Origin of the sequence: Roseomonas sp. AR75 (assembly GCF_005222815.1) — a bacterium.
In the GTDB taxonomy this organism is placed as follows: domain Bacteria; phylum Pseudomonadota; class Alphaproteobacteria; order Acetobacterales; family Acetobacteraceae; genus Falsiroseomonas.
Genome location: NZ_STGB01000005.1, coordinates 389,723 through 444,046, shown reverse-complemented (window position 1 = coordinate 444,046; position 54,324 = coordinate 389,723). Strand labels below are relative to the sequence as shown.

Here is a 54,324-nt window from a genome sequence, read left to right as displayed (position 1 = left end):
CGATCAGCCGGAAGCCGTTGCCGTCCTTCGTGCAGGTGGTCTTGAGGTCGGTCAGCGCCGATCCTGCATCGGGCTCCGTCATCCCCACCGCCGCGATGGTCTCGCCTCGCAGCAGCGGCGCAAAATACTTCTCCTTCTGTGCCGGTGTCGCGTATTCGGCGAACGTCCGGAACGCGCCGAAATTGCCGGCCTGCAGCACATCCGCGCTGCGCGGGCAGACATACGCAATCTGCTCCATCGCCAGCACCGCGTCGAACAGCGACCCGCCCTGGCCGCCATCCGCCTCGGGCAGCATGATGCCGAACAGCCCGTTCTCCGCCATCAGCTTCGCGACGTCCCAAGGGAAGCGCTCGTCATGCGCGCGTTCCAGCGCGCCCTTCGCCAGATGCGTCTCCGCAAAGCGGCGCACGCTGTCCTGGAAGGCGGATTGTTCCTCCGAAAGCCGGAAATCCATCAGACCGGGTCCCACGAGAAGACATCGCCGCTGCGATCGAGCGGCACGAAGGCGCTGCGCAGCGCCGGCATCGCCGTCTCCGCGATCGCCTCGGGCGTCCAGCCCTCGCCGCAATGCGTGCTGCGCACCGGCCGCGGCTGGCTGAACACGAAGATCTCGTTCATCCGCGCGGCGAAGATCTGGCCGTTCACGTCCTTCGCCGCGTCGGAGGCGAGATACACCGCCAGCGGTGCGTTCTTGTCCGGCGTCATCTGCTGCAGCCGCGCCACGCGCGCCTTCTCGGCCTCCGTCTCCGCCGGGATCGAGCTCGTCATGCGCGACCAGGCGAAGGGCGCGATGCAGTTCGACCGCACGCCGAAGCGCTGCATGTCCAGCGCGATGCTCTTCGACAGCGCCACGATGCCGAGCTTCGCCGCCGCGTAGTTCGCCTGCCCGAAATTCCCGATCAGCCCCGAGGTCGAGGTCATGTGCACATACGCGCCCGACCCCTGCTTGCGGAAATGCTCGGCCGCCGCGCGGGAGACATAGAACGAGCCATTCAGGTGCACGTCGATCACCGCGCGCCAATCCTCAACGCTCATCTTGTGGAAGATGGTGTCGCGCAGGATGCCCGCATTGTTCACCACGATGTCGATGCGCCCGAAGCTGTCCAGCGCCGCCTGCACGATCTTCTGCGCGCTGTCCCAGCTGGCCACGCTTTCCGTGTTCAGCACCGCCTTGCCGCCGCGCTGCGCGATGATCTGCACGGTCTGCTCGCCCGGCGTCGCGCTGGTCGCCCCCTGGCCCGTCAGGCTCGCGCCGATGTCGTTGACGACCACCTCCGCGCCGGCCAGCGCCATCGCCAGCGCGATCTCGCGCCCGATGCCGCCCCCCGCGCCGGTGACCACCGCCACCTTGCCTGCGAGCATCATGCAACCTGCCCCTTCCTTCAGCAGCCGCGGTTCTAGTCCGCACCCCCCTGGGCGTGAAGCCGGGTTGCCCCCTCGGCCCGGGACCAATACATGTCCGGACAAGCCGAGGGGGACGACAGGATGGGTCTGGTTGCCCTGGAGGGCGTGGGCAAGGTGTTCCGGGGCCGCACGGGCAGCTGGGAAGCCGTGCGCGACTTCACCCTCTCGCTGGAGGAAGGCGAGTTCTTCTGCCTGCTCGGCACTTCCGGCTGCGGCAAGACCACCGTGCTCAACATGCTCGCCGGGTTCGAGGCGCCGACCAGCGGCCGCATCCTGCTCGACGGCAAGCCCGTCACCCGCCCCGGCGCGGATCGCGGCGTGGTCTTCCAGGGCCATGACAGCCTGTACGACTGGCTCACCGCGCTCGACAACATCGGCTTCGGCCTGCGCCTGCGCGGCGTGAGGCGCACGGAGCGCCGCGCCACCGCCGAGCGCTTCCTGCAGATGGTGGGCCTGAATGGCCAGGGCGCCAAGCACCCTTCCGAACTCTCCGGCGGCATGAAGCAGCGCATCCAGATCGCCCGCGCACTCGCCAACGACCCCCGCATCCTGCTGATGGACGAGCCCTTCGGCGCGCTCGACGCCATGACGCGCGCGGTGCTGCAGGCCGAGCTCTCCCGCATCTGGGCGGAGACGCGCAAGACCGTGCTGTTCATCACCCACGACATCGAGGAAGCCTGCGCGCTCGCCACCCGCGTCGGCGTGATGAAGCGCGGCCCGGGCGGCACGCTGAAGGCGGTGGTGCCGGTGGACCTGCCCTTTCCGCGCGAACGCACCTCGGACGGTTTCATGCGCGTCTTCCGCGAGGTCCATGCCCTGATCCATGAGGAGATCCACGGTGGCCACTAGCCGCGCCGCCACCGTCGCCGGCTACGTGATCGGCTTCGCACTGCTGTTTGCCATCTGGCATTTCGCCGCGCTCTACCTGGTGCGCTCGGCGCTGTTCCCCTCGCCGCTGCCGGTCTTCGAACGCGCCTGGATGCTGATCGAGGACCAGATCCTGCAGGACCAGATCGTCGCCTCCATGCGGCGCATCCTGCAGGGCTTTTTCCTGGGCAGCGCGATCGGCATCCCCGTCGGGCTCGCGATCGGCAGCTTCCGCCCCGTGCGCATGCTGCTGGAGCCCTGGACGGAATTCTTCCGCTTCATCCCCGCCGTCGCGATGATCACCGTCGCCGTGATCTGGTTCGGCATCGGCGAGGAGAGCAAGATCTTCCTGATCGCCTACGCCACGGTCTTCGTGGTGGTCATCTCCACCGCCGCCGGCGTCGGCGCGGTGGGCAAGGACAAGATCCGCGCCGCGCAATGCCTCGGCGCCAGCCGCTTCCAGGTCTTCGCGCTCGTCGCGCTGCCGGCGACGGTGCCCTACATCCTCACGGGCATGCGCGTTGCCATGGCCAACGCCTTCGTCACCATCGTCGCCGCCGAGCTCGTCGCGTCCAATGACGGCCTCGGCAAGATGCTGTGGGATGCGCGGCTCTTCATGCAGATCGAGGACATCTTCGTCGCCCTCATCGCGCTCGGCCTGCTCGGCTTCCTGACCGACCGTGTCTTCCGGCTGCTGATCCGCGCCTTCGCCGGACGCTTCAACCCGACCATGTGAACAGGGAGAACACAACCATGCTTCGCCGCCATCTTCTCGTCGCAGGCGCCGCCGCCGCGCTGCCGCTGCCCGCCTTCGCGCAGGGCGCTCCCATCAAAGTCACCATCGCCACCGGCGTGGACCCCTCCTTCGCGCCCTACTACGTGGCGAAGCAGGGCGGCATCTTCGAGCGCAACGGCCTCGACGTCACCGTCAACACCGGCCCCTCCGGCTCCGCCATGGTCGCCTTCCTCATCGGCAACCAGATCAACTCCGCCTACGGCGCGGAGCAGGCGGGCGTCTCCGCCCATCTGGTGGACCCCAACGTCGTCGCGGTGTGCGAGGGCACGGCGCTGCTGCGCTGGATCAGCGTGCTCGGCCGCAACATCACCAGCATGGACCAGCTCAAGGGCAAGCGTGTCGGCGTCGCGCGCGGCACGGGCAGCGAGACCTTCTGGCTCTCCGTCGTCTCCAAGCTGAACCTCAACCCCGCCGACTACACCATCGTCAATGTCGAGGCGCCGGAGATGGTCGCCGCGCTGGAACGCGGCAACATCGACGCCTTCGCCGTGTGGGAGCCCTGGCCGACGCGGGCGATGCGCGCCATCCCGAACACGCATGTGCTCGTCTCCAACGAGTCGATCCAGATCGTCCGCAACTTCGTCTACATGAACAAGGGCTGGGCGCAGCAGAATGGCGAGGCGACGCAGCGCCTCATGCGCAGCCTGGTCCAGGCGCAGGAGATGTGCACGAACAACCAGGCCGAGGCCGCGGCGCTGGTCGCGCGTTTCCTCCGCCAGGACCGCGCCTTCGTGCAGGAGCTGATGACGAAGGTGGCCTACAAGATGGACCTGACGGCGGATTCCGTCGCCAACATCCAGCTCGCCATCGACCAGCTCCGCGGCATGAACCGCCTGTCGAAGGAGGTCACGCCGCGCGAGGTGATCTGGTCCGGCCCGCTGAGCCAGGTCGCTCCGGACCGCGTGAAGATCTAGGCAAACGCGCCTCCTCTCCCCCCGGACGGGGGGAGAGGATCGCGCAGCCTTGGCGCGTAGCGCCTAGGCGGAGCAGGTGAGGGGGGACGCGCGTGGCGCTGGCTGCGCTGCGTTCGTCAAGCTGGCGCGGGCTGCGGCGCTCAGCATCCAGTGACACGCCCGACGCCTGCGCCCCCCCTCACCCAATCCTCTCCCCCCTGTGGGAGGAGAGGGCTCTTGAAGACGAGGGAGGAAAGGGCGAGCGCAAGGCGGCTCGCCCCCACCCGCCCGTCACTCAGCCGCCGCCGGCGCCGCCGCGTCCTTCCGCGTCTTCCACAGCGAGTAGAAGATGCCGCCCGCGATCATCGCCAGCGTGACGCCCAGCGAGATGGCCGGGTCCACCTTCCCGAAGATCTGGTTCCAAAAGATCTTGCCGCCGATGAACACCAGCACCAGGGCCAGCGCATACTTCAGGTAGTGGAAGCGGTGCACCATCGCCGCCAGCGCGAAATACAGCGCCCGCAGGCCCAGGATCGCCATGATGTTGGCGGTGTAGACGATGAAGGTGTCGGTGGTGATCGCGAAGATCGCCGGCACGCTGTCCACCGCGAAGATCAGGTCGGCGATGTTGATCACCACCAGCGCCAGGAACAGCGGCGTCGCCCACAGCACGATCTTCCCGCCCTTCGCCGGGTCAGGCTTGCGCACGAAGAACTTCTGCTCGTGCAGCTCGTCCGTCACCCGCATGTGCTTGCGCATGAAGCGCACCACCGGGTTCTTCGACACATCCGGGTCGCTCTCCGGCACCACCAGCATCTTGATGCCGGTGGCGATCAGGAAGGCGCCGAAGATGTAGAGGATCCAGTCGTATTCCTGCACCAGCGCCGCGCCGATGCCGATCATCAGGCCGCGCAGCACGATCACCGCGATGATGCCCCAGACCAGGGCGCGGTACTGGTACTTCCGCGGGATGGCGAAGAAGGTGAAGATCAGGCTGATGACGAAGACGTTGTCGATGGACAGCGCCTTCTCGATGAAGAAGCCGGTGAAATAGGTGATCCCGGCATGCGTGCCGTCGCTGGTCGTGATGTGCCCGGCCTCATAGGCCCACCAGATGGCGCCGCCGTAGAGGATCGCGAAGCCGATGTAGAAGGCCGAGAGATACAGGCTCTCGCTGATGCCCATCTCCTTGTCCTCCTTGTGGAGGACGCCGAGGTCGAAGGCGAGCAGGGCGAAGACGATGGCAAGGAAGCCCGTCCACATCCAGACAGGCTTGCCGATCCATTCGAGAAACAGGAATTCCATGGCCAGGCCGATCTCCCACACAGCCGGGCCCGACGATGCCGGGCCCGGGCAACGTTGCGATGCGATCCGACATCGCGGGAGCCGGCGGGGCACGCCCCGCCCGGTCCGCCAGAGGGGCCCGGATCAATCCGGCGAGATAGCCGCCGCGCCGGGGGAATCAAGATGGACGATCGGAAATTTTTCGTTCAGATGGCCGTAAACCGCAGCCAGCCCCCCCGGCGCCCCGATTTCCCCCGGCCCCCCCGTTGTGCCGCGCGCCCCGGCGGGCCATCTCCCGGTTTGCGCCGGACAACAACGCGGACTAGTGTCCGGCCGAAAGGCAACCCGGCCGGGCGAGGGGGATCACCTGCGGACCCGCCGAATTTGGGATTGAGGCGTCGCAATGGGTTCGTTCAGCATCTGGCATTGGCTCGTTGTGCTGCTGGTCGTCCTGCTGCTGTTCGGCAGCGGCAAGATCAGCGGCCTGATGGGTGACCTGGCCAAGGGCATCAAGTCCTTCAAGCAGAACATGAAGGAGGACGAGGGCAAGGACGCCTCCATGGCGGCCGATGCCGCGGCGCAGACCCCTGCGCAGCCGGCCGGCAGCATCTCCGGCCCGCAGGCCGGCCAGGCGCAGCCGAGCCAGGCCAACACCACCCGCCCGGCTGCCTGACCAGGAAGCATTGATCCGCCCCGCGCGCCCTTCTAGGGTCGCGCGCGGGAGGTCTTGCCGCATGCCCGGGTCTTCGAACCGGCAGCGGTGACGCGCCGACCTCGCGCAGCGGGGCCGGCGCGATGCGTTTCCGGGAGGCGTGTTGCATGAGCGATCCGGTCAAGGCCGGCCAGGCAGAGGTCGCGGCCGCGCAGCCGGTCGACGACACCGAATTCTCGTCCGCGCGACGGACCCTGGCGGGATGGCAGGGTGTGGCCTGGCGCTATGCGGCCGCGATCTTCGTTGCCTGGCACATGTGGATCCTGCTGGTGATGCCGGCGGACCCCACCGTCTCCCGCGCGGTGCATGTGTTCCTCGGCGCCGTGCTCGGCTTCGCGCTGTTCGCGCCGAGCGTCCGGGCCGCCGGCAACCGCGTGCCATGGTACGACTGGCTGCTGATGGTGCCCTGCGTGCTGATCGTCGCGCACTACGTCATGGACGCCGACGGCATCGAGATGCGCAGCTTCATGGGGCCGAACTGGCGCGACGTGGCGGTGGCCATCGGTGGCATCCTGATCGTGCTGGAGTTCGCCCGCCGCAGCGCCGGCCTCGCCATGCCGATCATCGCCGGCGTCTTCATCGCCTATTGCTTCCTCGGGCCCTGGATGCCCGGCATGCTCTACCACCGCGGCGTGGATCTCGAGCAGGCGGCGGTCGAGCTGTTCGGCAACAACGGGGTGCTGGGGACCATCGTGCAGGTCTCCTCCACCTTCATCATCATGTTCGTCACCTTCGCCTGCTTCCTGCAGACCAGCCGGGCCGGCGACTACTTCAACGAACTCGCGCTCGGCCTGGTCGGCTGGGCGCGCGGCGGCCAGGCGAAGGTCGCCGTCGTCTCCTCCTTCATGTTCGGCACGGTCAGCGGCAGCTCGGTGGCGAATGTCGTCGCCTCCGGCACCTTCACCATCCCGATGATGAAACGCGGCGGCTACGACCGGGAGACGGCGGGCGCGGTGGAGGCCACCGCCTCCACCGGCGGGCAGCTCGCGCCGCCGGTGATGGGCGCGGGCGCCTTCATCATGGCCGAGGTGATCGGCCGCCCCTACACCGAGATCGCGCTGGCCGGCGTGATCCCGGCGCTGCTGTTCTACTTCGCGGTCTACACGCATTGCGACCTGCATGCCCGCAAGACCGGGCTGCACGGCCTGCCGCGCAGCGAGCTGCCGAGCCTCGTCGCGCTGGCCAAGCGCGTCTACATGCTCGCGCCGCTGGTGATCCTGATCGCCATCCTGGTGCAGGGCTATTCGCCCTTCCGCGCCGCCGCCTGGGGCATCGCCGCCGCGCTGGTGATCATGGCGGCGACCTTCCTGCTGCATGGGCTGCTGGTGCAGAAGCTCGATCCCGTGCGCGCCGTGGTCGGCACGGTCATGCAGCTCGTCCACGGCACCATCGAGGCGCTGGCCGGCTCCGCGCGGGAGGTGATGCAGCTCATCGCCGTCTGCGCCACCGCGGGCATCGTGGCGGGCGTGATCGGGCTGACCGGCGTCGGCGGGCGCTTCGCCTCGCTGCTGCTGGCAATCGCCTCCGGCCTGCCGCTGCTGGCGCTGATGTTCGCGATGGTGGTCGCGATCATCCTCGGCATGGGTGTGCCGACCACGGCGGCCTATGCGATCGCCGCGGCGGTGGTGGCGCCGGGCCTGATCGACATGGGCGTGCCGGCGCTCTCGGCGCACATGTTCATCTTCTACTTCGCGGTGCTGTCGGCCATCACGCCGCCCGTCGCGCTGGCGTCCTTCGCCGCGGCAGGGCTGGCGGGCGGCGACATGTGGAAGACCTCGATGAAGGCGGTGAAGTTCGGCCTCGCCACCTTCATCGTGCCGTACATGTTCTGGATGTCGCCCGCGCTGCTCGGCCAGGGCGAGACGATGGCCGTGGCGCAGGCCGTGTTCACCGCGACGCTCGGCGTCTTCCTGCTGGCCTCGGCGACAGAGGGCTGGATGTTCCGCGCCGCCATGACGCTGCCGGTGCGCGTGGTCTCCGGCGTCGCGGCGCTGATGCTGATGGTGCCGGAGGCCTTCACCGACATTGCCGGCCTTGTCGTCGGCCTCGGCATCATCGCCTGGCAGTGGCGGCATCCGCCGACGCCGGTCGCCTCCACCACGCCCCTCGCCGCGCGGTCATGACGCCGGCGGCGGCGGCGGAGGCGATCGTCGCGGCGGGGCGCCGGCTGGATTCCCTGGGCTTCGTGCCCGCCACCGCCGGCAATTTCTCCGTGCGTCTGGATGCGCGGCGCCTCGCCGTCACCGTCTCCGGCCGCCACAAGGGGTTTCTGACCGTTGACGACGTGATGGTGGTGGACCTCGACGGCGTCGCCGAGGACCCGCGGAAGAAGAGCTCGGCGGAGACGCTGTTGCATTGCGGCATCTACCGCCGCTTCCCGCAGGCGGGCGCGGTGCTGCACGGCCATTCCATCGCCAACACCGTGCTCTCCCGCGCCGCCGGCAACGGGTTGACGCTCGCCGGCTACGAGTTGCTGAAGGCCTTCCCCGGCCTGCCGACGCATGAGGCCGAGGTAACGCTGCCCGTCATCCCGAACGACCAGGACATCCCGCGCATGCAGCGCGGCCTGGACGCGCTCTGGGACGGCATGGCCAGCATTCCGCCCGGCTACTTGATCCGCGGCCACGGTTCCTATGTATGGGCGCCCGACATGCCATCCGCGCTGATGCGCATGGAAGCGCTGGAATTCATGCTGGCCTGCGAATTGGAGGAGAGGAGGCAACCGCGATGAGCCGCCTGACCGTCTGGAACGCCGACACCAACGACCAGGTCCTGGTCACGGAAGACCCTGCCCGCATCGCCGCCGAGCTCAAGGCGATCGGCGTGCGCTTCGAGCAGTGGCCCCGCGCCGACATCCCCGCCGATGCGGATGCGGACGCCATCCTCGCCGCCTATCGCCCGCATCTCGACGCCTTCCTCGCCGCCACCGGCGCCGGCACGGCGGACGTGATCAAGCTCACGCCCGACCACCCGCAGAAGGACGCGATGCGCGCGAAGTTCCTGTCCGAGCACACCCACACGGAGGACGAGGTCCGCTTCTTCCACAGCGGCACCGGCAACTTCGTGCTGCACATGGATGGCCCAGGGGGCGCCAGGGTCTTCGACGCGCATTGCGGCCCTGGCGACCTGATCAGCGTCCCCGCCAATTCCAGGCACTGGTTCGACGCCGGCGAGAATCCGGACTTCGCCGTGGTCCGCGTCTTCACCGACACCTCCGGCTGGACGCCGCACTACACCGGCACCGACATGGCCACCCGCTTCCCGGCCGCGACCGCCTGATGTCCGAGGCGCAGCCGGAACCCCCCCACGGCGACCCCGGCGTGGGGGAGGGGCCCGTGCGCGCCGTGCTGATGGATATCGAGGGCACGACCAGCGCCATCGCCTTCGTCAAGGACACGCTGTTCCCCTTCGCCGCGGCGAATCTCGACGCCTTCCTCGACGCGCATGCAGGCGACCCCAAGGTCGCCGCGATCCTGGCCGACATCCCCGGCCCTGAACCCCGCGCCACGCTCCGCGCCTGGATGGCCGAGGATTCCAAGGCCACCCCGCTCAAGACCCTGCAGGGCATGATCTGGCGCGCCGGCTTCGAGGATGGTCGGCTTCGCGGTCATCTCTGGCCCGATGTCGCGCCCTGCCTCCGCGCCTGGGCGGATGCCGGCCTGACGCTCGCGATCTACTCCTCCGGCTCCGTCGAGGCACAGCGCCTGCTGTTCCGGCATTCCGCCGCCGGCGACCTCACCCCGCTGCTCGCCGCCTTCTTCGACACCACCACCGGCCCGAAGCGCGCCGCCGCTTCCTACGCCGCCATCGCGCAGGCGCTCGCCATCCCCTCGCGCGAACTCCTCTTCCTCTCCGACGTCGCGGAGGAGCTCGACGCCGCCGCCGCCGCCGGCCTGCTCACCTGCCAGCTCGTCCGCCCGCAGGACGGCACCACCCCCGCGCATCGTTACGCGGAGGCCCCGGACTTCCCCGCCGTCGCCCGCCGCTACGGCCTGCCCATGCCGCCGGGGTGACATTCCCCCGCGCCCCGCGCTAGATGCCCGCCATCCCGCGGCGGGAGAGCGCACCATGCTGACATCCTACGCCCTCGCCGAGGGACGCCTTGCCGTGTCCGAGGGCCTGCAACCGACCGCCGACCTGGCCCGCGCCGTCTGGATCGACCTGCTCAACCCCGCCGCCGAGGAGGTGAAGGCCGTCGAGGCCGCGCTCCGCCTCGAGATCCCCACGCGCGAGGAGATGGAGGAGATCGAATCCTCCTCCCGCCTGTATCGCGAGGACGACGCCCTCTTCCTCACCGCCAACTTCCTCTATGGCGTGGAGGGCGGGGAATACGGCTCCACCCCCATCACCTTCGTCCTCGCCGCCAACGCGCTGGTCACGGTGCGCCACCAGACCCCGAAGGCCTTCGCCGTCTTCGCGCTCCGCTGCCAGAAGCAGCCCGCCATGGTCGCCACCCCCGACGGCGTCATGCTGCACCTGTTCGAGCAGATCGTGGACCGCCTGGCCGACATCCTCGAGCGCGTCGGCGCCGACATGGACCGCGCCTCCTCCACCGCCTTCCGCGCCGCCCGCGCCCGCATCAAGGCCGACAAGCGCGACGCCGACCTGCGCGAGACCCTGATCACCCTCGGCCAGGTCGGCGAGGTCACCACCCGCGCCAGCGAGACGCTGCTCGGCCTCACCCGCATCCTCACCTTCGTCGGCGCCGAGAAGGCGACGGCGGTGCGGAAGGAGAACCAGGTCCTGATCAAGACCCTGGTGCGCGACGTGCGCTCCCTGGTCGATCACGCCGGCTTCCTGAACAACAAGGCGCAGTTCCTGCTGGATGCCGTGCTCGGCATCATCAATGTCGAGCAGACCAACATCATCAAGACCTTCACCGTGGCCTCGGTGGCGCTGATGCCGCCGACGCTGATCGCCAGCATCTACGGCATGAACTTCGCCCATATGCCGGAGCTGAACGAGACCTGGGGCTATCCGGCCGCGCTGCTTGTGATGGTGCTCTCCGCCCTGGCGCCGATCTTCTACTTCAAGCGCAAGGGCTGGCTTTGATCTTCCTTCGCGTCGCCGCCCTGCTGCTGACCGCCGCGGCCGCCCTCGCGCCCGCGCAAGCCGACCCGTCCGCCGCGCCCCCTCTCCACCCGCCCGCCTCTCTCCCTCTCCACCCGCAGGGGGGGGGGGGGGGGGGGGGGGGGCCCGACCAGCCCCAGAACGCCCCAATCACCCTCGCCCGCACCCCCTCCACCCCCCCACCCATCACCCTCGCCCAATCCACCACCACCCCCCCACCCCCCCAGCCCGCCTGCCCCCCGCGCGGCTCCCCCGTCCTGTCCTTCGAGCTCGTGGACCCCGAGCCCCGCCTGCTCTCCCCCATCCCCGCCACTGCCTTGCGCCAGGAAGCCGGCGGCGCCCCGGACGGCGCCTTCCCGCATCACCTGGGCCTGACGGTCTCGCGCGTGGAATGGCGCACCGACATCACCGCCCGCTCCCGCGGGCCGGAGCGCGGCCCGGTCTGCGCCGTGCCGGCCGAGGTGCGGCTGCGCCTGCTGCATGCCGAGCACACCATCCGCCTGGCCAAGGAGGTGCCACCCAATTCCTGCCTCTCGCGGGAGGTGCTGGCGCATGAGCGCCGCCATGCCGAGGTGAACCGCCGCACGTTGCGCGAAGCCGCGGCGGAGCTGCGCGTGACCTTGCGCGCCTGGGCGAACAGCGTGGAGATGCGCGCCCCCGACGTCGCCACCGCCGCCCAGCTCATGCAGGAGGATCTGTCCCGCGCGCTGGAGCCCGCCTTGGCCCGCCTGCGCGCGGCGCGGGACGAGGGACATGCGCAGATCGACACCCCCGCGGAATACCGGCGTCTGGGGCAGGTGTGCCCGCAGGATCAGCGGAAGCTGCGGGCGGCGTTGAGAGTGCCGTAGGGCGTAGTCAAAGTGCCGAAACTTGCGAAAGATGTGCGTGGATGCCGGCCGATCGAGAGGCGCACCGAGTGTGCATGGCAGAAATCCGACAGATTGCAGCCCCCGCTCAGCTGGACAGAAGGACGTGACTGCTTGGCCTAACGATCATTTCTCATTAAAACAGGCGATGCATGCGCCGCTTGTCCTAAAGAATTTACGTCGTCCCTTACATCGCCTATGTAACGCTCCAGCTCTCCGAGAATATCAATTCCTTGATGAGAGACAGATTCAATGATATCTCGAACTCTTGTTGGTATTTTCCCAGAATAATCCGATATCACGATCACATCACGTATCGTCGTTTCGATGTGTCCATTGATCGCCCTGCTGGTCTTCATAGGAAACGCGAAACATACGTGTGTTTCATCGATAACTATAGTACTCGGCAGAAGGGCAACAGGAGGTGTAAGCTTCACATTCACTTTGGTCGGCACAACGCCGTTGTTAGGTGAATGCAAAGCATGCGCGACTGCAGCCAAATGCTTTGCCGCTGCGCTGTCGCACTCGGCAAGCGTCAGGCGGCCATCCTTCAGCGCCTCGTATTCGTGAGTGGGCATCAAACGTAAGTACCTAATATTGGCATCCTCGCGGATTTTCTGAGTTATATGGTCCAAATAAGTGGACCGCGATTCTGTTTTTAGAATATTGTCGCGCTTCGCCCCAATCGCCGTTGCAACAACTATGGATCGCTCCGCTCTGTCTACAAGTTGTGCTGTGCGATCGAAGTTGTCGCACCATTCGACGGCGACTGCCTGTTCGGTCACCGATTGCTGAATATCGTCTCGCAATCGCAAGAAAATCGTTAGAATAAGACCAAGTGTGACTAGCATCGCAGTTATCAGGACGGCAGATGTCCAACTTATGTCGGCGAAATTCTGCAAATTTGGAATAAGAGAACCCAGGATTAGGAACCCAAATGCAACGATAGTATTGATGATATAGTGTTCGGCGGTCTGGCTCCGCATCGCTCTTATAGCGCGTCTCATTTCTTCCCCCGACGTGCGTAAAACCCGGTGCGTTCTTGAACGTCCGCGAAGCGTCGCTTTGTGATACTGGACAACGCTGGTTGTATGTAACCTTCTATGCCCTCCAAGGCGGAAGACTCGGTTACATCGGGAACGGGATAAAAGCCGTCTTTCCCCTGTATCGAATCCCGCATGCGGATCGTCGCTGAGAGAGCGTCGGGCGACCCCATTAGCGAACGGACGCCTCGACTACCAAGGTAGAATAGTGGGAACATAATGTGAATATCGCGCCACGAACGAACAAGAATCGAGAGCCGAGCCAACATGCGGCGTTCTAGGTTGCTGCGGTCAAGAGCGTTCAACAGAGAAAAAATAGCTAATGCACTTTCTCGCATTAACTTCCGCGAAATTGCATCTGATTGACTGCCGCTTGTGTCGCCAAGATGGTCGCGAATCTGGTGGTATGCGCGAGGCGTCATTTTCAGGAATAATATATGCAGAGATTCAATCATCAAGTTCAGCACATCGCACGCGTCGTAGAGAATTAATTCGCGCTCACGCACATCAGCGCAATTAACGTAATCATGAGCCGTCTTGTTGAAGAAAATAGCCAACAGCTCGGGTATCTGATGAATACCGCGGAATGCACCAAGAGATTCTCCAGCATTCTCCATCGGCGATTCAACAAGAGAGTTCAAGTCCTTCTCGACCTCCAAGATCAATCCAGAAGTAGTGTCGCAGGTCAGCAGCGCGTTTTCGGCGCGAACATGCTTTGCGCGGCACAGACCTGAAATGAAATTAAGAATCCTTGCGTTGTGGACGAGCCTCGCTCGAGTCCGATCTAGGCCTTGTTTTTTCAGAACACCACAGATTCTGGCCTCACCAATAAAACTCATAATTGATTGATTTAGGAACGTTATCGCTTCTTCGCTTTTTTGCCGAAATGGCATAGTCCTAGAGTGGAAGTCCAGCGGCGGTTGAAAAATCAGAACTCGCTCATCCACACAGTCGAGGAGTTTACGCTCCAGGAGGACATAGGCGAGCGCCCATCCAATGAGCCTGTCGGCTCTGCCGAGATTACCATCTAGTAGGGCTGCCGAAGCTTCTTGGACCAAGTTCCTACTATGGGCGTTGCCGATAAGTGACGCAGACCAAAATGTTTTGGCAGCCCCAAGGTCCGGATCGGACTTTGTCGCGCCGCAAATCTTTCTCCAAAATTCACGAAGGGTTGGAATTCCCTGTAGCTCTTCATAAGTTCCAGAAAATTTCCTGTTCATCTACAGGCTCAATCTTTTGGTTGCGCCGCGTGCCCATGGTGTGAGGGACGAGAGACCGTAAAACAAAACGCGAAGAAAATGAAGCCTCACAGCGTCGGCGAGCCCAGCAGCAGCGCCCGCGCCGCCTCCGTCCGCGCCGGCCCCTCTTCCCGAGCGCCGAAGAAGGAATTGAACGCCGGCTCCACCACCACCCGGCCGGGAAAGGCCAGCTCCGCCGTCTCCACCGTGCGGCACCAGCCTGAAGCCAGCACCGCCCCCACCTCCACCCCGGCCGCGCGGATCGCCGCGCCGATCCGCCGCGCCTGCTCCCGCCCCGCCGCGTCCAGGTTCCGCTGCGTCGCGCAATCCCCCAGCCGCATCCCCGGCGGGTCGCCGCCGCCCGGCGCGATGGCGTGGCGGAACAGCACGATCCCGCCCTCCCGCAGCGCCGCCCAGGCCGCCTCCTCGCTGGCCGAGGCCCCCCGCATCGGCACCGCCAGCCAAAGCCCCGCCAGCGCCAGCACCGCCCCCAAGACTCGCAACCGCATCCTCATGCGCGCGCAGATGGCGTCGCGTCCCCGCCTGCAAAGCCGGACCCCGCCGGCGTCACCGGCCGATCTAGGAACAGAATCCTTGACTCCGCCCACGCCGCCGCGCGACGCTCCCAGCCATGTCCCTCTACCAGCGCCTCCCCCACCGCCGCGCCGCCCCCCACGCCTGGTCCCCCCTGACCGACGCCGAGTGGGCGCGCCTCGAACCCCTCGTCACGCCCCGCAACCCAGGCCGCCCCACCGATCGCCGCCGACTCTGGGACGCCATCTTCTGGATCGCCTGCTCCCGCAAACCCTGGCGGGAGTTGCCGGAACATCTGGGCAGGCCAGACACCGCCCACCGCGCCCTCCGCCGCGCCGGCCAGGCCGGAATTTTTCCTACGTTATTGCTGCTCGTCTCGGATGACCGCGACCTCGGCGGGTGGGAAGCGCTGCGCTGGCGCATCTGCCGCGCCGTCCGCCGCATCGCGAAGCTGCTGCCGCTGGCCGTCACCCTCATGGCCAACCGCCTCGGCCTGCGCGACGCCTTACCCTGCCCGCCCGAAAAACTCCCCTGGCCGGCTTTGTCCGAAAACGTCCGGCGCATCGCGCCGCTGATACAAAGCCCGACGCTGTTCGCCACCGTCGCGGCCGAGCTTCGCCTCCTCCACCGCCTCCTCGCCGGCGATTTTCGCGCGTGGCGCCGCACCGAATGACCGCCCACGGCCCCGGAAGAATCGAAAGCATGCCCGCATCGGGCGCAGCCCTGCCCGCGAAGGCGGCGCAGGCCGTCGCGCGGCCGCCCGAAGCCCGTCCCGGCCGGATTGACCGGGCCGCGCCCCTTCGATCATCTGCCGCACCGCACGCACCCCAGGCAGAGGCCACGGACCCCAAAAAATGCCAGCGACCCACCGCATTGCCGCAACGCCCGAGACGGTGCGCTTCGGCGCCTTCGACGCCGGCTTTCCCCCGGTCGCCAGCATCGCCAGCGGCGACCTGGTCGTCCTCGAATGCGTCTCCGGCGCCCCGGAAATCATGCCGAAGCCCGAGTCGGGCCTGAAGGTGCCCCCCGCGCTCGCCGCCATCCACGCCGCCGACCCGCCCCGCATGGGCCCGCACATCATCACCGGCCCCGTCGCCGTCGCGGGCGCCGAGCCCGGCGACGTGCTGCGCGTGGACATCGAGAAGATCGAGCTCGGCAACGACTGGGGCTTTTGTGGTTTTCGGCCCCTCTTCGGCACGCTCCCCGAGGATTTTCCCTACGCCCGCATGCTCCACATCCCCGTGGACAAGGCGGCGATGACCTGCACCGTGCCGGTCGGCCCCGGCGTGACCATCCCGCTCAGCCCCTTCTTCGGCGTCATGGGCGTCGCCCCGCCCGCCGCCTGGGGCCGCCTCTCCACCAAGGAACCCCGCGCCCATGGCGGCAACCTCGACAACAAGGAGATCGGGGAGGGCGCGACCCTCTGGCTGCCCGTGCATGTCGCGGGCGCGATGTTCTCCGCCGGCGATGGCCACGGCGTGCAGGGCGATGGCGAGGTCTGCATCAATGCGCTGGAGATGTGCCTCACCGGCCATTTCCGCCTGACCGTCGAGAAGGGCGGCGGCCCCACCGACCCCGCGCTGCGCTTCCCCCGCGCCGAGACGAAGACCCACTACATCTCGATGGGCCTGAACGAGGATCTGGACCTCGCCATGAAGCAGGCCCTGCGGGAGATGATTGCCTTCATCGTCGCCCGCATGAACGTCAGCCCCGCCGACGCCTACCAGCTCTGCTCGCTCGCCGTGGATTTCCGCGTGACCCAGACCGTCAACGGCGAAAAGGGCGTCCACGGCATGCTGCGCAAGGGCCTGCTGTTCTGACGCCGGCCGGGCGCAACACAGGCGGCCGGCGTCAGCCGGCCGAGGCGCCGAATGGCGCCCGCGCCCAGACTGTAAGGGCCGCTGGGCGCTTCAGTGCGTGGCGCGCAGCCAAGGCCGCGGATGCGGCCGCCCGGCGCCTGAGGGCACCCGAAAACTTCCATCCACAGCTTTCTGCCGAGTCGCAGACAACCAGAACTTGTGCCCCGCCCCCGCGCTGGCCTACCGTATCTGGTGTCAGGGGGCAGGAGGCCAGCGATATGGACTGGACGGTCGAGGCCATCGAGCGCCTGCGCGCGCTCTGGGCGGAAGGTCACTCCACGGCGGAGATCGGCCGCCGCATGGGTATCTCGAAGAACGCCGTGGTGGGCAAGGCGCACCGCCTGAACCTCCCCGCGCGCCCCTCGCCCATCCGCCGCGATGCGAACGGGGAGGCGCTGCCGCGGCCCCAGCCCGTGCGCACCCCGCGCCCCGCCGGCGTGGTCCCGCGCCTGACGCTGCCGCAGGTCGCCCCGTCGCCCGCCCCGGTGCTCGCCCCGGTGGCCGTGCCGCCGCCCGCCCCCGTGGTGCGCAGCTTCCCCCGCTTCTCCCCGGCCCGCGCCTGCTGCTGGCCCATCGGCGAGCCCGGCCAGCCCGGCTTCCGCTTCTGCGCGGCCGAGGCGCTGACCGGCAAGCCGTACTGCCCGGAACACGCCGCCGTCGCCTATGTGAAGGCCCGCGACCGCCGCGAGGACGCCGCCTAACCTCCTTTGCAAGCCCTCTCCACCCAAAGGGGGGAGAGGGTTGGGTGCGGGGGGCTCCCAGGCTCGGCGCCGCGCAAATCACTCGCGCGCCCCCGGCTCTCTCCCCCCAACTGTCAAGCCTTCTTGACAACCCCCTTCACACTTCGCCGCGCGTCCTACATCCTTCCCTCAAGACCAGGGACCCGGGACGCATGCGCATCCTTCTAGCCGAGCCGCGCGGCTTCTGCGCCGGCGTCGTGCGCGCCATCGAGATCGTGGAGCGCGCCCTCGCCCGCCATGGCGCCCCCGTCTATGTGCGCCACGAGATCGTGCACAACCGGCACGTCGTGGAGGACCTCCGCGCCAAGGGCGCCGTCTTCGTCAACGAGCTGGATGAGGTGCCGCCCGGCGCGCTGACCATCTTCTCGGCCCACGGCGTCGCCCGCGCCGTGGAACAGCACGCCACCGAACGCGGCCTCGATGTGCTGGACGCCACCTGCCCCCTCGTCACGAAGGTGCATGTGGAAGGCCGCCGCTACGTCAGGGAAGGCCGCGTCGTCATCATGATCGGCCATGCCGGCCACCCGGAGGTGGAAGGCACCCTCGGCCAGATCGATGGCGAGGTGCACCTGGTCGCCGACGTCGCCGACGTCGCCGCGCTGCCGATCCCCACGGATCGCCGGGTCGCCTATGTCACGCAGACCACGCTCAGCGTGGACGACACGAAGGACGTGATCGAGGCGATCAAGGCCCGCTTCGCCGACGCCGTCGGCCCCGGCACCCGCGACATCTGCTACGCCACCCAGAACCGCCAGACCGCCGTGCGCGACCTCGCCACGCAATGCGAGGTCGTGCTGGTCGTCGGCGCCGCCAACAGCTCGAACTCCAACCGCCTGCGCGAGATCGCCGAGGAATGCGGCGCCCGCGCCTATCTCATCGCCGATGCCGGCGCGCTGACGGCCGCGATGGTGCGGGGTGCCGCCACCGTCGGCGTCACCGCCGGCGCCTCCGCCCCCGAACGCCTGGTGGAGGAGGTGGTGGCCACGCTCCGCGCCCTCGGCGCCGCGGAGGTCTCGGCGCTGCCGGGCATCACGGAGGACGTCACCTTCCGCCTTCCCACCCGCCTGCAGGCCGCGGAATAGCGGCGGCTACAGCGACCAGCGGATCAGCGCGGCCGACCGCGCATCGGCCCCCCGCAACTCCACCACCGCCGCCTGCGCCCTGTAGGCCTGCCGCGCCTGGTGCAGGTCGGTCAGCGCCCGCAGCGCATCGGGCGAGGCCTGCACCGCCTCCACCAGCCCCCGCCCGATCTGCAGGCCGGAGGCCCCGGCCGTCAGCATCATGCGCTCCGCCCGGTCGGCGGCGCGCGACTCGGCATGGCGCTGCCCGCGCATCGAGACATGGGTGACGATCGCCAGCGGCGGTGAGACGGAGGACATCGCGCCCTCAGCCTATGCGACGCCGGTTGCCGCCGGGTTAACGCCGCCCCTCACGCTTCCGCCGCCCCCCGTTCCGGGCTAACACCCGGCGCCAATGCGCCACTTCCTGGAATTCGAGAAGCCGATCGCCGAGCTTGAAGGCAAGATCGAGGAACTGCGCCGGACCACCGACGCGGGCGGGATCGACGTCGCTGACGAGGTCGGCAAGCTCAGCGACAAGGCAGAGGCGCTGCTGCGCCAGACCTACGCCAAGCTCACCCCCTGGCAGAAGACGCTGGTCGCCCGCCACCCCGAGCGGCCCAAGGCCATGGACTATGTGCGCCGGCTGATCGAGGACTTCCTGCCGCTCGCCGGCGACCGCGCCTTCGCCGACGACGCCGCGGTGATCGCGGGTCTCGGCCGCTTCCGCGGCCATGCCGTGGCCGTGCTCGGCACCGAGAAGGGCCACGACACCGACAGCCGCGTGCGCCACAATTTCGGCATGGCCCGCCCCGAGGGCTACCGCAAGGCGCGCCGCGTGATGGAACTCGCCGGGCGCTTCGGCCTGCCCATCCTCTCCTTCGTGGACACCGCCGGCGCCTTCCCCGGGATCGAGGCGGAAGCGCGCGGCCAAGCGGAGGCCATCGCCCGCTCCATCGAGGCCGGGCTCGAAGCGCCGGTGCCCTTCGTGGCGACGATCATCGGCGAGGGCGGCTCGGGCGGCGCCATCGCGCTGGCCGCTGCCGACCGCGTGCTGATGCTCGAGCACGCCGTCTATTCGGTGATCAGCCCGGAAGGCTGCGCCTCCATCCTGTGGCGCGACGCGGCGCAGGCGCCGACGGCGGCCGAGGCGTTGCGCATGACGGCCGAGGATTTGCGCAAGCTCGCCCTGGTGGATGCCGTGGTGCCGGAGCCGCTGGGCGGGGCGCATCGCGACGCCACGGCGATGATCGAGGCGGTCGGCGAGCGGATCTGGTCCTTCCTCGACCCGTTGATGGCGCTGGACGGCGCCACGCTGCGCGCCCGGCGGCGCGAGAAATTCCTGGAGATGGGGCGCGCGGGGGTCGTCTGACGCCGTGGCGTACGATGTCCTGCTCCTGCTGCATGTGCTGGGCGTCGTGCTGCTGATGGGCAACGTCACCGTCACCTCGGTCTGGAAGCTCTACGCGGATGCCACGCGCGATCCGCGCATCATCGCCTTCGGGCAGCGGCTGGTGACCATCACCGACTGGTTCTTCACCTTCTGGGGCATCCTGCTGCTGATCATCGGTGGCTATGGCGCGGCCTGGGTCGCCGGGCTCGATCCGCTGCGCGAGGACTGGCTGGTCTGGTCGCAGGCGATGTTCGCGGTGGCCGGCGCGATCTGGCTGTTCGCGCTGGTCCCGATCCAGATCAGGCAGGCTCGGCTTGCCCGACGTTTCGCAGACGGCGGGCCGATCCCGCCGGAATTCTGGCGGCTGGCCTACTGGTGGATCGGGCTCGGGCTGGTCGCGACCGTGCCGCTGGTGGCTGCGACCTGGCTGATGCTGCGCAAGGGCTGGTGAGCGCCCCGCACGGGGCCTGCGGCATTCTGCGCGGGGCTGCGGTGCGGTAGGCTCGCTCCCGCATGCCCCCCAGCGAGTCCGCCCCGCTCGACCCGGCCGAACTGAGGCGGCTGTTCTTCCGCGTCTTCCCTGCCGTCGGCCTTGCGATGTTCGGCGCGGCGCTGGACCAGACGATCGTCGCCGCCGCGCTGCCGGCCATCGCGCGGGCGATGGGGGAGGTGGAGCGCATCTCCTGGGTGGTGGTGGCCTATCTGGTGGCGACCACGGTGGCGGCGCCGGTTTATGGCCGCCTTGGCGATGCCTTCGGCCGGCGGCGCATGCTGCTCGTGGCGCTCGGCGTCTATGCCGGCGGCGCCATCATGTGCGCCCTAGCGCCGAACCTGTTCCTGCTGACCGTCGCGCGGCTGATCCAGGGCTTCGGCGGCGGCGGGCTGATCGCGCTGTCGGTCGCGCTGATCGCCGAGGTGGTGCCGCCACGCGAGCGCGGGCGCTTCCAGGCCTATATCGCCGGTGTCTTCGCGGTGGCGAGCGGGCTGGGGCCGCTGGCGGGTGGCGTGCTGACGCAGTTCCTGGGCTGGCGCGCAGTGTTCATGCTGCAGCCGCCGCTGGCGCTGCTGGCCGCCATCATGGCGATCCGGCGGCTGGGCAACGCGCATCCCGGCGTCTCGCGCGGATTCAGCTTCGACTGGGCGGGGCTCGGGCTCTTCGCGCTGTTCGTCGGTCCGGCGCTGCTGGCGCTGGACCAGGCGCGGCGGCTGGACGCCTCGGGGCTTGGCCTCGCGCTCGCGCTGGCGGCGCTGGCGGCGGGCGCGCTGTTCCTGCTGTGGCAGTGGGAGCGGCGCGCGCCCGATCCGCTGCTCCCCCTGGCGCTGCTGGGCGAGGCTTCGATCTGGCGGGCCAACTTGCTCTCGGCGATGGTCGCGGGCGCCTTCGTCGGTTCCATTGCCTTCCTGCCGATCTACTTCGTCGCGGTGCGCGGGCTGACGCCCTCCGGCGCGGGACTGGCGCTGTTGCCGCTGGCGGCGACGGCGGCCTTCGGCGCGATGCTGGTCGGGCGGCTTTTCGCGCGGACGGGCCGGACGATGCGCTGGGCCGGCATCGGGCTCACCTGCTCCGCGCTGCTGCTGCTGGCGGCGGTGCTGGGTATGGGCGCGATGCCGCTCTGGGCCTTCTCGGCGATGCTGGGGCTGGTCTCCTTCGGCTTCGGCTGCTCCTTCCCGATGGTGCAGGTGACGGTGCAGCTTGCCGCGCCGCGGGAGCGGCTTGGCTCGGCCACGGCGTCGGTGCAGTTCACGCGGGCGCTGGGCTCGGCGACGGGTACGGCCTTGATGGGCGCGGTGCTGTTCGGTTCGCTGGTGCTGCAGGGCGGCGGCGCCGCGGCGCTGTTCGTGGACCTGGTGAATCACGGTGCGCCGGCGCTGGCGGGCCTGGATGCGGCGGCGCAGGTGGCGTTCCGTGCGCAGATGGTCGCGGCGTTCCAGGCGGCCTTCCTGACGGCGGCGCTGCTGGTGTCGGGCGCGGCCTGGTTGACGACGCGGGTGCCGCTCAGGCAGGCGTAGCGGTCAGCCGCAGCAGCAGGGTATGCGCATGCGGCGTCATGCGCGCCGGCACCAGGCCGCATAGGTCGCCAGCAGGTCCCGCGTGTATTCGAGCAGCGCCGCGCGCTCGAGATGCGTGCGATAGAAGGCGGTGCCGGCCTCGGCGATGCTGCGTGCGAGGCCCGGCGTTGCCGCGCAGAGATCCATCGCGCGCTCCACCTCGGCATCGCTTCCGACGGGGATGTAGTGCGTCCAGGGGATCAGGCGGTCGAAGTAGTGCAGGCGGTGCTCGGATTCGTATTTCACCAGCACGCCATTGCCCCGCAGCGCCAGCGCCACGCGCGAGCAGGTCGCGCCGTTCCCGTCCATCGAGAGCAGGTAGCGATAGGCATGGTGGTCGGCCCAGTCGAGCGGGCGGCCGGAGACGCCGAGCGCCGCGATCGCATCGGAAGCGGCCTGGTCAGCCGTCTGCACGATGCGAGGCAGCCAGAAATCGACGCGCGGCGCGCCGCGGAACTGCATGGCGGCGCGCAGCCGCGGCGCGCGCAGGGCGCGCACATTCTCGGCGGTCAGGGTGCCGCCGCCGCTGGTCGAGCCGACGAAGAGCGCGCGGTCCTGCTTGGCCTCGAAGGGGATCGTGTCGGCGAACTTCGGCGCCGCGTAGAAGCGGTGGCGCAGGAAGTCGCTGTCCGGCAGCAGGACGAGACGGCTGCCGCGCTTCTTCTGGAAGGTGAAGAGCGGGATCGTTGCCTCGGGGACGAGATCATCCACCGAGAGTGCGAGGCGGATCGCCCCGTCGACAGGCCTCTTGCGCAGGACATCCTCGAACAGACGCCGATAGCGAAGCGCCCGCGACAGCAGATTGTGCGTCGCCTCGCGTGTCCCGGCGATCTCCTCCGCCGGATAATGCGCGGGCTTCTGCAGGAAGCGTGCCTCGCTGCCCGACAGCAACAGGATGAAGCAGCCCGCATCCGCTTCGTTCAGCCGCTCCATCTCCGCGAGCGATCGCGGGCTGGTCGCGTCGAAGCCGTACCATGGCGCAAGCTGCGCCGCGGCCATCCTGGCCGGCGTGGCGCTCATCGCGCCCGCCGCGGACGGCTCAGGCCTTGCCGTGGCAGTGCTTGTATTTCTTGCCCGAGCCGCAGGGGCAGGGCGCGTTGCGCGGCGTGTTGGCCCAGGTGGAAGGGTCGTTCGGGTCCACCGTCGCGGCCGTCATCGGCCCGCGCGCCGCCTGCGTCGCGGAGCCATAGGCCGGGCCTGGGCCGGCATCGGCATATTCCAGTTCGCCGCCTATGCCGCCATCCGGCGCGGGGTGGCGCATGTCCATCACGCGCACCGGCTCCGGCATCGGGGGCGGCTGGTCCTGGCGGATCTCGATGCGCATCAGCACGCTGGTCACGCGCTCCCGCAGGTCGACCAGCATGGCGTTGAACAGGTTGAAGGCCTCGCTCTTGTACTCGTTGAGCGGATCGCGCTGGCCATAGGCGCGCAGCCCGATGCCCTGGCGCAGGTGATCGAGCGCGAGAAGGTGTTCCTTCCACACCGCGTCGAAGATCTGCAGCAGCAGGCTCTTCTCCACCTGGCGCATCAGGTCGGGGCCGATGTTCGCGACGCGCGCGGCATAGGCCTCGTCGGCGGCCTTCTCCAGCCGCTCGCGCACCTCGGTCTCGTCGATGCCTTCCTCGCGCGCCCAGTCGGCGACGGGCAGGGCGAGGCCGAGCACGCGGTCCACATTGTCCTGCAGCCCGATCAGGTCCCACTGCTCGGGATAGGCGTTCTCCGGGATGGCCTTGTCCACCATCGCGCCGATCGTCTCGCGCCGCATCTCCGCGACCGTCTCGGAGACGTCGTCGGACATCATGAACGCCTTGCGCTGGGCGTAGACCTCCTTGCGCTGGTTGTTCATGACGTCGTCGTATTTCAGCAGGTTCTTGCGCGTGTCGAAGTTGCGCGCCTCGACCTTCTTCTGCGCCTTCTCCAGCGCCTTGTTGATCCAGGGATGGATGATCGCCTCGCCCGGCTTCAGGCCGAGCTTCTCGAGCATGCCGCCCATCCGGTCGGAGCCGAAGATGCGCATCAGGTCGTCTTCGAGCGAGAGGAAGAAGCGCGACGCGCCGGGATCGCCCTGGCGGCCGGAACGGCCGCGGAGCTGGTTGTCGATGCGCCGGCTCTCATGCCGCTCGGTGCCGATCACCAGCAGGCCGCCGGCTTCCTTCACCGCCGGGCGCACCGCCTCGACCTCGCCCTTGTGCTTGGCGAGCGCGGCCTCGAATTCCGGGCCCTCGCCGGTGCCGGCCTCGGCGCGCGCGAGCATCTCGGCATTGCCGCCGAGCTGGATGTCGGTGCCGCGGCCGGCCATGTTGGTGGCGATCGTCACCGCGCCCGGCCGGCCGGCCTGGGCGATGATGCCGGCCTCCTGCTCGTGGTAGCGCGCGTTCAGCACCTGGTGCGGGATCTTCTTCTGCTTCAGCAGATGCGCGATCAGCTCCGACTTCTCGATGCTGGTGGTGCCCACCAGGATGGGCTGGCCCTTGCTGCGGCACTCGTCGATCAGTGCGATCACCGCGTCGTATTTGTCCTGCGCGGAGCGGTAGACCTCGTCGTCGGAATCGACGCGCGCGACCGGAACGTTGGTCGGGATCTCGACGACTTCCAGCTTGTAGATCTCGGCGAACTCGTCGGCTTCCGTCGCCGCCGTGCCGGTCATGCCCGCCAGCTTGGGGTACAGGCGGAAGTAGTTCTGGAAGGTGATCGAGGCGAGGGTCTGGTTCTCCGGCTGGACCGGCACGCCTTCCTTGGCTTCCAGCGCCTGGTGCAGGCCGTCGGAGTAGCGGCGGCCTTCCATCATGCGGCCGGTGAACTCGTCGATGATGATGACCTTGTCCTGGGTCACGCCGTATTCGGTGACCTTCTTCACGATGTAGTCCACGTCGCGCGTGAACAGCACATGCGCGCGCAGCGACTGGTTGGCATGATGGACGAGGGTGACGTTCTGGATGTCGTAGAGGCCGCCCTCGGTCAGCAGACCGGCCTCGGCCAGCATCTCCTCGAGCTTCTCGGTGCCGGCTTCCACCAGATGGACGGTCTTGAACTTCTCGTCCTTCTCGTAAAGCGCCTTGTCCTTCACCAGCTCCTTCATCACCGCGTTCACGCGGTTGTAGAGGTCGGAGGTGTCGTCGGTCGGGCCCGAGATGATCAGCGGCGTGCGGGCCTCGTCCACCAGGATCGAATCCACCTCGTCGACGATGGCGAAGTTGAAGTCGCGCTGGACCATGTCGTCCAGCCGGTACTTCATGTTGTCGCGCAGGTAGTCGAAGCCGAACTCGTTGTTGGTGCCGTAGGTGACGTCGCAGGCATAGGCCGCGCGGCGTTCCTCGTCGGTCAGGCCGTGCACGATCACGCCGGTGGTGAGGCCCAGGAAGCCGTAGATGCGGCCCATCCACTCGGAATCGCGCTTCGCGAGGTAGTCGTTCACGGTGACGACATGCACGCCCTTCTCGGTCAGGGCATTCAGGTAGACGGGCAGGGTGGCGACGAGGGTCTTGCCCTCGCCGGTCTTCATCTCGGCGATCCGGCCCTCATGCAGGACCATGCCGCCGATCATCTGCACGTCGAAATGGCGCATGCCCATGACGCGGCGCGCGGCCTCCCGCACCACGGCGAAGGCTTCCGGCAGGATGTCGTCGAGCGTCTTGCCGGCGGCGAGCTGGGCGCGGAACTCGGCGGTCTTGCCGCGCAGCGCCTCGTCGGACAGGGCCTGGATCTGCGGCTCCAGTGCGTTGATCGCGGGCACGCGCGCCTGGAAGCGCTTGAGGGCGCGGTCGTTCGAGGTCCCGATGATGGCGCGGACGAGGCGTTGGAACATCTGAGCGTGTCGTCTCCGGCCGCGCTCTCCGTCGGCCCGGTCGGCCCGGGCGCTGGCGGTGCGTGGGCCGTGCAGGGGAGGGCGCAACCGGCCTGACGCCGGCGCTTGCCGGCGGCGGCGCAGCGCCGGAGAGATAGGCGTCCCGGGGGGGCGCGTCAACGCGAGGGCGGTCCCCGGACAGCCCTCCCCTGCCTTGTGGGGGGGCGGCGCATCCTCCATGTTCCGCCGCTCCCGCGGAGTTCAATTCCCGATGCGCCGTTCGGCCCTCCTTCTCGCCGCCCTGCTGCTGCCGGCCGGCCCGACCCTGGCCCAGGCGCCGCCCGCTGCCGCGCCGGCCGCCCCGGCGAGCCCGCAGGCGGCGGCGCCGGCCGCGGACCCCGTGCTGGCCACGGTGGACGGCATCGCGATCCGCCAGTCCGACCTTGAGGCGGAGATCCAGCGCCTGCCGCCGGAACTGCGCGCCGTGCCGCCGCAGACCCTGACGCCGCTGCTGCTGGACCAGTTGATCACCCAGAAGGCGCTGGTGGCCGCGGCCCGAGCCCTGGGGCTGGACAAGGAGCCGGAGGTGCAGGCCCGCATCCGCCGGGCGGAGGAGGAGGCGCTGCAGCAGGCCCTGCTGATCCGCGCCGTGCAGCCGCTGCTGACCGAGGAGGCGCTGCGCGAGCGCTTCGCCCGCGAATCCGCCGCCCGCCCGCCGGAGGAGGAGATCCGCGCGCGGCACATCCTGGTGCCGACCGAACAGGAGGCGCGCGCGGCGCTCGCCGAGGTGCGCCGCCCCGGCGCCGACTTCGCGGAGGTCGCCCGCCGGCGCTCCTCCGGCCCCGGCTCGCGGGAAGGCGGCGACCTCGGCTTCTTCAAGCGCGGCGACATGATCCCGGAATTCGCCGAGGCCGCCTTCGCGCTGCAGCCGGGGCAGATCGCGGCCGAGCCGGTGCGCACGCAGTTCGGCTGGCATGTGATCAAGGTGGAGGCCCGCCGGGCCGCCCCCGCGCCGGGCTACGAGGACAGCCGGGAGCAGCTGCGCCAGCAGGCCTTCGAGGAGGGGGTCAACGCTGCCGTGGAGCGCATCCGCAACGCCGCCAAGGTGGAGCGGACGGACGCCGCCGGCGCGCCGCGCGCGCCCTCCCTGCTGGATGGCGCGGCGCCGCCGCCCGCCCAGGCGCCGGCCCCCGCGCCGCGCCGGTAGGGTTTCCGTCCTCCCCCGCTTGCGGGGGAGGCGCCCGAGGGGGCAGAGACTCCGGGCCCGAAACGCCCAGCCTGGAATCCGCGCACATGGCCTCCGGTAAGGACCTGCCCGTCTCCCCGCTCGCGCTGCCCTTGCCGGCGCTGCCGCCCGTGCCAGGGGTGCTGCTCGGCACCGGCGTGGCGGGGATCCGCTACAAGGCGCGCGAGGACGTGACGATGATGGCCTTCCCCGCGGGCACGACGGTCGCGGGCGTCTTCACGAAGAACAAGTGCCCCGGGGCGCCGGTGGATTGGTGCCGCGACGCGCTGAAGGGGGGCAAGGCGCGGGCGTTGGTGGTGACCGCCGGAAACTCCAACGTCTTCACCGGCAAGGCCGGCCGCGAGACCTGCAAGGCCACGGCCGAGGCGATGGCGAAGCTCGCGGGATGCAAGGCGAAGGAGGTGTTCCTCGCCTCGACAGGAGTGATCGGCGAGAAGCTGCCGACGGAGAAGCTGACGGCGGCGCTGCCCGCGCTGCATGGCGCGCTGGAGCCGGACCCGTGGGAACTCGCCGCCCGCGCCATCATGACCACCGACACTTTCCCCAAGGCGGCGACGCGCACGGCAAGGATCGGGGACGCCACCGTCACTGTGAACGGCATCGCCAAGGGCAGCGGCATGATTGCGCCAGACATGGCGACGATGCTGTGCTTCCTGGCCACCGATGCGAAGGTGCCGGCGGGCGCGTTGCAGGCGATCCTGAAGAAGGGCACGGACCGCAGCTTCAACTGCGTCACGGTCGATTCCGACACCTCCACCAGCGACACGGTGCTGCTGTTCGCGACAGGGGCCACGAAGCACCCGCGCGTGCCGGCCGAGGGCGGCGCCATGCTGAAGGACTTCGCCCGCGCGGTGAACGAGGTGCTGATGGACCTGGCGCTGATGGTCGCGCGGGACGGGGAGGGTGCGCAGAAGCTGATCGAGATCCATGTCGCCGGCGCGGTCTCCGCGAAGAGCGCGCACCGGGTGGCGATGTCCATCGCGAACTCGCCGCTGGTGAAGACCGCGATCGCCGGCGAGGACGCGAACTGGGGCCGCATCGTCATGGCCGTCGGGAAGTCCGGCGAGCCTGCTGACCGCGACAGCCTCTCGGTCGGCGTCGGCGGGGTCTGGATGGCGCGGGAGGGCGAGATCGTGCCGGGCTATGACGAGGCGCCCGTGGTCGCCCACATGAAGGGGCGGGAGGTGCGGATCGACGTGGATCTCGGCCTCGGCCGCGGCAGCGCGACGGTTTGGACCTGCGACCTGACGCATGGCTATATCGACATCAACGGTGCCTATCGGAGCTGAATCCCGGCGCCATGGCCGGGCCATCGGGAGCTTCGCCATGATCAAGCGCGTCCTGCCGGTCATGCTCCTCGCGCTCGCGGGCTGCGCGGCGGATGACGGGCTGCCGCCGCTGACCGGCGGCAGCGACGAGCGCCCGGCCTGGCTGCTGGAGCAGCCGCCGCAGTATGAGCGGTATCCGGTGCCGGATGCGCTGCGCGACACGCTTGCCCTGCGGAGCGGGCAGCCTGGCGGGGCCGTGCAGGCGGCGCGGCGGGGCGGCGTGTCCTGAACGACCTGCATGATCCGCTTGCACCGCCGCCCTTCGCGCCGCTGCGCACGCAGCGGCTGACGCTGCGTCCGCTGCACGCAGCGGATGCCGCCGCGCTGCACCGCCTGGTCAATGATTGGGACGTCGCGAAAATGCTGGCGCGCGTGCCCTTTCCCTATCCGCGCGAACTCGCGGATGAATGGATCGCCTCGACCCATGCGTTGCTGGAGCAGGGGCGCGCCTGGCACCTGGCGATCGTCGGCGTCGAGGGGGAGAAGGACGTGCTGGTCGGCTGCGCCGGGCTGACGCGGCGCGCCGAGGGCAAGGAGGCCGAGCTCGGCTACTGGGTCGGGCGGCGATTCTGGGGACAGGGCCTGGGCGTGGAGGCGGCGGGGCGGCTGGCGCGCTGGGCGCTGGCCAATCTCGACATCGGCCGGCTCGTCGCCTCGGCGCTGGTGGAGAACCCGCGCAGCCAGGCGCTGCTGAAGCGCATCGGCTTCCGCCAGGTGGGGGAGGGCGCGCAGGAGTTCCTCTCGCGCGGCGGCGCGATGCCCGTGCTGACCTTCGAGATGACGCGCGCCGACCTGCCGGCGGAAGCCGTGCCTGCCGCGCCGCAGCCGGCTGCCGAAGCGGCGCCGGAGGGCAAGCGCATCCTGCTGGTCTCGGCGGTCGGGCTGGTCGATGCCGATGGCCGCGTGCTGCTGGCGCGGCGGCCGGAGGGCAAGCCGCTGGCGGGGCTTTGGGAGTTCCCGGGCGGCAAGGTGCATCCGGGCGAGACGCCGGAGGCCGCGCTGATCCGCGAGCTGAAGGAGGAGCTGGGGATCGACGTGGCGGAGAGCTGCCTGGCGCCCTTCGCCTTCGCCAGCCACGGCTACGAAGGCTTCCACCTGCTGATGCCGCTGTATCTCTGCCGGCGGTGGGAGGGCGTGGTGACGCCGCAGGAAGGCCAGGCGCTGGCCTGGGTGCGGCCGCAGCGGCTCGGCGACTATCCGATGCCGCCCGCGGACAAGCCGCTGGTCGCGCTGCTCAGGGATTTCCTGTAGCCGATCGCCACCCATATTGCTATCATCCGATGATAGCGGAGGGGCGGGGATGGCCCAGGTGCTGGTCCGGCAGATCGACGAGGCGGTCGTCGAATCCTTGAAGCGGAAAGCGGCCGCGCGCGGCACCTCGCTCGAAGGCTATGTGCGGGACATGATGACCCGCGATGCCCAGGAGACGCGCGCCGATCTGGTGGCGCGGCTGCGTGCGCGACTGGCGGAGCAGCCGAGGCAGACATCCGACGGCACACGCCTGCTGCGCGAGTTCCGCGACGGCGGGGACGAGGGCGATCTCGGGTGAGGTTCGTCCTGGATGCTTCGGCCGCGATCAAGTGGTACGCCGCCGAGCCGGAATCCGAGGACGCCTTGCGCCTGCTGCAGGATGGCAGCGCCTTCGTCGCCCCCGACATCCTGCCGCTGGAGGTCGCCTCGGTGCTGCTGCGCAAGGAACGGCGTGGTGAGTTGAAGGCGGGAACGGCCGGTGCGGCGTTGCTCGACCTCGACCAGGTCGGCTGCGATCTGGTGCCGCACGGGCCGTTGTTGAAACGTGCGACTGCGCTGGCCACGACGCACAGGATCGGCGTGCTTGACTGTCTGTATCTGATCGTCGGACGTGAGCGCGGCTTGCCGATCATGAGCTATGACGCCGGCATGCGCCGGCTTGCGCAGCACCTTTCCCTTCCCCTCTGGCCTTCGGACGACGTGGCATGACCAATCCCACCGCCTGCCTCCTCGTCATCGGCAACGAGGTGCTCTCCGGCCGCACGCGCGATGCCAATGTGCAGTTCCTGGCGACGCGCCTCGGCCAGATCGGCATTCCGCTGCGCGAGGTGCGGATCATCCCGGACGTGCCCGAGACCATCATCGGCACGGTCAACGAGGTACGGGCGCAGTACGACCACGTCTTCACCACCGGCGGCATCGGGCCGACGCATGACGACATCACCAGCGAATGCGTCGCCGCCGCCTTCGGCGTGCCGTGGGAGCCGCATCCGGAAGCCTGGGCGCGGATGGAGCGCCACTACCCGCCCGGCGAGTTCAACCCGGCGCGGCAGCGCATGGCGACGATGCCGCGCGGCGCGACCCTGATCGACAACGCCATCTCCATCGCGCCGGGCTTCACGATCGGCAACGTGCATGTGCTCGCCGGCGTGCCGCGCATCATGCAGGCGATGTTCGAAAGCCTGGCGCCGACCTTGCAGGGCGGGCCACCGATCGGCTCGCGCACCGTGCATGCCGACGGCATCATGGAGGGCCGCATCGCGGAAGGCCTCGCGGACATCCAGCGGCGCTGGCCGGCATTGGATATCGGGTCCTATCCGTACTACCGCATGGGCGGCGGCGGCGTCGCGCTGGTGGCGAAGGGCACCGACATGCCCGCGGTCGAGGAAGCCGCGCATGCGATCACGGTGCTGCTGCGCGCGATGGGCGGGAAGCCGGTGCAAGGCGAGCCGCCGGTCTGAGGGCGCCTCAGACGCCGGCGCGCACATCCGCGCGCTTGGGCTACGCGTCTCAGACGTGGTGCGCAGATCGGCGCTGTATCGAGCCGCGCGGGCCGCCTTCGGCGGCGGGCCGCGGGTGGAACGCGCCTTCCCTATTCCTCGAAACGCGCGAGGCGCACGGCGGTGTGGCCGCGCATCGCGCGGGGGCTCGGCATCACGAGCAGGCAGTCGTCATGCGGCGTGCGCAGCTCCGCCTCGCCGTCCAGGGCGATCAGCGTGTTGCGGCGGGGAATCAGCTCGCCGCCGCGGAAGTCGCGCAGGAACACGAACTCCGCGCTCTGCGCCGTCACGGTGCGCGTCACCCGAGCCAGCCGACCCGGGGGCAGCGCTTCCTCGGGCGCCAGCCGCGCGCCGTCCTCCGCCATGCCGAGCCGGCGGAGCAGCGTGGCCGCCGTGCGCTCCATCTGATCGAGCGTCTCGGGCTGCCAATGCGGCCCGGCCTCGAGCAGCAGGGCGCGCGCGCCGGCAGCGAAATGCGCGTGGTCGATCATGCGCAGCCCCGCCGCATGGCCTTCGTCGCCCACCACGAGCGGCGGCGTGCCGAGCGCGCAGCCCAGCGCGCGCGCCGCGGCGCCGGGACCGGCGATGAACAGCGGATCCGAAGGCCAGAGCATCGAATGCAGGTCGAGCAGCACGTCCGCGCGCCGCAACGCCGGCAGCAGCGCCCGCGCCCGGTCGAGCTCGACGGAGCGCCGACCGGAGGCCAGCAGGTCCGAGGCCCAGACGCGGTTCAGATCCTCGTCCACGAACCGGCTTGCGGTCGGGTCCGCGGGATCGAAGCGGTCGAAGGCGGCGAGGTTGGCGAGGGCGAGCGTCAGCGTGCCGCGGCGCGGCCGGATCGCCTCGCGCAGCCAGCGCGTCAGCAGCAGCGCGCCGGAGATCTCGTTGCCATGCACCAGCGCCGTCAGCACCAGATGCGGGCCGGCTTCGGGCGCGGTGAAGCTCCAGATGCCTTCGATGCCCGTATTGCCGGCGCGCCAGGGCGCGATGTCCGGCAACGGCACGCGCACATCCAGGCGCGGCACGGCCGGTTCCCGTGTCGCGAAGGGCTCGGTTGCCATGGTCAATCGACCGGAAAGGCCGCAGTGCCGGGATTGCGCGCATCGCGCTCCCGCCTTCCGCCCCGCCGCCGGGCCGTGTCGAACCTCGCCTGCATCTCCCGCGCCCCTGATTGCACACAGTCTATACGGGACAGGAAGACGCTCCAACCGGTGGCCGCGGCGGACTCCCTACCGCGCGCCGCGCGCCGCGCCGACCAGCCGCTCCAACTGGGCGAGATCGACGGCGCCGGGGACCATCGTGGCGCCGGCGGGATCGCCGTTCGCGGCGATGACCAGCGCGGGCGTTCCCTCGATGCCCAGCGACTGGGCGAGGCGGATGTTCTCCTCGATGCGGCGGGCGATGGCGGGATCGTCCATGTCGCGCCGCAGCCTGGTCCAGTCGAGGCCGACCCGCTCGGCCTCGCGCCGCAGCACCGCCTCGGTCGGCTCGGTGCGCAGGCCGAGCAGCGCATCCTGCAGCTGCGCATACTTGCCCTGGCGCTGCGCCGCGAGCAGCGCGCGGGAGGCGAGGACGCTGTTCGGCCCGAGGATGGGCAGGTCCTTCATCACGATCCTGACATTCGCATCCCGCCGCAGCAGCGCCTCGAGCGCGGGGTGAAGCTGCTTGCAGTAGCCGCAGCGCGCATCGAAGAACTCGACGACGGTGACGTCGCCGCGGGCGTTGCCGCGCACGGGGTCGGCGGCGTCACGGAACAGGGCATCGGCATGCTGGCCGATGGCAGCGCGGCGGGCTGCCGCGCGGTCGCGCTGCTCGGCTTCTTCCAGTCCCACCAGCGCCTCGCGCAGGATGGACGGGTCCTGGCGCAGCGCCTCGCGCAGGATATCCACGATCTCGGCACGCTGGGCGGGGGTGAAGGCGGAAGACTGGGCGAGCGCCGGCGCGGCGAACAGCAGCAGGCCGAGCAGCAGGGCGAGCAGGCCGCGCTTGCGGCTATGGGGCGGACGGCGATGGGGCGGGCGGGGAAGGGGCGGTCGCATCGGGTCCTCTTGCGCGCCCCGGGCCGCGCGGCGGCAGGGCGATGTCGGGCGCCCGCCGGGCGGCGGGACATGCGTCGCCCCGATCATCCCGCAGAAGCGGCGTCTCCGCCAGGGCAGCGCGTACCCCCTGCGGTTGCCCGTGCTGCCGAAGGCGTTTATGGCGCCCTTCCGGATCAGCGTGATGCGCCACGGCGCGGGACCGATCCCGGCGGCGCCGCGTTCCGCAGGGTGGCGCCCGGCCGGGCGGAGGTTCTCGCCGCGACTCCCGTATCACCCAGCGCGGCGCCGGGGATGGCAAGGGCGAGCAGGATGGGAAGCAGCGCGGTGGGGGATGGCCAGCTTGGGACCCGTCTGACTCGTCTGGTCGGCTCCGGGCGGCGGCGCGGCCTCGCGGCGGGGCTGCTCGCGCTGATGGCGCTGCCGGGCTGCAGCACCTTCAACTCCATCGGGAACACGCTCGCCGGCACGCCGCGCGCCCAGGTCGGAGAGGAAGGCTTCGTGCGCGGCTTCCTCGGCTACGTCGTGGCCGACGAGCCACGCGCGGCGACGGTGGCGCGCACCGTGCTTTCCACCGGCGGCACGGCGCTGGATGCCGCGACGGCCGCCGGGCTGACCATGGCCGTGACCCTGCCCTCCCGCGCAGGGCTGGGCGGGGGCGGCGCCTGCGTCCTCTACAACCCCGCCCGCAATGCCGCCGAGGCGGTGCTGTTCCCGCCGGGGCCGCGTTCCGGCGTGCCGGCCGGGGCGGACCGGCCGGCCGCGGTGCCGATGCTCGCCCGCGGGCTGTTCGCGCTGCATACGCGCGGCGGGCGGCTTCCCTTCGAGCAGCTCATCGCGCCGGCGGAGCAGGCCGCGCGCTTCGGCATCGAGGTGAGCCGCGCCTTCGCCGCGGACCTCGCCGCGGTCTCGGGCCCGCTCTTCGAGGATCCCTGGGCGGTCGCGGCCTTCGGTGGTGCGAATGGCCGCCCGCCGCAGGTCGGCGAGCGGCTGGTGCAGGCCGATCTCGGCGTGACGCTCGCCACGCTGCGCACGGCCGGCGTCGGCGACCTCTACCAGGGCAGCCTGGCACGGCGGCTTGAGGAGGCCTCGGTGCCGGCGGGCGGAGGGCTCACGGTGGCGGAGATGCGTGCCTCGGTGCCGCGCGTGGTGCCGCCGGCGCAGCAGCGGCTGGGCTCGGACATCGTCTCCATCCTGCCGGCCGAACTCGATGGCGGGCAGGACACCGCTTCGGCCTTCCAGGCCGCCATGGCCGGCGGCGCGCCCGGGGCAGGCGGGGCGGCGATGCTGCCGGCCTCCGCGGCGCTGGTGGTGATGGACCGGCAGGGGATGGCGGTGTCCTGCGTCTTCACCATGAACAACCTGTTCGGCACCGGTCGGGTGGCGCCGGGCACCGGCATCCTGCTGGGTGCGGCGCCGAATATCGGCCAGGTGCGGCCGCCGCTGTATGCTGCGGGGATCGTCCATAATTCGAATGTGCGCGCCTTCCGCGCCGGCGCGGCCGGCACCGGGCAGGAGATGGCGGCGCTGGCCGCCGGCACGGCGCTGGCCCGGCTGATGCGCGGCCAGCCCGCCCAGGCCGCCGTCGCCTCCCTCCCCGAGCCAGGCCGCGCCTCCGCCATCGGGTGCCCGCGCTACATGCCCGGCGACGCGGCGACCTGTTCCGCGGCGACGGACCAGCGCGGTGCCGGGTTGGCGCTCGGCGGGCTCGAGTGACGGGCGCGGGCGGACCGGGATGGCGCTGAAGGTCGGGCGCGGGGCGGCAGCGCCGCCCTTCCTGGTGATGGACGTGATCGCGGCGGCCAATGCGCGCGCCGCCGCGCTGCCGGCGGGCGCCTATCCCGATGCCCTGGGCGTGATCCGCATGGAAGTCGGCCAGCCCGGGACCGGCGCGCCGCGCGGCGCGGCGGAGGCGGCGATCCGCGCGCTGCAGGCGGGCGCGCCGATGGGCTACACGGAAGCCTTCGGACTCGCCTCGCTGCGCGCACGCATCGCGGGCCACTACGCGGCGAAATACGGCGTTACGGTGCCGGCCGCGCGGATCGCGGTGACCGTCGGCGCCTCGGGCGCCTTCCCGCTGGCGTTCCTGGCGGCCTTCGACGCCGGCGACCGCGTCGCGATGGCTGCGCCCTTCTACCCGCCCTATGCGAACATCCTGACGGCGCTGGGCATGGTGCCGCAGTTGCTGCCTTGCGACGCCTCGACGCGCTTCCAGCCGACGCTCGCGATGCTGGAGAAGCTGGACCCGCTGCCGGCCGGGCTGATCGTGGCGAGCCCCTGCAACCCCGCGGGCACGATGCTGGCGCCGGAGGAACTGCGCGCGATCGCGGCGTGGTGCGAGCGCAACGGCGTGCGGCTGGTCTCCGACGAGATCTATCACGGGCTCTCCTATGGCAGCGTGGCGGAGAGCACGGCGGCGTGCTTCAGCGACAGCACGATCGTGGTGAACAGCTTTTCCAAGTACTTCTCCATGACGGGGTGGCGGATCGGCTGGCTGCTGCTGCCGGAGGATCTTGTCCGTCCCGTCGAGTGCCTGGCGCAGAACCTGTTCATCAGCGCGCCGCATGTCGCGCAGGTGGCGGCGGAGGCGGCCTTCGACTGCACGGAGGAGCTGGAGGCGAACAAGGCGCGCTACGCGCGGAGCCGCGCGGCGCTGCTGGCGGGGCTCCCGGCGGCGGGGTTCGACCGCATCGCCCAGGCCGACGGCGCCTTCTATTTGTGGTGCGACATCGGCCACCTGACCAATGACAGCCTGGATTTCTGCGCGCGCATGCTGGAGGGCGCGGGGATCGCGGCGACGCCCGGCGTGGATTTCGAGCGCGACCGCGGCGCGCGTTTCCTGCGGTTCTCCTATTGCGGGTCGGAGACCGACATGGTCGCCGCGCCGGCGCGGCTGAAGGGCTGGCTCGGGCGCTGATGCGCCCTGCGCATCACGTCACGTGGTTGGACGCGGTGAAGGTGAAGGGCACCTGCGCCGGCAGCAGCCCGGTGGCGCGCTTGTTCGTGGTCATCAGGATGCGGTGCATCTTCGTGGCCCAGAAGCTGCCCACTGCGAACCACTCATGGTACCAGGGGTCGCAGACCACCGCGAAGGCGGCGTTGAAGGGCGCGCCCGGCAGGGCGTTCGGTGCCGCCTGCACCGTCGTGCCATCGAGGCCGCCGCCGAGGCCGATCAGCACGAAGCAGTGGTTCGTCTCGTCGTCGGTGTCGACCATGTAGCTGGCGACGCCCTTGCCGTTCAGGTGATGGCAGGCGAGCACCGCATGCTCGAAGCAGTTGCCGATGCCGTCGCGGATGATGGCGGCGGCGTTCAGGCGCTCGCCGGCCAGCTTGCGCGCGTCCCGCGCCGAGGAGATCGCGCCGGCTCGCTCGCCATGGAGTTGCTGGCAACCCATCCGGACATTGAAGCTGTTCGCCAGGCTATCGAGCACGATCTCCTGCTGGATCTCCTTGTTCGCGCTTATCCCCGTCGCGAAGCGGCGGAGGTTCTCCTGGTGCGTGTGGATGATGTCCTCCGGCTTGTTGGAGGCGCGTCCGCGCAGGTGCTTCTCGGCGAAGGCGACGGCTGCCTCGGCATGCATCAGGTTGAGGTGCAGGCTCATCACGCCTCCCGCCGCCGCGTCGTGCGGCAACCGAGCGTTGCATGCGGACATACCCGGATGCAACGCGCCTGCCCGAGGGCCGCGTCGCGGTCAGCCGAGGCCGCCGCCCCAGCGCCACCAGGTGACCGGCAGGGTGAGCGCCGCCGCTTCGGCCGTCGCCGCGTCGCGGAAGATGCCGAAGCAGGTCGCGCCGCTCCCGCTCATGCGCGCAAGCAGGCAGCCGGGCCGGGCGGCAATGGCGGCAAGGACCTCGGCGATCGACGGGCAGAGCGCGATCGCGGCGTCCTGCAGGTCGTTGCCGAGCGGGCGCAGCCAATCCGCCAGCGCGGCGGCGTCCGGCAGGCGGCCAGGCAGGCCGGCCGGCGCCGAGAAACCGCCTCGGCGCGCCTTGAACACCGCGGGGGTGGGCAGCGCGATGCGGGGATTGGCCAGCAGCAGGCCGAAGGCGGGCAGGGGCGGGGCGTCCGAAAGGATCTCGCCGATGCCCTGCATGCGCATCGGCCGACCCGCGATGCAGACCGGCACGTCGGCGCCGAGGCCCGCGGCGATGCCGTGGAGCGCCGCGGCATCGAGGCCGGTGTTCCACAGCGCGTTCAGCGCGCGCAGCGCGGCGGCGGCATCCGCCGAGCCGCCGCCGATGCCGGATGCGACCGGCAAGTGCTTGTCCAGCGTGATCGCGGCGCCGGCGCGGGCACCCGTTGCGGCGGCGAGGGCGCGGGCGGCGCGGAGGACCAGATTGTCCGGCTCGTCGGCCAGAACGCCGGCTTCCGGGCCGGTGACGGCGAGGCTCAACCCCTCCGCGAGCACAGCGTGCACCAGGTCCGCGGCGCCGGCAAAGACGGCGATGCTGTCGAGCAGGTGGTAGCCGTCGGGACGGCGGCCGGTGACGCGAAGGTAGAGATTGACCTTCGCCGGAGCAGGTTCCTCTACCGCGGAGGTCGCGCGGCCCCCACCCCGGCCAGCCTGCGTAAGCTGCGGCACGTCGCAGCAACTCCGGCGTTCGACGCTGTGCGTCGAACCCCCGCATGCAGGGGAGGGAGGGAGGCGGAGCTCATCGCGTGGCGGGGGCATCGTCGCTGCGCTGGGCGGTGGAGGCGGGCGGCGTCGGCAGGCCGTCGCGGAGCTTCGCCTCGATGCGCGGGACATCCGCCGCCTCCGGCTCGGTGCGCAGGGCGCGCAGCCATTGGAAGCGTGCCTCGTTCTGCCGCCCCGCGGCCCAGTAGGCGTCGCCGAGATGGTCGTTGATGACGCTGTTCCGCGATTCCAGCTCGACGGCGCGCTCCAGCCAGCGCACCGCGCCGGGGATGTCGCCGAGCTTGAACAGCGCCCAGCCCAGGCTGTCCACGATGTTGCCGTCGTTGGGGCGCAGCTCCACGGCGCGTTCCAGCATGCGCCGGGCCTCCACCAGGTTGGTGCCGTGCTCCACCCAGGTATAGGCGAGGTAGTTCAGGACATAGGGCTGCTCCGGCGCGAGGCGCAGCGCCGTCTGGAAGTCCGCCTCGGCGCGCGGCCACTGGCTCGACCGCTCGAGCGCGATGCCGCGGGCGTAGAAGATCGGCCAGTCGTCGGGCGTGGGCGTCCCGATCCGCGCGACCGCGCCGTCATAGGCGATTGCGGCATCGGCGAAGCGGTTGCGGATGCGCAGCATGTCGCCGAGCCGGATCATCGGCTGCGGTGCATGCGGCGCGGCAGCGGCGAGGCGGGTCAGCTCGGCTTCCGCTTCCGCCACGCGGTCGAGCCGGCCGAGCATCGCGGCGCGGCGTAGCGCGACGAGGCCGGCCAGCGGATCATCGGCCGGCACGGTATCCAGCAGGACCAGGGCGGTCTCGGGCTGGCGCTCATCGGCGAAGTAGTCGGCCATCAGCAGCACGGTCGGCGCGAAATCGGGCCGCAGGCGCAGCGCCAGCCGCGACAGCATCAGCCCGACCTCGCCGCCGCCCTGCCCGCGCAGCGCCGCCGCCAGCGCGATATAGGCTTCCGCGATGCCCTCCGTGGGGGAGGCGACGGCGCGGCCGGCGAGCAGGGCGCGACGCCCTTCCGGCGTGCCGGCGGCGATGGCGATGTCCGCATTGCTGCGGCCGAGCGCCTCCAGCATGCGCATCGCCTCGGCCTCGCCGCCGTTGCGCACGAGGATGCCGCCGGCAAGCTGGATCAGGCGCAGCGAGGCTTCCGGCCCCTCCGAGAGTGCCATGCGGGCGTAGCGCTCAGCCTCCCGGTCGCGGCCGGCGACGTCGGCGATCAACGCGAGATGCAAGGCATGGATGCCGCGCAGGCGGCCGCCCTCCGCCAGCGGGCGGAGGATGGCGATCGCCTCGTCGGTCTGGCCTTTCCCCTGCAGCGTCCAGGCCAGCAGCATCGGCGCCAGCAGCCCGGCGGGTCCCTGGCGGGGCAGGGCGCGCACGCGCTGCTCGGCGCGGTCCCAGCGGCCGGCCTGTGCCTCGTTGCCGAACAACAGCAGCGCCGCCGCGTGGTTCTCCGGCAGGCGGCGGGCGAGGCGCACCGCGTCGGGCCTGCCATCCAGCAGGGCGGCGACGAAGGCGCGGTTCAGCACCTCCGCCTCGTCGGGATCGCGCTGCAGCGCCTGCAGCATGCTGTCGGCGGCGGCGCGGGTGTCCGCCTCGGATTGCGCGAAGCGGCCGGCGAGATAGGCGCCGAAGGGGCCCGTCGAGTCGCCGGGGCTGGCGGCCGAGGAGGCCGGCGCGCCACCGGCGCCGCAGGCGGAGAGCAACGCCGCGGCCAGAAGCAACGCCCGGCGGGAAGGGAACGGCCTGTGCATGGCCGGAAGCCTAGCAGGGCGATGCTGCGCTGCGCCACCGGCCGATTGCAACCGATGGTCGCCCCCGCCGCCGCGCTGCCTGGCGGATTCGGCGGGCCGATTCATGACCGATGCGCGGAGATCCGTCCCGCGGGGCCGGCGCCCCCGGCGGCCACCAGGCCGCCTCAGCTTCGCGCCTTGTTGGAGAGCAGGCCCTCGGCCCAGTCGGCCATGCGCAGCGCGGCGTCGGTCGGTGCCTGGGGGCGGGCAAGAGGCTGGCCCTTCATGCCGGCGGCCGCGGCCTCGGCGAAGCCGAGCAGGCGGGAGACGGCATCGGCCAGGTCGGGTTTGGGCTCCGGGCCGAGCCGGGCGATCTCGGCCATGGCCGCGGCCAGCGCCGCCTGCGTCACCGTGAGCTCGGCGCGCAGTTCCACCAGTGCCGCCGAAAGGCGCCGCAATTCGCCGGTCTCCTCGGCTCGGTCCGACATCTCACGCTCCCGTGATCCCGCGACAGAGTGCCGATCGAAGGCGAAACGGGCAATCGGGGGTAGGCACATGACAGGGCTTTCACTCGCCCTCCACCAATGGGCTGTTAGGCTTGCTACGCAACATTGCGTCTTCGGAGGAGACCCCCGCATGCGTCGCCACGTTCTTGCAGTCCTCGCAATTCTTGCGGGGGCGGCCGGGCTGTTGAGTTCGGCGACGGCGCAGGCGCAGAACCGGTTCTGGCTGGTGAACAATACGGGCCGCGTGATCGAATCGGCCTTCGTATCCGCTTCGCGCGTGGACGATTGGGGGCCGGACATCCTCGGCAGCAACGTCCTGCCCTCCGGCAACCGCGTGTGGGTGACGCCGAACTTTGGTGATTGCGTGCTCGACATCCGCGTGACCTACCAGGGCGGCGGGGAGGAGCGGCGCATGCAGGTGAATGCCTGCAGCCTCTCGACGATCGCGTTCGGGCGCAGCGCCGGGGCCGGTGCCAGCGTCGGCGGCGGCGGCGGCGGCGGCGGCGCCGGGGCGGCGATCTCGCCGGGCCGGCCGGCGGCGGCCAACCCGTCCTTCTACCTGCGCAACGGCAGCGGCGTGACCATCAGGGAGGTCTATGTCTCGCTGTCCTCGGACCGGAACTGGGGTGGCGACCGTCTGGGCCAGAACGTGCTTCAGCCGGGGCAGCGGCTGCAGGTCAGCCTGCCTGCCGGCGTCGGCTGCACGGTGGACATCCGCGTCGTCTACATGGATGGCCGGGCGGGCGAGCGCCGGGGCATGGAGACCTGCCGCGTGTCCGAGGTGATCTGGCGCTGACGCGCGCCCGTTGTCTGCGCGGCGCGCAGGGCGTGGGCGCCGGGCCAGTGGGGGCCGGCGCCGCGCCGCCCGTCATCCCTCGCGCAGCTTGCGGGCCTTCAGCGCGGCGGGGCGGGTGAGGCAGGCGTCGAGCCAGGCCTTCACCTTCGGGAAGCGGGCGAAGTCGAAGCCGTTCGCCCAGCCGCCATAGAGCACGGCCGCCAGGTTGCAGTCGGCGATGGTGAAGTCCTTGCCGACGAGCCAGGGGCCGCCGGCTTCCAGGTGCTTCTCCAGCACGGCCAGGCGCTGCGCCAGCGCCTCCGCGCCCGCCTTGGCCGCCGCCGCGTCGCGCTGGTCGGCCGGGCGGACATAGGTGTTGTAGGCCCATTGCTGATGCGTGGGCTCGGCCTCGGTCGCGGCCCAGAGCGTCCATTGCAGCACGCGGGAGGCGTCGTCGCCCTCCGGCATCAGTGGCGCGCCGGCCTTGCGCGCGACATGCAGGTTGATGGCAAGGCTCTCGAACAGCGTCAGCGCGCCGTCCTGCAGCGCGGGGATCTTGCCGTTCGGGTTGACCTTCAGGACCTCCGGCTTGTGCTCGGCGCCGAAGCCGACCGGCACGATCTCATAGGTCAGGCCGGCTTCCTCGGCCGCCCAGATGCAGCGGAAGGCGCGGCTTCGCGCGATGCCGTGGATGCGCAACATGGAACTCCTCCGATCGCTCTTGGCGATGCGGAACGGATCGCGCCGATCACGAAATGCTGCAAGCCGGGGGGCCATGCGACCGAGGGGGCTTGCCTCACACTGTGGTAATTCGCGACCCTCCGCAGGCCGCGCAGACCCTGGGCGGCAGGAGACGATGCGACGTTGCGTTCCACCGCTGCGCCGCGATCGGCATGGCCCGGCTTCGGCCGCCGGAGGGGGCCGCCGGTTTCGCGGCTCTATCTGCTGCTCTTCGCGGCCGCCGTCCTCGTGCCGGCGGGCCTCTTCGCGGTGGCCGCGCTGCAGAACCGCGCCGATGTCCTGCGGGAGGGACGAAGCTCGGTCGAGCGCACGGTCGCCGTGCTGCAGGAACATGCCGGCAAGGTGATGGAGACGCAGGAACTGGCGCTGGCGCGGGTTGCCGACCGTATCCGCGGCCTGACGCCGGAGCAGGTGGCGGCGCCGGAGATCAGCCTGTTCCTCGCGGGGCTGCGCGCGCCGCTGGAGCAGGCGGTCTCGATCTGGATCGCGGACGAGGCCGGGGTGGTCCGCGCCGGCAGCCAGCGCTGGAACCCGGCCCTGCGGATCGACCAGCGCGAGTTCTTCACGGTGCATCGCGAGGGCGAGCCGGGGCCGCATGTCTCCGCCGCCTTCCGCGGGCGGGCGACGGGCCGGTCGAGCTTCGCCATCAGCCAGCGCCGCGCGGCGGAGGATGGCGGCTTCGCCGGCACGATCCACATCGCGCTCGACCCCGGCTACTTCGCGCGCTTCTTCGCCGAGGCGGCGCCGCCGCTGCCGCATCTTGCCATGCTGCTGCGCGACGACGGCGCGGTGCTGGCGCGGGAACCCGAGCGCGGGCCGGAGCGGATGCCGGCCGACGGCCCGCTGATGCGGGCCATCGCCGCGGCGCCGGAGCGTGGCATGTTCGAGGCGATCGCACCGTTCGACGGCGAGCGCCATCTCTATGCCTACCGGCAGGTCGGCAGCTATCCGCTGCATGTCGCGATGGGTGTCAATCGCGGCGCGCTGCTGCAGCGCTGGTACGCGAATCTGCGCCTGTTCGGCGCGGTGGCGGCCATCGCCTCGGCACTGCTGCTCGCGGTCTCCTGGCTGGCGATGCGGCGCGCGGCGGCGGAGCGCGCGGCGGTGCAGCGCCTGCGCGAGACGCTGGAGCAGTTGCGGCGCGAGACCGCGCAGCGCGAGGCGGCGGAAAGCCGCGTGCGCCAGGCGCAGCGCATGGAGGCGCTGGGGCAGCTTGCCGGCGGCATCGCGCATGACGTGAACAACGTGCTGCAGGCCGTGGCGAGCGGCGCGCGGCTGATGCGCCGGCGCCCGGAGGACCCCGAGCAGGTGAAGCGCCTGGCCGGCATGGTGCTGGAAGCGACGGAGCGGGGTGCCGCGGTGGCGCGTCGGCTGCTGGCCTTCGCGCGGCAGGGCGAGCTGCGCGCCGACCTCGTCGATGCCGCGGCGATGGTCGAGGATCTGCGCGAGGTGCTGGGTCATACGCTCGGCGCGGGCGTGGTGGTGCGCACCGACGTGGCGGAGGCGCTGCCGATGCTGCACGCCGACAAGGGGCAGCTCGAGACGGTGCTGGTCAACCTCGCCACCAATGCGCGCGACGCGATGGCGCTGCAGGGCGGCGGCGTGCTGACGCTGTCCGCCGCCGCGGAGGAGGTGACGGAGGGCGCGCGGCATGGTGCGGGCCTGCTGCCGCGCAGCTATGTCCGGCTGACCGTGACCGACACCGGCACCGGGATGGATGCGGCGACCCTCGCCCGCGCCTCGGAGCCCTTCTTCACGACCAAGCCTGCAGGCAGCGGCACCGGGCTCGGCCTGGCGATGGCCAAGGGCTTCGCCGAGCAGTCGGGCGGCGGCCTTCTTATCGAGAGCGCGCCCGGCGCCGGCACGAAGGTGACGCTCTGGCTGCCGGTCGGGGTGGCGGTGGAGGATGCGCCGCCGGAGACGGCGGACGGCGGCGAGGCGGCGACGGAGGAGATGCCGGCGCCGCGCGTGCTGCTGGTGGATGACGAGAAGCTGGTGCGCGAGGCGCTGGCTGCGGAACTCGTGGCGCATGGCTGGCGCGTGGAGCAGGCCGCCGACGCGCGCGAGGCGCTGCGCCGGCTGGAGGCGGCAACGCCCTTCGACCTGCTCGTCACCGACCTCGCCATGCCCGGTAGCAACGGGCTGGAGCTGCTGCGGCAGGCGCGGCAGCGCGTGCCCGGACTGCCTGGCGTCCTGCTGACCGGGCTGGTGGGGGACGGTGCGGCCGCGCATGCGGCGCTGACCGAGGCGGTGCGCGACGGTCCCTTCGTGCTGATGCGCAAGCCCTTCGACGTGCGCGAACTGGTGACGCGGGCGGAGGCGCTGCTGCAGGGCGGCGCCACGGAGCAGCGCCGGGCTCAGGCCGGCTGATCGGCGGGCTCCCGCGGCACCGGCAGAACGACGCTTGGTGCCGGGCGGCGCCGGCGCAGTGCCAGAGCATGCAGCGCCGGAACCACCAGCAGCGTCGCCAGCGTCGCCACCGCCAGCCCGCCGATCATTGCCACGGCCATCGGCCCCCAGAAGACCGAGAGCGTCAGCGGCACGAAGGCGAGGATCGCGGCGAGCGCGGTCAGGATCACCGGTCGCGCGCGGCGCACCGTGCTCTCGATGATCGCCTCGCGCAGCTCCATCCCCGCTTCCGTGTCCTGGCGCACCTGGTCCACCAGGATCAGCGTGTTGCGCATGATCATCCCCGCCAGCGCGATGACGCCGAGCAGCGCCACGAAGCCGAAGGGCATCCCGGTGAGCAGCAGCGCCGCGGCGGCGCCGGGGATGCCGAGCGGGCCGGTTGCGACCACCAGCGCGACGCGGCCGAAATGGCGAAGCTGGACCATCAGGATCAGCAGCATCACCGCGACCATGGTCGGGAACAGCGCGAAGAGGCTGGCATTGGCCTTGCCGGATTCCTCGGCCGCGCCGCCGGTCTCGATGCGCAGGCCGATGGGAAGCTGCGCGCGCACAGCTTCAAGGCGCGGCAGGGCGGCGGCGGTGACGTCGGGCGCCTGCAGACCCGGCGCGATCTCCGCACGCACCGTCAGGAAGGGCTCGCGGTTGCGGCGCCAGAGGATCGGCTCCTCCATCGCCGGCACGAGCCGCGCGACCTGCGCCAGCGGCACGGGGCCGGCAGGGGTGACGAGGGTGAGGTCGGCCAGCGCACCGAGGCCCTCGCGTTCGGCCGCGGGTGCGCGCAGCACGACATCCACCAGCCGCTCGCCTTCGCGCAGCTGCGTCGCGGTGGCGCCGGAGAGCAGGACCTGGACGGATTGCGCGACGGATTGCGGCGAGAGGCCGAGCTGGGCGACGCGCTCCTCATCGAGGTCGAGGCGCATCGCCGGTGCGCGCTCGCCCCAGGCGAGTTGCACGTCGCGCGTGCCCGGCGTGGCGCGCAGCGCCTGCATCACCTGCTCGGCCCCGCCGCGGAGCTGCGCGGGATCGCCGCCGACCACGCGGAACTGCACGGGGAAGCCGACCGGCGGGCCGAAATCGAGGCGGGCCACGCGGATGCGCGCCTCCGGCACGGCGCCGGATTCGGCGAAGGCGATCAGCCTCTCGCGCAGGCGCTCCCGCGCGGGCACGTCGCGCGCCTGCACGACGAGCTTGCCGAAGGCCTCGTTCGGCAGGTCGGGGTTCAGCGCGAGGAAGAAGCGCGGCGCGCCGGCGCCGACATAGGCGGTGTAGGTGGCGACGTCTTCGTCCTGCGCGACGGTGGCGGCGATGCGCTCCACCGCGTCGCGCGTGGCGGCGAAGCCGGCGCCGGCGCGGAGGTTGACGTCCACCAGCAATTCGAGCCGCGCGGAGGTCGGGAAGAACTGCTTCTTCGTTGCCGCCATGCCGGCGAAGCCGCCGGCGAGCAGCAGCAGCGTCGCACCCAGCACGACGGTGCGATGGTCGGTGCACCAGGCGACGACGCGGCGGAGCGCGCGGTAGAACCGGGTGCCGTAGAGATGCTCGTGGTGAACGACTCGCTTCGGCGCCGGCAGCAGCTTCACGCCGAGCCAGGGCGTGAACCAGACCGCGACGAGCCAGGAGGCGATGAGCGCCGCGCCGACCACCCAGAAGATGCCGCCGGCATATTCGCCGGAGGTGGAGTTGGCGAAGCCCACGGGGATGAAGCCGGCGACGGTGACCAGCGTGCCGGACAGCATCGGCCCGGCGGTGCTGCCCCAGGCGAAGGCGGCGGCGCGCAGCCGGTCCCAGCCTTCCTCCAGCTTCACCGCCATGGCCTCGATCGCGATGATCGCGTCGTCCACCAGCAGGCCGAGGGCGAGGATCAGGGCGCCGAGCGAGACGCGTTCCAGCTCCATCCCCCACCACAGCATGAAGGCGAAGACGGCGGACAGCGTCAGCGGCACGGAGAGCGCGACGATCAGCCCGGCGCGCAGGCCGAGCGAGGCGAGCGAGACGAGCAGCACCACCAGCAGCGCTGCGGCGAACTTCGTCAGGAATTCCGCGACGCTGTCCGCGACGATGTGCGGCTGGTCGGCGATGGGCTGGAGTTGCAGCCCGGTCGGCAGGTCGCGGCGGATCGCGTCGAGCTCGGCGCGCAGGCTCTCGCCGAGCGCCAGCACGTTGAAGCCGCGCTGCTTGCCGACCGAAACCAGCACGGCCGCGCGGCCTTCGTGGAACACCGCGGCGGAAGGCGGGTCGGCGAGGCCGCGGCGGATGTCGGCGATCTCGCCGAGGCGGATGGTGCGGCCATCCGGCGTGGCGACCGGCACCGCTGCGACCGCCGCGACGCCGTCCAGCGCGCCGCCGACGCGCAGATGCACGCGCGTGCTGCCGGTCTCCACCACGCCGGCCGGGGCCACCGGGTTCTGCCGCGCCAGCGCCTCGACGATCGCGGTCGGCGGGATGCCGAGCGTGGCGAGCCGCGCATGCGACGCTTCCACGTAGATGCGCTGCTCGATCTCGCCCTGGATCGCCACCTTCTCGACGCCGGGGATGCGCAGCAGGCGCAGGCGGATGCGCTCCGCCTGGCGCACCAGCTCCGCGTTGTCGGCGCCGGTCAGGGCGAGGACGGCGGAATAGACGTCGGAGTATTCGTCGTTGAAGAACGGTCCGCGCACGCCGGCCGGAAGGCTCGATGAGATGTCGCCGACCTTCTTGCGCACCTGATACCACAGCGCCTGCACCTCGCGCGGCGGCGTGGTGTCGCGCAGCACGACGGTGGTGGTGGCGATGCCCGGCCGGACATAGGTCTCGAGGCGGTCGAGCCAGGCGAGGTCCTGCAGCCGGCTCTCGATGCGGTCGGCGACCTGGGCCTGCATCTCCTCCGCCGTCGCGCCCGGCCAGGCGGCGCCGACCACCATGACCTTCAGGGTGAAGGAGGGATCCTCGGCACGGCCGAGCTTCATCCAGGCACCGGCGCCGAGCGCCGCGAGCAGGATCATCGCGAAGAGCGTCAGCGCGCCGTTGCGCACGCCCCAGGCGGAGAGGTTGAAGCGCTCCATCGCTGTCACCGCAGCGTCGCGGCGAGGCGGGTCTGCACCACGCGCACGCGGCTCGAGGGATCGAGGAGCTGCGGGCCGAGCGCCACCACCTGCTCGCCGGGACGGAGCGCGCCGGCGACCTGCACCGTCGTCTCCGACAGGCTCGCGACGCGCACGGGCACGGCCTGCACCCGGTCGCCGAGGACGCGCCAGACCATCGGGCCGGCACCGCGGTCATGCAGCGCGGCGAGGGGCAGTGTCGCCACGGGCTCTTCCGCACGGCTCAGCCGCACGGTGCCGGTCATGCCGAGCGCGACCCAGTCCGGCGCGGCGGCAAGGGCGAATCGCACGGCATAGGTGCGCAGCGAAGCATCGGCCTGCGGCGCGACTTCCCGCACGGTCGCGGTGAAGGCGGCCTCGGGGCGCGCCCAGAAGCGCACCTCCGCGGCCTCGGTCCCGGCGAGGAGGGGCAGCGCGGCTTCCGGCACGCGCACCAGCAATTCGCGCTCCGCGGGGTCGGCCAGGCGCAGCACCGGCTGGCCTTCCGGCACCACCTGCCCGGCCTCGGCCAGCATCGCCGTGACCACGCCGTCCGACGGCGCGGTCAGCGTGGCGTAGGACAGCCGGTTGCGGGCGAGGTCCAGCGCGGCGCGCGCCGAGGCGGCGCGCTCGGCGGCGGCGCGGGCGGTGGCCTGGCGCTGGTCGTCGAAGGCGGCGGCGACGTGGCCGGCGGTCAGCAGCGCGCGGGAGCGGGCGGCGTCGTTGGCGGCCTGGCGGGACTGTGCTTCCGCCGCAGCCAGGTCGGCCTCGGCGGCGCGCTGCGCCAGGGCGAGGTCGGTGGGATCGAGGCGGGCGAGCGGTTGGCCCGCGCGCACGGCCTCGCCGACCTCGACCAGCCGCTCGGCAATGCGGCCGGCGGCGCGGAAGCCGACATCCACCTCGCGCCGGGCGCGCACCACGCCGGTATAGGCGGACTCGGCGCGGGCGGGGGCGAGCACGACCTCGGCGACCTGGACCGGGCGGGCGCGGGGCGGGGTGTCGGCCTGCGCGGCGGGCCGTTCCGCGCGGCAGGCGGCGAGGAGAGGAAGCAGGAGCAGGAGGGCGGCGGCGCGCGGCATGGGAGGGGCCTCGGCGTGACGGAGGCACTGATAATGATCATGAACTGATGAAAGTCAATAATCGTCAGTTGGTAGGCGTCAGGGCCGGAGCCCTCTCAGCAGCAGCGTGATCATCGCCTCCAGATCGGCTGCCAGCTCCTCCTCGGTGCTGATCCGTCCGACGCATTCGGCGATCAGCACCGGGTGCATGAAGGCCAGCACGGCCTGCTTGATGGATTTCGCGGTGGCTTCCGGGTCCAGCCGGGCGAAGTCGCCCGCGGCCATGCCGTCCATCAGCACATGGCGGATGGCGGTGGTAACGGCGTGGATGAAGCGCTCCACCACGCCCCAATGCTCCGCCATCGCGGCGGTCACCATGTCGTGCAGGCGTCGCTCGGCGAAAAACAACGCCAGGTGGCGCCGATGCAGGGTGCGGAGCAGGTCGGCCAGGCGATCCGGAGCGGGCGCGTCGGCGCGCGCGATGGCCCAGAGCTCGGCCTCCACGCCGCCGAGCATGCGCTGGGCAATGGCCTCGTTGATCGCGGATTTGGAGGGGAAGAAGCGATAGACATTGGCCGGCGACATGCCGAGCTCGCGGGCGATGTCGGCGACCGCGGTCTTCTGGTAGCCCATCGTCCGGAACAGCTGTTCCGCCGTATCCTCGATGCGCCGCCGCGTCTCCTCCGCGGGGAGGCCGCGGCGGGCTGGGGCTTCGGTGCTGGCGCTCATGTCATGTTATATATGTCATCAGGCGTCAGGGCGCCATGAGGTTTCGTCAGTCCCCCCGGCCCATCCGCGCCACCCCCATCTCCCGCAGCGTATCCGCCATCGCGTCCAGGGCGCGGCCGATGTCCTCTTCCGTCACCACCCCGATGCACGCCAGGCGGAAGGTGTTGGCGGCGGCGAGGCGGCCGGGGAAGATGATGAAGCCGCGCGCCTTCATGCCGTCGTAGAGCTTGCGGAACGAATAGTTCGGGTCCGGCGGATCGTGGAAGGTCGCGACGATCGGCGACGCCACGTCGTCTTCCAACAGCGTCCGGAATCCCATCTGCCGCATGCCGTCCACCAGGCGGCGCCAGCTGGCGCGGAAGCGCGCCTGGCGCGCGGCGATGCCGCCCTCCTCGGCGTGTTCGCGCAGCGCCTCCGCCATGCCGAGCAGCAGATGCGTGGCCGGCGTGAAGCGGAACATCCCCGTGCGCTCCAGGTGCTGTTCCTGGTCCCAGAGGTCGAGCGTCAGGCTCGGCGCATTGCCCCGCGCGGCCTCCAGCGCGGTCTTCTTCACCACGACCCAGGCGAGGCCCGGCGGCGCCTGCAGCCCCTTGTTTGCGGAGCACACCACGGCGTCGTAGCCCAGGGCCTTCGCATCCAGTCCGAAGGCGCCGAAGGACGCGACCGCGTCGATCAGCAGCGCCACGCCGCGCCGCTTGCAGACCGCCGCGACCTCCTCGATCGGGTTGAGGATCCCGGTGGAGGTCTCGCAATGCACGAGCATGACATGGGTGATGGCCGGATCGGCCTGCAGCGCATCCTCGAATTGCTGCGCGGTGGGCGGGGTGAAGGGCGCGGTGCGGAAGCTGGTGTAGGGCACGCGGATCTTGCGCGCGATCTCCACCAGGCGGTCGCCATAGACGCCGTTGGTGTGGATCAGCAGCTTGCCATTCTCCGGCACCAGCGTGCCGATCGCGGCCTCGTTGCCCGATGTGCCGCTGCCGACGATGGGCACGGCGGCATGCGTGCCGGCACCGTTGCTCAAGGCCAGGATGTACTGCCGGCAGAAGGCGATGGCGTCGAGCATCGTCTGCTCGCCCGAGGCGTAGTCGTGCAGCATGGCACGCTTGACCCGCATGGAGAGCGTCGCCGGCCCCGGCGTCAGCATCAGCGGCTCGTCCTCGGCGCGTTCCTCGTCCATCCCGGCCCCCTCGGTGCAGCGGCGTGACGATGCCATGACATCGCCCGCCGCACCACGGGGCCGCCCCTGGTGCGGCGCAGGGGTTGCGGGTAATCCTCGGCGCCAGAGATGGCGAGTCCCACGACATGACCGGCCCCCGCGGCGCCATCCGCCTGGAGGGCATCGGCAAGGCCTTCGGCGAGACGCGCGCGCTGACGGGCGTCAGCCTTTCCGCGCCGGCGGGCAGCTTCCTTGTGCTGCTGGGCCCTTCGGGCTGCGGCAAGTCCACGTTGCTGCGCGTGATCGCGGGGCTGGAGGCGCCGACCGAGGGACGGGTGCTGCTGGAAGGCCGCGACGTCACCGCCCTGCCGCCGGCGGCGCGCGGCATCGCCATGGTGTTCCAGTCCTATGCGCTGTTCCCGCATTTGTCGGTGGCGGAGAACATCGTCTTCGGCCTGCGCGCGCGCAGCGTGAAGCGGGCGGAGCGCGAGGCGCGGCTGGATGCGACGGCGAAGCTGCTCGGGCTCGACACGCTGCTGCACCGCAGGCCGAGCCAGCTTTCCGGCGGGCAGCAGCAGCGCGTGGCGCTGGCCCGCGCCGTGGTCGCGGAAGCGCCGATCTGCCTGATGGACGAGCCACTGTCGAACCTGGACGCCAAGCTGCGCGCGGAGATGCGGCGGGAGATCCGCGCGCTGCAGCAGCGGCTGGGCATCACCATGGTCTATGTCACGCATGACCAGGCGGAGGCGATGAGCATGGCCGACCAGGTCGTGCTGCTGCGCGAGGGCCGCATCGAGCAGGATGCGACGCCGGCGCGGATGTATGCGCAGCCGGACTCGGTCTTCGCGGCGTCCTTCATCGGCACGCCGCCAATGTCGCTGCTGCGCCTGGTGGCGGGCCGCGAGGGCGCGGAGATCGCGGGCGCGCCGGGCATGGCGGTGGCGCCGCCCGAGGCGGCGGGCGCGGTGCTGGGCCTGCGGCCGGAGGAGATCGCGCTGACCGGGGAGGGCGGGCTGCCGGCGACGCTGCTCGATTCGGAGTTCCTGGGCGCCGAAACCGTGATGACCTGCGCGGTCGGCGAGGCCGGGGAACGGCTCGCCGCGCGCGTGCCGGGCAATCACGCGCTGCCCGCCGGCACCGCACTGCGCCTGCGCCTGCCGGACACGTTGCATCTGTTCGACGCCACCACCGGGAAGCGGCGCGACGTGCTGCGCGCGGCTGCCGCCTGACACCACAAGCAAGGAGGATCACGCCGATGACCATCACCCGCCGCACCACGCTCGGCCTGCTGGGAAGCGCGCCGCTGCTCGCCGCGCCATCCGTGCAGGCCCAGGCCCCGGTCGAGATCACCTTCAACTATCCGATCGCCGTCGGAGGCCCGATTCCGCGCCTGATCGACGCCTATTGCGAGGAATTCGCCCGCGCGAATCCGCGCTTCCGCGTGAAGCCGATCTATGCCGGGTCCTATCAGGACACGCTGACCAAGACGCTGACCGCGATGCGCGGCGGCGATGCGCCGCAGATCGCCTGCCTGCTGTCCACCGACATGTTCACGCTGATCGACGAGGATGCGGTGCTGGCCTGGGACGACCTGCCCGGCGTGGAGCGCGCCTGGCTGGACAGCTTCTATCCCGGCTTCCTCGAGAACAGCCGTACCGGCGGCAAGACCTGGGGCATTCCGTTCCAGCGCTCGACCGTTGTGCTCTACTGGAACAAGGAATTGTTCCGCGAGGCCGGGCTGAACCCCGACATGCCGCCGGAGAACTGGGCGCAGCAGGTGGAGTTCGCGCAGAAGCTGACGAAGCGCCAGGGCGACACCACCACGCAATGGGGCATGCAGATCCCGTCCTCGGGCTTCCCATACTGGCTGTTCCAGGCGCTGACGACGCAGAACGACGTGCGCCTGATGAACGAGGAGGGCACGCGCACCTTCTTCGCCGACCCGAAGGTGGCGGAGGCGCTGCAATACTGGGTGGACCTGGCGAACCGCTACCGCGTGCATCCGCCGGGCATCGTGGAATGGGGCACCACGCCGCGCGACTTCTTCGAGCGCAAGGTGGCGATGATGTGGACCACCACGGGCAACCTGACGAATGTGCGCCGCAACGCGCAGTTCCCCTTCGGCGTCGGCATGCTGCCGGCCGGCAAGCGGCGCGGCAGCCCGACCGGCGGCGGCAACCTCTATGTGTTCAAGTCCGCCAATCCCGCGCAGCGCGAGGCGGCGATCAGCTTCGCGCGCTTCCTGACCACGCCCGAGCGCGCGGCGCATTGGGGCATCGAGACGGGCTATGTCGCGGTGACGCCCGCGTCGTGGCAGACGCCGGCGATGCAGGCCTATGTCGCCGAATTCCCGCCGGCCGCGGTGGCGCGCGACCAGTTGCCGCATGCGGTCGCGGAGCTTTCGACGCATGAGAACCAGCGCGTGACCAAGGCGCTGAACGACAACCTGCAGGCCGCGCTGCTGGGGCGGAAGCAGGCGGGGCCGGCGATGAACGATGCGCAGCAGGAGGCGGAGCGGATCCTGCGGCGCTACCGGTAGTTTCTCGTAGCGTGAGGTCGCGCGTGCCCCCACCCCGACCCTCCCCCGCACTGCGGGGGAGGGAGGGCGAGTTGCGCAACCTGCTCCCTCTTCCGCGAAGCGGGGGAGGGCCGGGGTGGGGGCTGCGCGACGCCCGATGAAGCGCACCACCCTGCACGCCTGGCTGCTGCTCTCGCCCGCGCTGCTGCTGCTGGTGGCCTTCACGCATTACCCCGCGGTCGCGACCGTCTGGCATTCCTTCTTCTCCACGCCGCGCGGCAACCGGCCCGCGCGCTTCGTGGGCACCGAGAACTACGCCGAGCTCGCCGCCGATCCGATCTTCTGGCAGGCGCTGAGCAACAACATGATCTTCGCGGCGGCGACGATCCCGCTGTCCATCGGGCTCGCGCTGGCCATGGCGCTGTGGGTGAACGGGAAGATCCGCGGCCGCACGGCGCTGCGCATCGCCTTCTTCACACCGACCGTGCTGCCGATGATCGCGGTGGCGAACCTCTGGCTGTTCTTCTACACGCCCGATTACGGGCTGCTGGACCAGATCACGCGCGCGCTGTTCGGCTGGGGACCGACCAACTGGATCGGCGAGACGCGCACCGCGCTGGGCGCGATGATCGCGGTCGCGGTGTGGAAGGAAGCGGGCTTCTTCATGATCTTCTACCTCGCCGCGCTGCAGGCGATCCCGCCCAACCTGTACGAGGCCGCGGCGATCGAGGGAGCGTCGCGCGCGCGCGTGTTCTGGCGCGTGACGCTGCCGCTGCTGGGGCCGACCACGCTGTTCATCCTGGTCAATGCGGCGATCAACGCCTTCCGCCTGGTGGACCACATCATCGTCATGACGCGCGGCGGGCCCGACAACGCGACGACGCTGCTGCTGGTCTATGTCTACGAGCTCGGCTTCCGCTTCTGGGACACGGCGATGGCGGCGACGCTGACGGTGGTGCTGCTGCTGTTCCTGGCGGCGACCGCGGCCTTCAACTTCCTGGTCGCCGAGCGGCGGGTGCACTACCGGTGAGGGTGACGCGCGCGATCGAGACGGCCGGCGCATGGCTGCTCGGCATCATCTGGATCGCGCCGCTGCTCTATGCGCTGTGGGCGGCGTTCCACCCCAGCGCCTACACCACGCGATTCGAACTGCTGGCGCCGCTGACGCTGCAGAATTTCGCTGAGGCCTGGGATGCGGCGCCCTTCGCGCGCTACTTCCTCAACACCTTCATCCTCGTGACGATGATCCTGGCGGCGCAGCTCGTGCTGTGCACGCTGGCCGCCTTCGCCTTCGCGCGCAGCCGCTTTCCCGGCAGCGGAATCCTGTTCGGGCTGGTGCTGCTGCAACTGATGATCATGCCGGACGTGCTGCTGGTGGAGAACTACCGCACCATGCGCGACCTGGGCCTGGTGGACACGATCCTGGCGATCGGCCTGCCCTACATGGCCTCCGCCTTCGGTATCTTCCTGTTGCGCCAGACCTTCCGGCAGGTGCCGAAGGAGCTGGAGGAGGCTGCCATCGTGGAGGGCTGCGGCACGATGGCGATCCTCTGGCGCGTCTATGTGCCGCTGGCGAAGCCGACCTATCTTGCCTACGGGCTGACCTCGGTCAGCTATCACTGGAACAACTTTCTCTGGCCGCTGGTCATCACCAACACGGTTGAGACGCGGCCGCTGACGGTGGGGTTGGCCGTCTTCGCTTCCACCGACCAGGGGATCGACTGGGCAATCATTTCGGCGGCAACGCTGATGACCTCGGCGCCGCTGCTGCTGGGCTTCCTGCTGTTCCAGCGTCAGTTCGTGCAGTCGTTCATGCGCGCGGGCATCCGTTAGCCGCGGGCGCCTTTCAGTGGGGCGCGGGCATGAACCCCGTGCGCAGCACATGCGCCCAGGCCGGCGCGTTGCGTGCCTCCGCCTTGCGGGCCGCGCTCTCCCAGTCATAGGGAACGGCCAGCAGGTCCACGCGGTCGGCGCCGCCTTCGTCCAGCGTCAGCACGGCGTAGCGCGCATGCGGGGAGCGGGCCTCGGCGACGTGGGGGTTGTCGCCGCGCGTGATGCGGAAG

At 70.6% G+C, this 54,324-nt stretch carries 53 protein-coding genes (2 of these 53 only partly in view); 32 read left to right on the top strand and 21 right to left on the bottom strand.

Annotation, left to right across the window (positions count from 1 at the left end; genetic code table 11):
• Positions 1-454, bottom strand: partial view of an acyl-CoA dehydrogenase family protein gene (locus E4T13_RS21605; protein ID WP_137180417.1) — the 5' end (the start) only. The gene continues 698 nt to the left of window position 1, outside the view; 454 of the gene's 1,152 nt are visible here — the first part of the coding sequence; the start codon lies at positions 452-454; its stop codon lies off the left edge, out of view.
• Positions 454-1,365: an SDR family NAD(P)-dependent oxidoreductase gene (locus E4T13_RS21600; RefSeq protein WP_137180416.1), complete on the bottom strand. Its 912-nt coding sequence runs from the start codon at positions 1,363-1,365 to the stop codon at positions 454-456. The genes E4T13_RS21605 and E4T13_RS21600 overlap by 1 nt, the downstream gene beginning before the upstream one ends.
• Positions 1,366-1,485: 120 nt before the next feature.
• Between E4T13_RS21600 and E4T13_RS21595 the strand changes: the two genes are divergently transcribed.
• The 3 genes from E4T13_RS21595 to E4T13_RS21585 are packed head-to-tail and all read left to right on the top strand — an operon-like array spanning position 1,486 to position 3,981.
• Complete coding sequence (locus E4T13_RS21595; RefSeq protein WP_170985140.1) at positions 1,486-2,253, top strand: ABC transporter ATP-binding protein; 768 nt, start codon at positions 1,486-1,488, stop codon at positions 2,251-2,253.
• Positions 2,243-3,007, top strand: a complete 765-nt coding sequence (locus E4T13_RS21590; RefSeq protein WP_170985139.1) for an ABC transporter permease — start codon at positions 2,243-2,245, stop codon at positions 3,005-3,007. Before E4T13_RS21595 ends, E4T13_RS21590 begins: the two co-directional genes overlap by 11 nt.
• 17 nt (positions 3,008-3,024) lie before the next feature.
• Positions 3,025-3,981: an ABC transporter substrate-binding protein gene (locus E4T13_RS21585; protein ID WP_137180413.1), complete on the top strand. Its 957-nt coding sequence runs from the start codon at positions 3,025-3,027 to the stop codon at positions 3,979-3,981.
• A gap of 270 nt (positions 3,982-4,251) precedes the next feature.
• Here E4T13_RS21585 and E4T13_RS21580 read toward each other — a convergent pair whose 3' ends face one another.
• Positions 4,252-5,265: a TerC family protein gene (locus E4T13_RS21580; protein WP_137180412.1), complete on the bottom strand. Its 1,014-nt coding sequence runs from the start codon at positions 5,263-5,265 to the stop codon at positions 4,252-4,254.
• Positions 5,266-5,647: 382 nt separating this feature from the next.
• Here E4T13_RS21580 and E4T13_RS21575 point away from each other — a divergent pair, with 382 nt between their 5' ends.
• The 7 genes from E4T13_RS21575 to E4T13_RS21545 all read left to right on the top strand — a co-directional run bounded on the left by E4T13_RS21575 (position 5,648) and on the right by E4T13_RS21545 (position 11,874).
• The gene (locus E4T13_RS21575; RefSeq protein ID WP_137180411.1) at positions 5,648-5,917 is read left to right on the top strand and encodes a twin-arginine translocase TatA/TatE family subunit; all 270 of its coding nucleotides are present in this window, start codon (positions 5,648-5,650) and stop codon (positions 5,915-5,917) included.
• A 146-nt stretch (positions 5,918-6,063) separates the two neighbouring features.
• Positions 6,064-8,079 (top strand): TRAP transporter permease, encoded by a 2,016-nt coding sequence (locus E4T13_RS21570; RefSeq protein WP_170985138.1) that lies wholly within the window; start codon positions 6,064-6,066, stop codon positions 8,077-8,079.
• On the top strand, positions 8,076-8,687 hold the full coding sequence (locus E4T13_RS21565; RefSeq protein ID WP_137180409.1) for a methylthioribulose 1-phosphate dehydratase: 612 nt from the start codon (positions 8,076-8,078) through the stop codon (positions 8,685-8,687). The genes E4T13_RS21570 and E4T13_RS21565 overlap by 4 nt, the downstream gene beginning before the upstream one ends.
• Positions 8,684-9,235, top strand: a complete 552-nt coding sequence (locus tag E4T13_RS21560; protein ID WP_137180408.1) for an acireductone dioxygenase — start codon at positions 8,684-8,686, stop codon at positions 9,233-9,235. The genes E4T13_RS21565 and E4T13_RS21560 overlap by 4 nt, the downstream gene beginning before the upstream one ends.
• A complete protein-coding gene (gene mtnC, locus E4T13_RS21555) occupies positions 9,235-9,969 on the top strand; it encodes an acireductone synthase (protein ID WP_137180407.1) in 735 nt (244 codons plus the stop codon). The genes E4T13_RS21560 and mtnC overlap by 1 nt, the downstream gene beginning before the upstream one ends.
• Before the next feature lie 55 nt (positions 9,970-10,024).
• Positions 10,025-11,008, top strand: a complete 984-nt coding sequence (locus tag E4T13_RS21550; protein ID WP_137180406.1) for a magnesium transporter CorA family protein — start codon at positions 10,025-10,027, stop codon at positions 11,006-11,008.
• A 290-nt stretch (positions 11,009-11,298) separates the two neighbouring features.
• On the top strand, positions 11,299-11,874 hold the full coding sequence (locus E4T13_RS21545) for a hypothetical protein (RefSeq protein WP_137180405.1): 576 nt from the start codon (positions 11,299-11,301) through the stop codon (positions 11,872-11,874).
• Positions 11,875-12,011: 137 nt separating this feature from the next.
• Here E4T13_RS21545 and E4T13_RS21540 read toward each other — a convergent pair whose 3' ends face one another.
• From E4T13_RS21540 to E4T13_RS21530, 3 genes are all read right to left on the bottom strand, one after another.
• On the bottom strand, positions 12,012-12,878 hold the full coding sequence (locus tag E4T13_RS21540) for a hypothetical protein (RefSeq protein WP_137180404.1): 867 nt from the start codon (positions 12,876-12,878) through the stop codon (positions 12,012-12,014).
• A gap of 17 nt (positions 12,879-12,895) precedes the next feature.
• Positions 12,896-14,155, bottom strand: a complete 1,260-nt coding sequence (locus E4T13_RS21535; RefSeq protein ID WP_137180403.1) for a hypothetical protein — start codon at positions 14,153-14,155, stop codon at positions 12,896-12,898.
• Between the two features lie 86 nt (positions 14,156-14,241).
• Positions 14,242-14,676: a histidine phosphatase family protein gene (locus tag E4T13_RS21530; protein ID WP_240791234.1), complete on the bottom strand. Its 435-nt coding sequence runs from the start codon at positions 14,674-14,676 to the stop codon at positions 14,242-14,244.
• 128 nt (positions 14,677-14,804) lie between these two features.
• On the opposite strand from E4T13_RS21530, the gene E4T13_RS21525 reads away from it, so the two are divergent.
• The 4 genes from E4T13_RS21525 to ispH all read left to right on the top strand — a co-directional run bounded on the left by E4T13_RS21525 (position 14,805) and on the right by ispH (position 18,388).
• Positions 14,805-15,380 (top strand): transposase, encoded by a 576-nt coding sequence (locus E4T13_RS21525; RefSeq protein WP_137180402.1) that lies wholly within the window; start codon positions 14,805-14,807, stop codon positions 15,378-15,380.
• A 181-nt stretch (positions 15,381-15,561) separates the two neighbouring features.
• On the top strand, positions 15,562-16,527 hold the full coding sequence (locus tag E4T13_RS21520; RefSeq protein ID WP_137180401.1) for an acetamidase/formamidase family protein: 966 nt from the start codon (positions 15,562-15,564) through the stop codon (positions 16,525-16,527).
• A 257-nt stretch (positions 16,528-16,784) separates the two neighbouring features.
• Positions 16,785-17,267, top strand: coding sequence for a GcrA family cell cycle regulator (locus E4T13_RS21515; RefSeq protein WP_137180400.1), 483 nt, complete (start codon positions 16,785-16,787; stop codon positions 17,265-17,267).
• Between the two features lie 191 nt (positions 17,268-17,458).
• Positions 17,459-18,388, top strand: a complete 930-nt coding sequence (gene ispH, locus E4T13_RS21510) for a 4-hydroxy-3-methylbut-2-enyl diphosphate reductase (protein WP_137180399.1) — start codon at positions 17,459-17,461, stop codon at positions 18,386-18,388.
• 6 nt (positions 18,389-18,394) lie between these two features.
• Here ispH and E4T13_RS21505 read toward each other — a convergent pair whose 3' ends face one another.
• Positions 18,395-18,685, bottom strand: coding sequence for a hypothetical protein (locus E4T13_RS21505; RefSeq protein WP_137180398.1), 291 nt, complete (start codon positions 18,683-18,685; stop codon positions 18,395-18,397).
• Positions 18,686-18,779: 94 nt separating this feature from the next.
• Between E4T13_RS21505 and E4T13_RS21500 the strand changes: the two genes are divergently transcribed.
• The 3 genes from E4T13_RS21500 (at position 18,780) to E4T13_RS21490 (ending at position 21,767) form a co-directional block, all read left to right on the top strand.
• On the top strand, positions 18,780-19,736 hold the full coding sequence (locus E4T13_RS21500) for an acetyl-CoA carboxylase carboxyltransferase subunit alpha (protein ID WP_137180397.1): 957 nt from the start codon (positions 18,780-18,782) through the stop codon (positions 19,734-19,736).
• Between the two features lie 4 nt (positions 19,737-19,740).
• Positions 19,741-20,208 (top strand): DUF2269 family protein, encoded by a 468-nt coding sequence (locus E4T13_RS21495; protein ID WP_137180396.1) that lies wholly within the window; start codon positions 19,741-19,743, stop codon positions 20,206-20,208.
• 62 nt (positions 20,209-20,270) lie between these two features.
• On the top strand, positions 20,271-21,767 hold the full coding sequence (locus E4T13_RS21490; RefSeq protein WP_137180395.1) for an MFS transporter: 1,497 nt from the start codon (positions 20,271-20,273) through the stop codon (positions 21,765-21,767).
• A gap of 36 nt (positions 21,768-21,803) precedes the next feature.
• Here E4T13_RS21490 and E4T13_RS21485 read toward each other — a convergent pair whose 3' ends face one another.
• Positions 21,804-22,826 (bottom strand): glycosyl transferase family 90, encoded by a 1,023-nt coding sequence (locus tag E4T13_RS21485; protein WP_137180394.1) that lies wholly within the window; start codon positions 22,824-22,826, stop codon positions 21,804-21,806.
• 19 nt (positions 22,827-22,845) lie between these two features.
• Positions 22,846-25,611: a preprotein translocase subunit SecA gene (gene secA, locus E4T13_RS21480; RefSeq protein WP_137180393.1), complete on the bottom strand. Its 2,766-nt coding sequence runs from the start codon at positions 25,609-25,611 to the stop codon at positions 22,846-22,848.
• A gap of 250 nt (positions 25,612-25,861) precedes the next feature.
• Here secA and E4T13_RS21475 point away from each other — a divergent pair, with 250 nt between their 5' ends.
• The 7 genes from E4T13_RS21475 to E4T13_RS21450 all read left to right on the top strand — a co-directional run bounded on the left by E4T13_RS21475 (position 25,862) and on the right by E4T13_RS21450 (position 30,875).
• A complete protein-coding gene (locus tag E4T13_RS21475; protein WP_240791233.1) occupies positions 25,862-26,797 on the top strand; it encodes a peptidylprolyl isomerase in 936 nt (311 codons plus the stop codon).
• Between the two features lie 86 nt (positions 26,798-26,883).
• On the top strand, positions 26,884-28,125 hold the full coding sequence (argJ, locus tag E4T13_RS21470; protein ID WP_137180391.1) for a bifunctional glutamate N-acetyltransferase/amino-acid acetyltransferase ArgJ: 1,242 nt from the start codon (positions 26,884-26,886) through the stop codon (positions 28,123-28,125).
• Positions 28,126-28,162: 37 nt separating this feature from the next.
• Positions 28,163-28,393: a hypothetical protein gene (locus E4T13_RS21465; protein WP_137180390.1), complete on the top strand. Its 231-nt coding sequence runs from the start codon at positions 28,163-28,165 to the stop codon at positions 28,391-28,393.
• A 5-nt stretch (positions 28,394-28,398) separates the two neighbouring features.
• Positions 28,399-29,415 (top strand): bifunctional GNAT family N-acetyltransferase/(deoxy)nucleoside triphosphate pyrophosphohydrolase, encoded by a 1,017-nt coding sequence (locus E4T13_RS21460; protein WP_137180389.1) that lies wholly within the window; start codon positions 28,399-28,401, stop codon positions 29,413-29,415.
• 49 nt (positions 29,416-29,464) lie between these two features.
• Positions 29,465-29,713, top strand: a complete 249-nt coding sequence (locus E4T13_RS30000) for a FitA-like ribbon-helix-helix domain-containing protein (RefSeq protein ID WP_170985137.1) — start codon at positions 29,465-29,467, stop codon at positions 29,711-29,713.
• Complete coding sequence (locus E4T13_RS21455; protein WP_170985136.1) at positions 29,710-30,123, top strand: type II toxin-antitoxin system VapC family toxin; 414 nt, start codon at positions 29,710-29,712, stop codon at positions 30,121-30,123. Before E4T13_RS30000 ends, E4T13_RS21455 begins: the two co-directional genes overlap by 4 nt.
• Positions 30,120-30,875 carry a molybdopterin-binding protein gene (locus tag E4T13_RS21450; RefSeq protein WP_137180387.1) on the top strand — a complete coding sequence of 252 codons (756 nt, stop codon included), beginning with the start codon at positions 30,120-30,122 and terminating at the stop codon, positions 30,873-30,875. Before E4T13_RS21455 ends, E4T13_RS21450 begins: the two co-directional genes overlap by 4 nt.
• A gap of 131 nt (positions 30,876-31,006) precedes the next feature.
• Here E4T13_RS21450 and E4T13_RS21445 read toward each other — a convergent pair whose 3' ends face one another.
• Together E4T13_RS21445 and E4T13_RS21440 are read right to left on the bottom strand one after the other, a co-directional pair.
• Positions 31,007-31,975, bottom strand: a complete 969-nt coding sequence (locus tag E4T13_RS21445; protein ID WP_137180386.1) for a succinylglutamate desuccinylase/aspartoacylase family protein — start codon at positions 31,973-31,975, stop codon at positions 31,007-31,009.
• A gap of 168 nt (positions 31,976-32,143) precedes the next feature.
• The gene (locus tag E4T13_RS21440; protein ID WP_137180385.1) at positions 32,144-32,953 is read right to left on the bottom strand and encodes a DsbA family protein; all 810 of its coding nucleotides are present in this window, start codon (positions 32,951-32,953) and stop codon (positions 32,144-32,146) included.
• A gap of 309 nt (positions 32,954-33,262) precedes the next feature.
• Here E4T13_RS21440 and E4T13_RS21435 point away from each other — a divergent pair, with 309 nt between their 5' ends.
• Together E4T13_RS21435 and E4T13_RS21430 are read left to right on the top strand one after the other, a co-directional pair.
• On the top strand, positions 33,263-34,666 hold the full coding sequence (locus tag E4T13_RS21435; RefSeq protein ID WP_170985135.1) for a gamma-glutamyltransferase: 1,404 nt from the start codon (positions 33,263-33,265) through the stop codon (positions 34,664-34,666).
• Between the two features lie 19 nt (positions 34,667-34,685).
• Positions 34,686-35,867, top strand: a complete 1,182-nt coding sequence (locus E4T13_RS21430) for a pyridoxal phosphate-dependent aminotransferase (protein WP_137180383.1) — start codon at positions 34,686-34,688, stop codon at positions 35,865-35,867.
• 13 nt (positions 35,868-35,880) lie between these two features.
• On the opposite strand, the gene E4T13_RS21425 is transcribed toward E4T13_RS21430, so the two are convergent.
• From E4T13_RS21425 to E4T13_RS21410, 4 genes are all read right to left on the bottom strand, one after another.
• Positions 35,881-36,552 (bottom strand): hypothetical protein, encoded by a 672-nt coding sequence (locus E4T13_RS21425; RefSeq protein ID WP_137180382.1) that lies wholly within the window; start codon positions 36,550-36,552, stop codon positions 35,881-35,883.
• 90 nt (positions 36,553-36,642) lie between these two features.
• The gene (locus E4T13_RS21420; protein WP_240791232.1) at positions 36,643-37,533 is read right to left on the bottom strand and encodes a 4-(cytidine 5'-diphospho)-2-C-methyl-D-erythritol kinase; all 891 of its coding nucleotides are present in this window, start codon (positions 37,531-37,533) and stop codon (positions 36,643-36,645) included.
• Positions 37,534-37,603: 70 nt separating this feature from the next.
• Complete coding sequence (locus E4T13_RS21415; protein WP_137180380.1) at positions 37,604-39,328, bottom strand: tetratricopeptide repeat protein; 1,725 nt, start codon at positions 39,326-39,328, stop codon at positions 37,604-37,606.
• Positions 39,329-39,492: 164 nt separating this feature from the next.
• Positions 39,493-39,795, bottom strand: coding sequence for a hypothetical protein (locus tag E4T13_RS21410; protein WP_137180379.1), 303 nt, complete (start codon positions 39,793-39,795; stop codon positions 39,493-39,495).
• Between the two features lie 148 nt (positions 39,796-39,943).
• On the opposite strand from E4T13_RS21410, the gene E4T13_RS21405 reads away from it, so the two are divergent.
• The gene (locus E4T13_RS21405; protein WP_137180378.1) at positions 39,944-40,609 is read left to right on the top strand and encodes a Tat pathway signal protein; all 666 of its coding nucleotides are present in this window, start codon (positions 39,944-39,946) and stop codon (positions 40,607-40,609) included.
• A gap of 72 nt (positions 40,610-40,681) precedes the next feature.
• Here E4T13_RS21405 and E4T13_RS21400 read toward each other — a convergent pair whose 3' ends face one another.
• A complete protein-coding gene (locus E4T13_RS21400; protein ID WP_170985134.1) occupies positions 40,682-41,290 on the bottom strand; it encodes a glutathione S-transferase family protein in 609 nt (202 codons plus the stop codon).
• A 162-nt stretch (positions 41,291-41,452) separates the two neighbouring features.
• On the opposite strand from E4T13_RS21400, the gene E4T13_RS21395 reads away from it, so the two are divergent.
• Positions 41,453-43,699, top strand: a complete 2,247-nt coding sequence (locus E4T13_RS21395) for a hybrid sensor histidine kinase/response regulator (RefSeq protein WP_137180376.1) — start codon at positions 41,453-41,455, stop codon at positions 43,697-43,699.
• Here E4T13_RS21395 and E4T13_RS21390 read toward each other — a convergent pair.
• The 4 genes from E4T13_RS21390 to E4T13_RS21375 form a co-directional block, all read right to left on the bottom strand.
• Entirely contained in the window at positions 43,687-46,779 is a 3,093-nt protein-coding gene (locus E4T13_RS21390) for an efflux RND transporter permease subunit (RefSeq protein ID WP_137180375.1), read from the bottom strand. The genes E4T13_RS21395 and E4T13_RS21390 overlap by 13 nt on opposite strands.
• 5 nt (positions 46,780-46,784) lie before the next feature.
• Positions 46,785-47,876 (bottom strand): efflux RND transporter periplasmic adaptor subunit, encoded by a 1,092-nt coding sequence (locus E4T13_RS21385; protein ID WP_137180374.1) that lies wholly within the window; start codon positions 47,874-47,876, stop codon positions 46,785-46,787.
• A gap of 78 nt (positions 47,877-47,954) precedes the next feature.
• Positions 47,955-48,584, bottom strand: coding sequence for a TetR/AcrR family transcriptional regulator (locus E4T13_RS21380; protein WP_137180373.1), 630 nt, complete (start codon positions 48,582-48,584; stop codon positions 47,955-47,957).
• Positions 48,585-48,630: 46 nt separating this feature from the next.
• A complete protein-coding gene (locus E4T13_RS21375) occupies positions 48,631-49,764 on the bottom strand; it encodes a 2-aminoethylphosphonate--pyruvate transaminase (RefSeq protein ID WP_170985133.1) in 1,134 nt (377 codons plus the stop codon).
• 125 nt (positions 49,765-49,889) lie between these two features.
• Between E4T13_RS21375 and E4T13_RS21370 the strand changes: the two genes are divergently transcribed.
• The 4 genes from E4T13_RS21370 (at position 49,890) to E4T13_RS21355 (ending at position 54,094) form a co-directional block, all read left to right on the top strand.
• Positions 49,890-50,972: an ABC transporter ATP-binding protein gene (locus E4T13_RS21370; protein WP_137180371.1), complete on the top strand. Its 1,083-nt coding sequence runs from the start codon at positions 49,890-49,892 to the stop codon at positions 50,970-50,972.
• Positions 50,973-50,998: 26 nt separating this feature from the next.
• Entirely contained in the window at positions 50,999-52,282 is a 1,284-nt protein-coding gene (locus E4T13_RS21365; protein ID WP_137180370.1) for an ABC transporter substrate-binding protein, read from the top strand.
• A 136-nt stretch (positions 52,283-52,418) separates the two neighbouring features.
• Entirely contained in the window at positions 52,419-53,291 is an 873-nt protein-coding gene (locus tag E4T13_RS21360) for a carbohydrate ABC transporter permease (protein WP_137180369.1), read from the top strand.
• Entirely contained in the window at positions 53,288-54,094 is an 807-nt protein-coding gene (locus E4T13_RS21355) for a carbohydrate ABC transporter permease (RefSeq protein WP_206030266.1), read from the top strand. The genes E4T13_RS21360 and E4T13_RS21355 overlap by 4 nt, the downstream gene beginning before the upstream one ends.
• A 13-nt stretch (positions 54,095-54,107) precedes the next feature.
• Here the strand turns inward: E4T13_RS21355 and E4T13_RS21350 are convergent, their stop codons facing one another.
• A protein-coding gene (locus E4T13_RS21350; protein ID WP_137180368.1) for a metallophosphoesterase crosses the window boundary here: on the bottom strand, positions 54,108-54,324 show its final stretch. It continues 542 nt past the right edge of the window; the window shows 217 of its 759 coding nt (coding positions 543-759); the start codon falls outside the window, past its right edge — the gene reads right to left on this strand; its stop codon occupies positions 54,108-54,110.

What these genes read in the sequence shown, in the direction of transcription:
- E4T13_RS21425 (WP_137180382.1), bottom strand. Translation starts at nt 36,552, where the DNA reads ATGAGCCTGCACCTCAACCTGATGCATGCCGAGGCAGCCGTCGCCTTC.
- E4T13_RS21490 (WP_137180395.1), top strand. Translation starts at nt 20,271, where the DNA reads ATGCCCCCCAGCGAGTCCGCCCCGCTCGACCCGGCCGAACTGAGGCGG.
- E4T13_RS21575 (WP_137180411.1), top strand. Translation starts at nt 5,648, where the DNA reads ATGGGTTCGTTCAGCATCTGGCATTGGCTCGTTGTGCTGCTGGTCGTC.
- E4T13_RS21600 (WP_137180416.1), bottom strand. Translation starts at nt 1,365, where the DNA reads ATGATGCTCGCAGGCAAGGTGGCGGTGGTCACCGGCGCGGGGGGCGGC.
- E4T13_RS21580 (WP_137180412.1), bottom strand. Translation starts at nt 5,265, where the DNA reads ATGGAATTCCTGTTTCTCGAATGGATCGGCAAGCCTGTCTGGATGTGG.
- E4T13_RS21385 (WP_137180374.1), bottom strand. Translation starts at nt 47,876, where the DNA reads ATGCCGCGCGCCGCCGCCCTCCTGCTCCTGCTTCCTCTCCTCGCCGCC.
- E4T13_RS21365 (WP_137180370.1), top strand. Translation starts at nt 50,999, where the DNA reads ATGACCATCACCCGCCGCACCACGCTCGGCCTGCTGGGAAGCGCGCCG.
- E4T13_RS21595 (WP_170985140.1), top strand. Translation starts at nt 1,486, where the DNA reads ATGGGTCTGGTTGCCCTGGAGGGCGTGGGCAAGGTGTTCCGGGGCCGC.
- E4T13_RS21500 (WP_137180397.1), top strand. Translation starts at nt 18,780, where the DNA reads ATGCGCCACTTCCTGGAATTCGAGAAGCCGATCGCCGAGCTTGAAGGC.
- E4T13_RS21450 (WP_137180387.1), top strand. Translation starts at nt 30,120, where the DNA reads ATGACCAATCCCACCGCCTGCCTCCTCGTCATCGGCAACGAGGTGCTC.
- E4T13_RS21430 (WP_137180383.1), top strand. Translation starts at nt 34,686, where the DNA reads ATGGCGCTGAAGGTCGGGCGCGGGGCGGCAGCGCCGCCCTTCCTGGTG.
- E4T13_RS21540 (WP_137180404.1), bottom strand. Translation starts at nt 12,878, where the DNA reads ATGCGGAGCCAGACCGCCGAACACTATATCATCAATACTATCGTTGCA.
- ispH (WP_137180399.1), top strand. Translation starts at nt 17,459, where the DNA reads ATGCGCATCCTTCTAGCCGAGCCGCGCGGCTTCTGCGCCGGCGTCGTG.
- E4T13_RS21520 (WP_137180401.1), top strand. Translation starts at nt 15,562, where the DNA reads ATGCCAGCGACCCACCGCATTGCCGCAACGCCCGAGACGGTGCGCTTC.
- E4T13_RS21390 (WP_137180375.1), bottom strand. Translation starts at nt 46,779, where the DNA reads ATGGAGCGCTTCAACCTCTCCGCCTGGGGCGTGCGCAACGGCGCGCTG.
- mtnC (WP_137180407.1), top strand. Translation starts at nt 9,235, where the DNA reads ATGTCCGAGGCGCAGCCGGAACCCCCCCACGGCGACCCCGGCGTGGGG.
- E4T13_RS21505 (WP_137180398.1), bottom strand. Translation starts at nt 18,685, where the DNA reads ATGTCCTCCGTCTCACCGCCGCTGGCGATCGTCACCCATGTCTCGATG.
- E4T13_RS21485 (WP_137180394.1), bottom strand. Translation starts at nt 22,826, where the DNA reads ATGAGCGCCACGCCGGCCAGGATGGCCGCGGCGCAGCTTGCGCCATGG.
- E4T13_RS21565 (WP_137180409.1), top strand. Translation starts at nt 8,076, where the DNA reads ATGACGCCGGCGGCGGCGGCGGAGGCGATCGTCGCGGCGGGGCGCCGG.
- E4T13_RS21440 (WP_137180385.1), bottom strand. Translation starts at nt 32,953, where the DNA reads ATGCGACCGCCCCTTCCCCGCCCGCCCCATCGCCGTCCGCCCCATAGC.
- E4T13_RS21375 (WP_170985133.1), bottom strand. Translation starts at nt 49,764, where the DNA reads ATGGACGAGGAACGCGCCGAGGACGAGCCGCTGATGCTGACGCCGGGG.
- E4T13_RS30000 (WP_170985137.1), top strand. Translation starts at nt 29,465, where the DNA reads ATGGCCCAGGTGCTGGTCCGGCAGATCGACGAGGCGGTCGTCGAATCC.
- E4T13_RS21370 (WP_137180371.1), top strand. Translation starts at nt 49,890, where the DNA reads ATGACCGGCCCCCGCGGCGCCATCCGCCTGGAGGGCATCGGCAAGGCC.
- argJ (WP_137180391.1), top strand. Translation starts at nt 26,884, where the DNA reads ATGGCCTCCGGTAAGGACCTGCCCGTCTCCCCGCTCGCGCTGCCCTTG.
- E4T13_RS21475 (WP_240791233.1), top strand. Translation starts at nt 25,862, where the DNA reads ATGCGCCGTTCGGCCCTCCTTCTCGCCGCCCTGCTGCTGCCGGCCGGC.
- E4T13_RS21570 (WP_170985138.1), top strand. Translation starts at nt 6,064, where the DNA reads ATGAGCGATCCGGTCAAGGCCGGCCAGGCAGAGGTCGCGGCCGCGCAG.
- E4T13_RS21360 (WP_137180369.1), top strand. Translation starts at nt 52,419, where the DNA reads ATGAAGCGCACCACCCTGCACGCCTGGCTGCTGCTCTCGCCCGCGCTG.
- E4T13_RS21535 (WP_137180403.1), bottom strand. Translation starts at nt 14,155, where the DNA reads ATGAACAGGAAATTTTCTGGAACTTATGAAGAGCTACAGGGAATTCCA.
- E4T13_RS21435 (WP_170985135.1), top strand. Translation starts at nt 33,263, where the DNA reads ATGGGAAGCAGCGCGGTGGGGGATGGCCAGCTTGGGACCCGTCTGACT.
- E4T13_RS21445 (WP_137180386.1), bottom strand. Translation starts at nt 31,975, where the DNA reads ATGGCAACCGAGCCCTTCGCGACACGGGAACCGGCCGTGCCGCGCCTG.
- E4T13_RS21405 (WP_137180378.1), top strand. Translation starts at nt 39,944, where the DNA reads ATGCGTCGCCACGTTCTTGCAGTCCTCGCAATTCTTGCGGGGGCGGCC.
- E4T13_RS21525 (WP_137180402.1), top strand. Translation starts at nt 14,805, where the DNA reads ATGTCCCTCTACCAGCGCCTCCCCCACCGCCGCGCCGCCCCCCACGCC.
- E4T13_RS21560 (WP_137180408.1), top strand. Translation starts at nt 8,684, where the DNA reads ATGAGCCGCCTGACCGTCTGGAACGCCGACACCAACGACCAGGTCCTG.
- E4T13_RS21415 (WP_137180380.1), bottom strand. Translation starts at nt 39,328, where the DNA reads ATGCACAGGCCGTTCCCTTCCCGCCGGGCGTTGCTTCTGGCCGCGGCG.
- E4T13_RS21410 (WP_137180379.1), bottom strand. Translation starts at nt 39,795, where the DNA reads ATGTCGGACCGAGCCGAGGAGACCGGCGAATTGCGGCGCCTTTCGGCG.
- secA (WP_137180393.1), bottom strand. Translation starts at nt 25,611, where the DNA reads ATGTTCCAACGCCTCGTCCGCGCCATCATCGGGACCTCGAACGACCGC.
- E4T13_RS21380 (WP_137180373.1), bottom strand. Translation starts at nt 48,584, where the DNA reads ATGAGCGCCAGCACCGAAGCCCCAGCCCGCCGCGGCCTCCCCGCGGAG.
- E4T13_RS21465 (WP_137180390.1), top strand. Translation starts at nt 28,163, where the DNA reads ATGATCAAGCGCGTCCTGCCGGTCATGCTCCTCGCGCTCGCGGGCTGC.
- E4T13_RS21400 (WP_170985134.1), bottom strand. Translation starts at nt 41,290, where the DNA reads ATGTTGCGCATCCACGGCATCGCGCGAAGCCGCGCCTTCCGCTGCATC.
- E4T13_RS21585 (WP_137180413.1), top strand. Translation starts at nt 3,025, where the DNA reads ATGCTTCGCCGCCATCTTCTCGTCGCAGGCGCCGCCGCCGCGCTGCCG.
- E4T13_RS21515 (WP_137180400.1), top strand. Translation starts at nt 16,785, where the DNA reads ATGGACTGGACGGTCGAGGCCATCGAGCGCCTGCGCGCGCTCTGGGCG.
- E4T13_RS21550 (WP_137180406.1), top strand. Translation starts at nt 10,025, where the DNA reads ATGCTGACATCCTACGCCCTCGCCGAGGGACGCCTTGCCGTGTCCGAG.